Here is a 57,671-nt window from a genome sequence, read left to right as displayed (position 1 = left end):
GCCCGCCGACGTGACCCAGGAACGGTCGACGCAGGCGGCCGCCAGTGATCCATCCGGAGGTCGATCACCAGGCAGCCCGGCCCTCGGCTGCCGCCTCCGCAAAGGCGGCGAGGAACGCCAGGAGAGACAAGGTGAACTACTGTGGAGTCGAGGCAGATCCGCTTCACGACGGGCAACAGGTGGCAAGATGCAACTAAATGAAAACGGCATTACCCGCCGGTAGAACCCCAGGTCATCCAGAGTCGGCCCCGCGTCCGCGGGGATGGTCCGGTGACCGACGACCCGGCATGCCGGGGATGCGGGTCGGCCCCGCGTCCGCGGGGATGGTCCTCGTGGCGGCCGGCCCCCCTTGTGTCGGTGTCGGTCGGCCCCGCGTCCGCGGGGATGGTCCCTGGCTCCGGCCGTACAGCGGGACTACACCGAGGTCGGCCCCGCGTCCGCGGGGATGGTCCCCGCCGCGGCCTGCTCACCACCTGCTCCCAGCCGTCGGCCCCGCGTCCGCGGGGATGGTCCTCGGATGCGGGTGATCACGAGGTGACTCCTTCGGTCGGCCCCGCGTCCGCGGGGATGGTCCGGCCTCACCGAGGCGAGCCTGGGCCGCAGGGTGGTCGGCCCCGCGTCCGCGGGGATGGTCCTGGCGGCACGCCACCACCCGCGCCGAGTGGACCGTCGGCCCCGCGTCCGCGGGGATGGTCCTCGTTCGAGGGCTGCCGCGTAGTCGGGCGAGAGGTCGGCCCCGCGTCCGCGGGGATGGTCCCGGGTTCACGGTGCCGTAGTCCAGGCCCACGCAGTCGGCCCCGCGTCCGCGGGGATGGTCCCCGGTGATCGAGGCCCACGGCATCGACGCCGCCGTCGGCCCCGCGTCCGCGGGGATGGTCCCCGGGCCTTGATCCGGTGCACCCCGGACCGGTTGTCGGCCCCGCGTCCGCGGGGATGGTCCCTCGACGATGACGGGGGTGTATCCCTGCCGGACGTCGGCCCCGCGTCCGCGGGGATGGTCCTTCGGATGGCCCGGAGGGTGACCTCGGCGTGTGGTCGGCCCCGCGTCCGCGGGGATGGTCCTCCGGCCGCCATTGCGGTGTTCACGGCGCGCTCGTCGGCCCCGCGTCCGCGGGGATGGTCCCGGCCGTGTCACGGGCACCGATGCGAGGTGCAGGTCGGCCCCGCGTCCGCGGGGATGGTCCCCGCGAGGACGAGACGTACAAGAACGACGAGTTGTCGGCCCCGCGAACGCGGGGATGCTCCAACGCTCTGGTTGATGCGGTCCTGAAGCGCGAAGTCGGCCCCGCGAACGCGGGGATGGTCCCGTGCTGTTCGGCCTGGACCTGGGATTGATGGGGTTGGCCCCGCATGCGCGGGGATGTTCCCGCCCCCGAGGTGGTGGCGAATCCCGGTCACCAGTCGGCCCCGCGCAGGCGGGCGGGGATGTTCTCGAGCGGCGGCCACGCCCCCGACATCGGCCCCGCGAACGCGGGGACCGGCCCGTGGCATTCCGAAGCACGCCATGCCTTGCCCGGTCGGCTCCGCGAACGCGCGGACGCTCCAGCGGTGTTGATTCGGCTCGTCGTGATGCGCCCAAGCGCACCGGGGGCACTTCACAATCCCCGGGCGCCCGTCCCGGCTGCGGCTTGACGACCGCCCTCAGAGATCCAAGCGCTGTTCGGTGGCGGTGGGATCGGACGCGGACCCGTATCGCAGAACGACGTGCGCCGGGCGGAAGGGCAGAGCGTGCAGCGCCGGTGCCATCACGGCGAAGAGCGCGTCGGCGTCGGGGCCGTACGCGTAGAGCACGACCTCGCCGCCTCCGAACTCGTGCCCGTCGAACTCGCCGACGCCAGCTCGGCCGATCGCCTCGGTCAACAGCGCCTCGGCCCGGCGGACGGCATCCCGTTGGTGCTGTGTGCCGAAGCGGTCTTCAGCCAACCGATATCTCGCGATGACCGCGTGCTCAACGTCGGCCTCGGCTCCTGCGCCGTCCGGATCCGTCATCCGGGAACGATCTCATCCCCGGCCGTCAGCAGGCCGGCCGGTCGACCCCGCGCAAGCGGGGTGGTTGGTCCCGCAGGCGGGAATGCTCCGGCGCAAGGCCCGGTTTCGGATGGCCGAGGTCATGGCCTCGGACTCACTGCTCGGTGCCCTTCCGGGTGAACTACCGTGGGGCCGAGGAGAATCCGCCCGTCTCGCGACAGCCGACAACAGGTGGCAAGATGCAACTGAACGAAATCGGTGTTACCCACTGGTAGAAGCCCAGGTCATCCAGGGGTCGGCCCCGCGTCCGCGGGGATGGTTCCAGCATGTTGAGCGCGGTTGCGCTCTCGGCCGCGTCGGCCCCGCGTCCGCGGGGATGGTCCCTCCCGGTCACAGAACGGGTGTTGACGCGTGGCGTCGGCCCCGCGTCCGCGGGGATGGTCCCCGGCTTTCGCAGTACGGGGGCGGCAGTGGTCAGTCGGCCCCGCGTCTGCGGGGATGTTGCCCTCGCGGTCGGCCCCGCGTGAGCGAGACGAGACTGCGGCGGCCTGGTCATGGGGGACGGGCGCCGGCCGACCGGTGTTCGACACGTTCGGCCTCGGCGTAGCCGTCGTCGGCACCCAGTCCGTCTGGTGCGGCGAACCCAGCAGCTCGTCGTGGCCGGTCCCCGGGGAGTGGCTGATCCCGAACGTACGTTGCGTTCGCGACGGTTTCCCGGGGTGCGGCCCGCGATCGGTGGTCGACTGCATGATGATGAGGGTCATGGGTCGGGAAGACAGTGACGAGGCGTACGTGATGGACCTGTGTGACGAGGTATTGGGTGAGGTGGGCGAGCGCCAACACACGTTCGACTGGTTGCGAGGAGACCCGGGGAAGTCGGGGCGTCGGGCGAAGAAGTTGCCCGTCGACGGCTACTGGAGCGAACATCGTGTGGTGGTGGAGTACCGGGAACTTCAACACGATCAGCCGACCGCGTTCTTCGACAAGCCGGATCGGCTCACGGTCAGCGGGGTGCACCGCGGGGAGCAACGGGCGCTGTACGACGCCCGCAGGGACACGCTGATACCGGCCAACGGACTGAGTCTCGTGGTGATCCGCCCGGCAGACCTCGCCGCCGGTACCAGAGGTCGACTGCGCCGACAGCGCGCAGCGGACCTTCCGGCCATCCGCAAGATTCTGCGGCGATACACCCAGTCCGCCTCCGACTCGACCGACCCGGCTGAGACCGCCGCCACCGAAAGCGAAACCTCCCCGCGAGAGCCCCGGCAGCGGCCCACACCCCCGAACACCACCGGAGCGTCGGGGTGACCCGGTGGACTGTGCCTGGTGCACGTACCGATCGAAGGACACTTCGCCTCGGTCCCCGAGGTCGCCGGTGACACTCGCCGACGCGGCCGGCGGACGGTGGGGCAAGAGGGCCACCTCGAGGACTTTGATCACGACATCGGTGGCCCCGGGTCGAACGCCGCTTCGCCGCACGGAGGGCAGTGCTCCGGTGAACTACCGTGGTCTCGGCGGAAATCCACCTCGCCGAAGACGACACATGGATGACAAGATGCAACCGAGCAGAAACGCTGTTACCGATTGGTAGAACCCCAGGTCATCCAGTGCCGGCCCCGCGATCGCGGGGATGGTCCCCGTCGTGATGCGAGGCCCACGCGCGACGTCGAGTCGGCCCCGCGTTCGCGGGGATGGTTCGGCGGAGACCGGCATTGTCGCGGCCGGGCGCGAGTCGGCCCCGCGAGCGCGGGGATGGTTCCGGCCGAACTGGCGACCAGGCTCCGCGCGCCCGGTCGGCCCCGCGAACGCGGGGATGGTTCTATCCGTGACCGTGCGTTCGGTGCTGATTTCGAGTCGGCCCCGCGAACGCGGGGATGGTTCCCAGCTCGCCCGGCACAGGACCGCACAGGCGCAGGTCGGCCCCGCGAACGCGGGGATGGTTCCGACTCGACAGGCCGCAGCGCCACCTTGTTGAGGTCGGCCCCGCGAACGCGGGGGTGAACTACCTTGGGGTCACAGGGAGATCCACTTCGCGGGAGTTGGCAACAGGTGGCAAAATGCAACTGACCGAAAACGGTATTATCCGCTGGTAGAACCCCAGGTCATCCACTGTCGGCCCCGCGAACGCGGGGATGCTCCCACGGGGTCGTACTGGTGTTCGGTGTCGGGTGTGTCGGCCCCGCGAACGCGGGGATGCTCCTCCGACAGGCGCGATGAAAACCGCATCCTTGTCGTCGGTCCCGCGAACGCGGGGATGGCCCCACGGCCGGTCGGCGATCTGATCCCGCCCGCGCGTCGGCCCCGCGTCCGCGGGGATGGCCCTCGGCGGGCTGACCGGCGGGAAGAAAGCGAACTGTCGGCCCCGCGATGGCCCCACCCAGTCGGGCTCGTCGTCGGCGACCGCCAGGTCGGCCCCGCGTCCGCGGGGATGGCCCGATGGTCCAGGCCCTCGTCCCGGTCGTCATCACGTCGGCCCCGCGTCCGCGGGGATGGCCCCTCGAACAGCCGACACGGCCAACTCGCCGAAAAGTCGGCCCCGCGTCCGCGGGGATGGCCCCAAGGTCATTTGGCTCGTGACGCTCGTCAGTGAGTCGGCCCCGCGTCTGCGGGGATGGTCCTGAAATCGGGCGCGGCTCGCGTTCTATTTCATGGGTCGGCCCCGCGTCCGCGGGGAGGGTTCCTCCCGCCTGGACACAGCGCTGATCGAGGCCGCGTCGGCCCCGCGAACGCGGGAAGTCCCCTACGGTTCAGTGCGGGACCCGTCGGCCTCGCATGCCTCTGAGATCCAGACTCACACGGCTCTCGATCTGGAATCGGCCCCGCACAAGCGAGTTCACGAGTCCGGTCTGTCCAAAGGTTCGGCCGTTGCCGGTTATTCCGCTCGCGGACGTGCATTGCCTGTCTCAAGCGGGCCGGTGTGGTCGGAGGTCGGCGTGAGGGGATTCCGCAGGCGTTGCCACGGCCGTACCGTGGACGCGTAAAGCTCTCGTCACCGACCGTAGCGAGCCGTCCGATCGTCGTGGCCCGATCCGGTGGCGGGAACGGACCAACATCGCCGAAGGGATCGTCGACGTGGGTGATCATTCGAGTCCCATACCGAGCGACGGCAACCAGCCCGGGAGGCCCGTGCCCCCGCCCATCCTCCCCGACAAGCCGCCGAACCCCGGCACCCCGAAGAAGGACAAATAGGTGACGAGTGAGACCACGGAGCGGGCCCCGGCGGGCCTGCTCCGTCTCGTGGAACGCGTGACCGGTCCCCTCCCGGGCCCGTGGCGCGACGCCTTCGAGCACGTACCCCGCGGCGCGTTCCTGCCCGACGTCGTCTGGGTGCGGCTGGTCGACGGCATGCCCGACCACGCGCCCGTCGACCGGACCGTCGACCCCGACCGCTGGGAACAGGTCGCCTGGTCCGACGTGCCCGCGGTGATCCAGGTCCGCGACGGCCACGAGGGCGAACCGGGCGAGCCCGCCTGGCCGTCCTCGTCCGTCTCCCAACCCTCGATCGTCGCGAGCACCCTCCTGACCCTGGACGTGTCAGAGGGACAGCGGGTCCTGGAGATCGGCACCGGCGGCGGCTGGAACGCGGGCCTGCTCGCGCACCGACTGGGCGACGCGAACGTCGTCACGATCGAAGTGGACCCGGGACTGGCCGCAGCCGCCCGAGGCCGACTCGAGGCCCTCGGACTGCATCCGACAGTCATCGCGGGCGATGGAGCGAAGGGGTGGGCGGAGCAGGCCCCGTACGACCGGATCCTCGGCACCTGCTCGGTGGCCCGCGTCCCGCCCGCATGGCTCGAACAACTGGCGCCCGGCGGCTCGATCGTCACACCCTGGACCACGGCATGGGCCACCTACGGAAACCTCGTCCTGACACCCCGCCGCGACGGCACCGCCCGCGGCCGGTTCGTCCACGGCGGCGCGTTCATGACGATGCGCGACCACCGCTCCGACATACGCGACGCCGCAGCCCTGACCCGACCCTCGGACAACCCCGACACCGGCACCACCCGGCTGTCGCCGTGGGACGTCGCGGGCGGAGACCGACACACCGAGGCCGTCATGGGCCTGATCCTGCCCGGCCTGCGCACCCACTGGAACGACGACCCACAGATGGGCGACGCCTTCCGGTCCCGACTGTGGATCCGGGACGACGCACTCACTTCCTGGGCCACGATCGACTACGACGGGCGCCAACTCGACACCTTCCACGTCCGCCAACACGGCTCCCGCCACCTGTGGGACGAGACCGAGGCGGCCTGGTCCTGGTGGACATCGGCCGGCCGCCCGGCCTTCGACGAATTCATGCTCACCATCGACCCGAACGGCAGGCAGACCGTTCGCTGCGGCAAAGCGGGCGGCTCTTTCTGGCCCGTCCCGCTCGCCACATGACCCCTCCGCCGCTCGATCCGCGGCACCGCACGCGCGGGGATGGTTCCGGGCGGATCAACGGCACTCACCCCGGGGGCAAGTCGGCCCCGTAAACCCGGAGATGCTCCGGCGGAGGGCCCGGGACCTTCACGTGTCCGAGGCCGATTCACACCCGCCGACGTGACCCCGGAACGGTCGACGCAGGCGGTCGAGTGATCCATCCGGCGGCCTGTCACGAGGCAGTCGGGCCCTCGGCCACCGCCTCCGCAAAGGCGGCGAGGAACGCCAGGAGAGAGGCCGCAAGGTGAACTACCGTGGAGTCGAGGCAGATCCGCTTCACGACGGGCGGCAACAGGTGGCAAGATGCAACTAAATGAAAACGGCGTTACCCACCGGTAGAACCCCAGGTCATCCAGTGTCGGCCCCGCGAACGCGGGGATGGTCCCACCGCCATCCGGCGCCCGGGCGCCCACGGGTTGTCGGCCCCGCGAACGCGGGGATGGTCCGGGAACGCACATGACGACTCTTGCCGACGTCACGTCGGCCCCGCGAACGCGGGGATGGTCCCCTGGAAGGCACACCGTGGACCTGAAACAAGGAGTCGGCCCCGCGAACGCGGGGATGGTCCCGTCGTCGCCCACATCGAGGAGTACCACCGCGTGTCGGCCCCGCGAACGCGGGGATGGTCCACTGGACCTGGTCTTCGCATCGCCCACCGGTCAGTCGGCCCCGCGAACGCGGGGATGGTCCCGACTTGGGGCCGCTGACCCAGTCCGGCGCGATGTCGGCCCCGCGAACGCGGGGATGGTCCGCTCACCCGTGGCGCTCCTCGGTCCCTGGGTCGGTCGGCCCCGCGAACGCGGGGATGGTCCTGCCCACGTGCGTGACCTGCTGGTCGCTGCGGGGTCGGCCCCGCGAACGCGGGGATGGTCCTACGTGGACCTGCACGTCATCGCGGCCCGGATCGTCGGCCCCGCGAACGCGGGGATGGTCCCTCGCCGATGGACCTGCTCGCCGCCGAGCTGGTCGTCGGCCCCGCGTCCGCGGGGATGGTCTCGGTCGTGGCGCAGCGCACCGCGGAGTCGGTGGGTCGGCCCCGCGTCCGCGGGGATGGTCCACTCCAGCCCATGAGGGCCTCCTTCGTGGTCGTGGTCGGCCCCGCGTCCGCGGGGGTGGTCCCCGGATACTCGCCCGCCGCGCGACCCGGGTCGCGTCGGCCCCGCGAACGCGGGGATGTGCCCGGTCTGTGGGTGCTGCCTCCGGGCCTCGTCGCGTCGGCCCCGCGAACGCGGGGATGGTCCCAGAGAGTTTGTTATGAACAAACCTCGGCGTGTGTCGGCCCCGCGAACGCTGGGATGAGCCTCCACGCTCGCGGACATGGAGCGCGGTTGTCTGGTTGGCCCAGCGAACGCCGGGATGAGCCCTCGACCTGGGGTAGTTCGAGGATCTGAATGCGGTTGGCCCCGCGAACGCGGGGATGCTCCGATGGCTGTCCCTGATTTCGATCTGCCGGGCCTGTTCCGAGGGACGCCTGGCGCGTACGTTGAGCAATGGTTCGTGTCGTTCCGTACATCCGTGCTCACCCAGGAGGCGCCGCGATGTTCGAGAATCCCGGTTCCCGGCGTCCCGGTCCGCGGCCGTGGGGGCTGAATCACCTCACCGCCCACGGTCCTGGTGCCACGGTGGATCTCCCGTACAGCAGCGTCGAGCTCGATCCGGTCACCCAGACCACGCGGTACCGCGACGTCGACGGGCGGATCGTGACGATGGGGGAGCATGCCAAGACCGCTCCGGCCACGCAGACCTCGGAGGCGACCGGTGGTTCGGACGGTCGGGATCCAGGGCAGGGCGGGGCGCCGGACCAGCGTCCCGTGACGAGGACCGACGAAGATTGAGCAAGGACGCGGGCGACCGGGTATCGCGGCCGGTCCTGGTGTGTGCCCCGCTCGGGGACCGCAGCGCGGACGCCGTGGTCGAGGAGTTGGGATGTCGCGGGGTGCCCGTGGCGCGGCTGGATCCCGGTGTGGATTTCCCCGGAGGGTTGACGGTGTCGGCGCGGTTCGACGCCGGCCACGGGCCGGTGGTGGCGGGTGTGCTGGAGACGGCGAGTCGCCGGGTGGTGCTGGACGACGTGCGGGCGGTCTATCACCGTCACGCGACGGACTACGGATCGGCGTTCGCGCATCTTCCGGTCCAGGACGCCCTGTTCGCGACCGCGCAGGCCCGCCACGGTGTGGGTGGTGTGCTGGCCGCGTTGTCGTGCCTGCAGGTCAACCATCCGCACGCGTCGAGCGCAGCCTCGTTCAAGCCGGTCGGCCTGGCCGCCGCCCTGCGCGTGGGTCTGACGATTCCCCCGACGCTGATCACCTCGGATCCCGACGCGGCCCGCGCGTTCGCGAAGCAACACGGGCCGATCATCTACAAAGTGCTGCGGACCGTACGCCATCACGACATGAGCGACCGGCCGTTGACGGTGTGGACCACGGCCGTCGACGCCAACGACATCGACGAGACGGTCGCCGGGACCGCCCACCTGTTCCAGGCACGCGTCGACTCCGTCGCCGACCTGCGGGTGACGTTCGTGGGCGGACGCATGTTCACCGCGCGCATCGACTCGGGTCTGCTCGACTGGCGCAGCGACTACCGCACACACCGCTACGGCGTCGTCGAACTCCCCGATTCGGTGGCGGCGGCCGTCACCCGCTACATGCGCGACCGGCACCTGTCCTACGGCGCCCTGGATCTGGCCCTGACCGCGTCCGGGGAGCACGTGTTCTACGAGTGCAATCCCATGGGGCAGTACGGGTGGATCGAGGCGTCGACGGGGATGCCGATCTCGGCGGCGATCGCCGACCTCCTCCAGAACGGATCCCCGACGTGAACCCTCCCTTCTCCCCAGAAACGACCCCGGACCGCGGCGCGTTGCGGCGGCGCCTCGCCGACCGGCTCGCCGCCGCCGGCGACCTCCGCAGTCCCCGGTGGCGCGCGGCGGTGGAGTCGGTGCCCCGGGAGGTGTTCGCGCCCGAGTGGTTCGAACGCGTGGACACCGAACACGGCACGATGTGGTCTCCCGTCCTCGGGGACGCCGCGACACCGGAACGGGTGTACGAGGACACCACACTGGTCACCCAACTCGACGACAAGGTCCGCCCCCGGGACGTGGCCGGGCCCGTGTTCGGGACGCCGTCCTCGTCCTCGACGCTGCCCGGCCTGGTCGTGGGGATGCTGGAGGACCTCCGTGTCGAGGACGGCGACCGCGTCCTGGAGATCGGCAGCGGCACCGGATACTCCACCGCCCTGCTCGCCCGGCGCCTGGGCGACGACCGCGTCACGTCGATCGAGGTCGATCCGGAAACCGCGCGACGGGCGGCCTCAGCCCTGAAAGCCACCGGCCTTGAGCCCCACCTGGTGGTGGGCGACGGCCTCGACGGCGTCCCGGACCGAGCCCCCTACGATCGACTGATCGCGACCTGCTCGGTACGCGAGATCCCACGCCCGTGGCTGGAACAGTCCCGGCCCGGCACGATCGTCCTCGCCAACCTCACCGGCTGGCTCTACGCGTTCGGCCAAACCCGCCTGACCGTCACCGAGCCCGGCCACGCCATCGGCGAATTCCTGCCCGGCACCGTCTCCTTCATGGTCGCCCGCCGCCACGCACCCCCCGGCCTCGACACCCGCGCGGCCCTGGCAGCCGACACCCCGGGCCGCCCCACCGACCTGGGACCCGCGATCCTGCGCGACTGGGCAGGCCGATTCGTCGTGCAAGGGGCGTTGCCGACCGCACAGCACGTCACCATGCAGGTGGGCAACGGCCCGTTTCTCGACCACCTCCTCGACGCCGACGGCTCCCACGCCACCCTGCTGCCCCAACAGGACGGCTCCTGGAACGTCCGCGAAGGAGGACCACGCCGCCTCTGGAACCTCGCCGAACAAGCCGTCACCTGCTGGCGCGCCCAAGGCGCGCCACCCGTCGACGCCTTCCGCATGTCGATCACCCCCGACCGACAGACGATCCACCTGCCCGACGACTCCCTCACCTGGGAGCTGCCTCACAGCTAGTTTCGATCGGCCCCGCCGCCGACTCCACAATCCGCATCCGCGAACGGAACACCGAAAGGAAGGTCGCAGGGTGAACTACCGTGGGGGCCAGGGCAATCCGTCGCGTGGGCGGCAACAGATAGGTGGCAAGATGCAACCGAATGAAAATAGTCTTACCGGCCGGTAGAAGCCCAGGTCACGCAGAGTCGGCCCCGCGAACGTGGGGATGTTCCCAGCGGCGCCACCTCGACCGGGACGCTCAACACGTCGGCCCCGCGAACGTGGGGATGTTCCCCCGGTAGGTGCCGGTCACGGGGCATCCACCCAGTCGGCCCCGCGAACGTGGGGATGTTCCGGCGGAAGGCCCAGGGCTTTCACGTGTTCGAGGCCCAATTCATACCCGACGACGTGCCCTGGAACGGTCGACACAGGTAGTCGCCTTTGATCCATCCGGCGGCCGATCACCAGGCAGCCTGGCCCTCGGTCACTGCCTCCGCAGAGGCGGCGAGGCACGTCAGGAGAGAGGCCTCGAGCAACTACCGTGGAGTCGAGGCAGATCCGCTTCACGACAGGCGGCAACAAGTGGCAAGATGCAACTAAATGAAAACGGCGTTACCCACCGGTAGAACCCCAGGTCATCCAGGGTCGGCCCCGCGAACGCGGGGATGAGCCTGGTCGCAAGGTCCCGTGTCGGGTGCGTGTCGGGTCGGCCCCGCGAACGCGGGGATGAGCCCAGCCCAGGCCGGACTGCCTCAAGCTCCGGGCCGTCGGCCCCGCGAACGCGGGGATGAGCCCGGCGCGTCCTCGTCAAGGACAAGCACAAGCATGTCGGCCCCGCGAACGCGGGGATGAGCCGATTCAGGGGATTTTGGTGATGCCGCCCGGCGAGTCGGCCCCGCGAACGCGGGGATGAGCCCGCCGGGGCGGACGGCTGCGAGCACCACGGCGCGTCGGCCCCGCGAACGCGGGGATGAGCCCTTCATCAACGACCTGTGGGGCGGCAAGGACATGTCGGCCCCGCGAACGCGGGGATGAGCCCGCGGTCCGCACGGACCGGCGGCGGTGGTGACGGTCGGCCCCGCGAACGCGGGGATGAGCCCGCCGAGGCGGCGCGGCGGTTGGCCGAGACGCAGTCGGCCCCGCGAACGCGGGGATGAGCCCGTGGTCACTGACTCCGTCGCCTTCCCAATCGAGTCGGCCCCGCGAACGCGGGGATGAGCCAACGGACGCCTCGCGTTTGACGAACTGCTCCGGGTCGGCCCCGCGAACGCGGGGATGTTCCCTCGACGTCCACGTCATCCAGGTCGACCGACACGTCGGCCCCGCGAGCGCGGGGATGTTCCCGGTCCCTTCAGGGCTTTCGGGGCCCACTCGGAGTCGGCCCCGCGAGCGCGGGGATGGTCCTGCCTTCGGTTCGTGGTGACCTGCGCGATCGCGGATCCGGGATGTGGCGACGAAAGCGGTTGAGCAGGCTTGGCCGGAGATCGCCGGGTCGGCCACCATCGGAATCGCCGGGGTGCACACTGGGTACGCGGGCATCAACGGCCGCCACGCGCACGACTCTTCGTCGACGACATTGCCCCACCCTGTCCGAGCCGCCCTGGGCCGCACCGGCGCGCCGCAGGGCCCCGCGGTCAGACCTGGACCCCGCGTTTCGGAAGGGAGCCGCATATGGACGACGGCCGCGCCCGAAAGGGCGATCTGACCACCGCCCTGCACCTGGACAGGACGGAGGCATGGGCGGAACTCGCGTCGCTCGCAGGCGACTTCGTCACCCCTGCGGCCGGCGACGTGGTCTGGACCCGGCCAGGACAAGCCGAGGACGGCGTCCTCACCCTCGCCTATCCGGACTACTCGGATCGGGTGAACCGCGCGGTGGAGCTGCTGTACGAGGTCGGCGCGGTCACCCCACGCGCAGACTGGACCGCCTCGCGCCGGCCCGACCACCGCAAGCCGGGCGGGCTCGCCCCCGACGAAGCCGTCCTCGCCGCCACGCAAGTGGTCCGCGGCGAACGCTTCTGCGACGGCAAGATCGGCACGGCCATCGCCGACGGGCTGTTCCACGCCGTGCTCGCCACCCTCGTCGAGACCCACCTCGCCCACCGGGGCGGTCCAGCGCCGGCGCCCCGGCGCGGGAAGGCCCCGGCGCGACACGTGTACGTCGGTGATCACCGACACCGGCAGGTCACCCACATCGCCCGCGACGGCCGCACCCGACTGATGTGGAACCAGGACACCCACGCCTTCGACGTCCAGGAACTCACCTGGACCACCACCGGATCCTGGAACAAGAAGCAGACCTACGAACAGGTCAAACACGGCTGGGACACAGCCGAGGACCCCGACCACCCCACAGAACACGACGATTCCTGACCCCGCCACGACACAACCCGTCTGCTCGAACGTGATGATTCGCCTTCGACGCGCGTCCGTCAAGCGGCTGATCCGGCAAGCCGGGAATGACAAATGCCGGGAAGAGGCCGCACGGTGAAATACCGTGGAGTCGAGGGAAATCCGCTTCACGACAGGCGACAACAGGCGGCAAGATGCAACTGAACGAAATCGGTGTTACCCACCGGTAGAACCCCAGGTCATCCAGGGTCGGCCCCGCGAAGGCGGGGATGGTCCCAGGTCTGGACAGTGCAGCACTCGCAGCCGTCGGTCGGCCCCGCGAAGGCGGGGATGGTCCGATGCTCAACCGCGTGTCGACGATCGAGGCATGGTCGGCCCCGCGAAGGCGGGGATGGTCCCTCCACCGCGACGGCGTCACACCGGCCGGCGCCGTCGGCCCCGCGAAGGCGGGGATGGTCCCCGCACGCGCTCCACCGCGAAGTGCAGGCGCCGGTCGGCCCCGCGAACGCGGGGATGGCCCAGGATCTTCGTGCCCGGAATGGCAGCGTCGGTGTCGGCTCCGTAGATCACGCAGGCTACGGACGCCTGGCTGACATTGGCCCGCGAACGGGGTGCTCTGGTCCCGATCCCGTGGTGGCCGTTCCTTGTCGCCGCCTCGGGGCGGCAGACTGTCGTCATGGACGAGAGGCGGCGAGAACACGAGGTCGGGCCCGCAGGGGGCGGCGGTGACGGCCGGATGTTGCGGGCGGTGGTGGACGGCGTGGTGGTGGTCCGGCCGGGCACGATCGACGGCGTCCGGGCGACGCTGAACCCCGACGAGCGGGCCGTGTTCGAGAAGGCCGTTGGTGAAGCCCCGGCCCACAGGCTCCAGTTCGTCGTGAAGGACTGGGCGTTCCGCGACACCCGCCTGGCCGCGGAGACCGACGAGGCCGTTGCTCGGGCGGTGGCGAGCGCAGCCGCGAACGAGGCCCGGGTGATCAACGGCGAGATCACCCTGGAGGAGCTCCACGCCGAGTACGCCGCCGCGGACGAGGCGCGGCGCCGAGCCGTCGAGCCGGAAGCGCGTCCCGACTGACACGGGAGACCGGCAATGGCCTACCGCGTGCGGTACAGCCCGCGGGCGGACCGGGAACGCGGCGCCCTGTCGCCGGGCGACAGGAACGAACTCGACACGGGCGTGCGGGCTTTGGCGAACGATCCCTACGGATACGGATCCAGCCCCACCTACGACAAGGACCGACGCGAGGTCACCATCGGCCGCTTCTTTGTCGGCTACCAGGTCTCACCCGGCGTCCTGGTCGTCGCCGTCGTCCAGATCGTGGGCCCATGGAGAAAGGGATGTGGCGTTCCCGTCGACGAGGTCCGCCCCGAACGCGGAGAGCGCCTGCGGGAAGACCGAACGGTTGTATCGCGCCAAGCAGCGATAGGTAGCGAGATGCAACTAAATGAAAACGGTGCTACTCACCGGGTGGATCCCAGATCAGCCAGTGTCGACCCCGCGAACGCGTTGAGGGTTCCGCACCGGCGTCGCCCACAGGTTCTTCGGACCTTGGCCTTCCTGGGTGAGCCGGACGGCGTCCACCATACGTCTGGTCAACGATCACGAGCCGCTGTCCGCGGTTTGAGGCTGAACCTACGGTGGACGCCTCTGTTTTCCGACCACAGCGGCACGCCGGAACGCAGCAGCGTCCACCCGTAGTATCGGCTCGGCATAAGCTCCCCTACGTTGAGCTGGCCCAGAAGACGCATAAGTTCCAGCGCTGTGGATCGACGTTCTTCCTGCCTCCTATGCACATCATCCTCGAAACCGAGACCGCGGGCTGTGGCGTCCTCGGTATCGAGTCTGGCCTGCTGATCCCTCCTCCTCTTGTTGGCTCGCGCTCGAATCATTTCGGGCATATCCCCCGGGCTTGGCAGTCGGGCCGAAATGCTCAGCTCACTCTGCTCTGCAACTGCCGGCAGGCTCGCACGCCGTTGCCGCATTTCAGTCATGTGCCGCTCGCTGGCCAGATAGCCGACCATGGGGGAAGGACAGAGGAATACCTGAAGGCGCCCATGACGCCCGAACTCGCAGTGCGCATAGTCGACAGCCTGCCCAGCCCACGCATGGTAAGACCCCAGATTCATGTCCTCCACGGGGCGCTTGAACTCCACCCCGAACGCTGGCTCTTCGTCGAACCAGGGCTCGGGATCACGTGGAACTAGAATCGCATCGATTCTCACGGGCTCGCACCCCCGGTACAATCCAGGCACTTGCTCCTGGATGTGGAACCACTTTTCGAGCACGCCCAGGACGTGTGTGCTGAGCTCCCGCTCGGTCTTGAAAGCTTCGGCCTTCGGGAATATCCAGTCCCCTGCGTAGTTCAGCATCGCGCCTCCCGGCAGCCGACCTACCCTCGATGCTGCCCTGTCTGGCTTCTCCGCAAGAGACCGATACGAGCCAAGATCAGGCCGGGTGCTGCCCGGCACCGGAGCTCAGCGAGGTCGGCACCTCCTCCACCGAGCCCCTCCCCCTCGCCGCCGTGAGCGCCAGTCCTCCCTACCACTCATCGGCGTCTCCGTACCTTCCGGGACACGTTCCGCAGGGATGTTCAGCGCTAGACCGACCATCCGTAGCGGGAGAAGGAGGGACCTCCACCGTGGTAGGCGACCAGTGCCTGCACGGAGGTCGGGAACGCGGGCTCGGGCAGCTGACCTGCAGCGACCCACCGGGCAGCCAGGTGCTTGTCCGGCTCGGTGTTGGTCAGTTCGCCGGACCACGTCTCGGTGGCGAAGACGAAGAGGACGAACTGCCCGGCCTGGTCCCAGCCCTGTTCGACGTGGATCACGTGGACGAGTACGAGATCTGCCGGATCGACGAGCAGACCGGTTTCCTCTTCGAGTTCACGAGCGGCGGCCTCGTCGAGGGCTTCGCCCGGCTCGGCCTTGCCGCCCGGGACCGTCCAGGCCGGCTGCGGCAACCAGTTTCGGGCGGCGTAGTGCACGGCGGCAATCGTGTCGGTGTCCTTGTCGTGGACGATCACGCAGACCGAATTGCGACTGTTCATAGCACTGTTGTTCGTCAAAGTACCCAGTCCTTGTCAAGCGCCACGGGTGTCAACGGCGAGGCAGGCGACTCAGGCCGACCCCGCGGCCGGGATGTGTGGGTCCTGCTCGGCAATCGAGCGGGAGGAGGTCGGCGTCGATGCGAGAGAAGACCAAGTCGGTCATTTGCTCCGGGGTCCCGATGCACCTGACGGGCGCCTGCGGGCGGTGTATGGCCCGGGGGTAGGTGGCCGGGTCGTAGTCGTTGGTGAGCGTGTAGGCGTGGAAGCCGTGCTCGCGCAGGTTGTCGATGATGCCGGTGGTGCTCTCGCCCTGCTTGGCCAGGAGTCTGGGGGTGACTTCCACGACCAGTTCCGCGTCCTCGCGCAGGCGCGGAAGCGCGGGCAGCAGTCCCCTGACCGCCGCCGCCTCGGCGCCCTCGACGTCGATCTTGATGACCCGGGCGGTGGAGAGCTCGGCCTGACTGAGCAGCTCCGCAAGTGGCGCGGTCGGCACGTGGAATGTGGTGTGGACGTGGCGGGGTCGAACCGCAGTGGTGTGGCCGAGGTTGGCCGGGTCCTCCAGGTAGAGGATCAGCGTGCCGGTGGTGTCGGAGGCGGCCGAGCGGACGCTGCGGATGTTCGTGCGGTGGTTGGTAGTGGCTGCGCCGACGAGGTCGTCGTGGAACTGCGGGGTGGGCTCGATGGCGACGACGTGGCCGGTCGGTCCGACTGCGTGGGAGGCAAGGAGGCTGAACGCACCGCGGTGGGCCCCGACGTCGACGAAGGTATCCCGCGGCCGCAGGCGGTCGCGCAGGAAGGCGCTCAGGTTCGGCTCCCACTCGCCGAAGAGGTAGTGGTAGCGCTGAATGACGTCGCTGGTGGTGACGGTGACCAGGTCACCCGAGCGCAACCGGGCGGTGGTGTGAAGGGGATGGGTTCGAAGGTGATCGTCGAGGAAACGGTCGACGAGCGGGCGCTTGCCGACTGTTCCGGGCGCGTGGCGGACGTAGGCCCGCACCAGGCGGGCGAGGGCGGCGGCGAGCACGCGTGTCTCCTTCGGGTGGTGGCGGGTTCGGAACGCGGTTCCCGGAGCCGGCCGTGGTGGCAGACTTGCCGGTGAACGCCGGTAGCGGTGAGGGGAGTCGTCGGTGGCCGAGAGTTCTCCAGTGGTGTTCTTGCTGGTGGGGCTCACCGGTTCGGGAAAGACGACCTACGCTCGGCGGAAGCTGGAGCGGCAGGGCGCGGTGCGGCTTTCGGTGGACGAGGTCGTCCACGAGCGGCACGGTCGGTACGGCGTCGACTACCCGGAGCACACCTACTTCGAGAAGGAGGCCCCGGTCGTCGCCGAGTTGCACTCACGGCTGGTCGAGCTGGTCTCCGAGGGCCGGGATGTGGTCTGGGACCACGGGCTGTGGCCGCGCAAGGACCGCGATGCGATGAAGAAGCTGGTGGAGTCGGCCGGCGGGCGCTGGCGGCTGCTCTACTTCCCCGTCGATCGGGACGAGCTGCTGCGCAGGCTGGCCGAGCGCAACCGGAGAGGTGACGCGAACTCGCTGATCGTGACCCCTGAGGCTTTGGACGACTTCTTCGCGCGGTTCGAGGCGCCTCAGAATGAGGGCGAGGAGATCGTGGAGCCGGGCCGGCTCTGACGGGGCGGGCGCCAAGCGGTGTGGATCCGGGCGGCTTCGGTGGCCCAGTCATCGGGCATGTGGTCGAGGGTGACGTGGCGGAAGCCGAGGCGGGGGTCGGAGACGTCGATGCGGTTGTTGTGGCGGTCGATGTGCTGAAGCAGGCGTGTGGCCTCGCTGCGGACTGCCGGGGTGTGCTCGGTCCAGGCGCCGCTTGTGAAGTGGTCGACGCGGCGACGCAGGTCGTCTACGACGCCGGAGCGCCATTTGAAGTGGTGGACGCACGCGAGTGTGTGGGGGTCGGGCTTGCGGCCGGGGGCGCGGTGGTTGCCGGAAGCGACGGCGGCGTCCGAGAGTGCGAGGACGATCTTGCGGGGGTCTCCGTGCAGGAGGCGGTGGGTGAGGTGGCCGCCGAGAGGGAAGGTGCGGTCGAGTCCCTCCTCGGGGCGCCAGAGGGCGAGGCGGCCGTCGGCGCTGACGCGGTCGAGCATCAGCCCGCCCACCACGGCTCGGCCGTTCTCCTCGGCTGCCTCGGTGACCTCGGCGAGCGGGGCCGGGTGGGTGTGGAACTCGTCGGAATCGGCGAGCAGGTGCCAACCGGGGCCGGCCTGTTCGCGCAGCGCGTCGCGCAGTTCGGAGTTGGTGTGCTCGTGCCATGGACCCGTGCTGACCTGGCCGGTGGGCAGGCCGAGTTCCCGGGCGGTGGCCAGCAGTTTGTGGCGCCCGGCATCGGGGACGTGCTGGGGGAAGTGGAAGGCGAGGTGGAAGCGCTCGACGCCGAGCCGGCGATAGTGGGTGGTCCACGCGGTCAGCAGGGCCGGTTCGACCGGGCCGACCACAGCAATCAAGGTGGGGGAGGCGGGCGTCATCGGTACTCCTTGACCAGGTCGGTGTAGGTGTCAGTGAGGTAGGCGGCCTGTTCGCGGGCCGGGAGCATGCCCACCGCTGCGGGGGCCCGCGACCCCGGTCGGGCAGGCGGCGCGGCCTGCAGCCGGTCGAGGGTCATGGCGAGGGCGTCCGGGTCGCCAGCCGTGAAGGGCCGGGCCCAGGACTGTCCGGCCAGCCGCTCGGTCAGGTCCGGGTCGTGGTCGGAGACGATCAGCGGCACCCCGAGCCGGGCGGCGTCCATGACCAGTCCGGACTCCTTGCCCGTCCCGGGACGCCGGGCCACCAACGCGGCATCGGCGGCGGCGTAGACGAGTCGTAGGACGTCTTCGCCGACCGGGCCGGGCACGATGTGGACTCGGACGAGGGGTAGGCGCTGCCAGCGTTCGAGCACCGTGGCGTCCAGCGGAGTTCCGCAGACCAGGACGTGCAGCGGCTCGGTGACGCGGGCCAGGGCGGCATCGACGGTGGTGATGTCCTTGTACGGCCACCAGCCGCCGATCAGGCACACGGCCGTCGCACCGGCAGGGATGGTGAAGGCGGATCGGGCGCCCTCGCTTTCGGCCTCGGTCAGGCGCCGGCCGTCGTCGACCGCGAATGCCCGTACCCGTCCGGGCAGGTGGGGGAAGCTCCGCCGGAGCCGATCGCGGACTGCGGTGGTCGGGTACAGCGCGACCACGCGTTTCTCGCCCCGGCCTGCCAGCCGACTCAACAGGCGGAGCGGTCGGTCCTCGGTGGTGACGAGTTCGTGGATGAACCGCAGATGTCGGCCGCCGCCGAGCAGGGCGGCAGCATCGTGCAGGGCCTCGCTCGCACTGAGGATCACCACCGCTCCGGGCTGCGGGGCGAGACGACGGGCAGTGCGAAGGCACGCCGCCTCGGTCAGACAGCGAGCGATCAGGGTGACCTGGTGCGGTAGCCGACGCAAGCTCACCGGCCGGCTGCGCGAGGCGAAGAGCCGCTGACCGACAGCCGAGACGCGTGCCGCCGCTCGCGCACCGGCCAGCAGCGTTTTCGCCGTCGGACCCACGGGGCCTGTGGTGATGCGGGCGCCGGCACGCCGCAGCGGACCGAGGCCGTCTGCGATCCCCTCCGGGGTGATGACCAGGGCGCCCGGGCACGCGGCGGCGAGTGCGATCAGCGTGCGCTGGTGGTGCCCGCCGCCTCGGTGGGCATACGGCTCGATCAGGACCAGCGGCCCGGAGTGGGTACTCATCCGGCGATCGCCTGCTCGCCGTGCAGCGTGGTGAAGTGCCGGTGCAGCCAGCTCGGGTCGTTGAGCGCCTCGAACCGCTCGGGGTCGCGGGCCGCCGAGTGGGCGAAGTCGCACCCGTCGCGGGCACCGGCCGCCGCGTAGTGCGCGAAGTCGCCGTCCTTGCTCGTTGTCCAGGCCATGATGCGTTCCTGGGCCGAGGTGTCGGTCATGCCGTACTCGCTGCCGCGCGCGAGCATCGCGCACTCGCGGAAGCCTGCCTTCCAGGCGTGGAACGGGGTCTGGTTGAACAGCGTGGTGCCGGCGGTGTGCTCGCTGAACTCGACGCGTCCGGGTAGCGCGGCCAGCACGTCGACGGCCTGACCCATCTCGCGCAGCGCACCGGTGCGAATCAGTTTGAGACCGCCGTAGCCGTAGGTGAGGCCGTTGACCGGGTTGACGGCCCGCCAGACCCGCATGGACACCCCGTCCGCCAGCGGCTCCACCTCGGCGGCGGGGAACGCGTGGTCGATGGCGAAGTCACCGTCTGCGAGGAAGAACTGGTCGGTGTCGACCAGTTCGGCCGTCAGCCGGTAGGCGCGACGCATCCCGCGTACCCCGTGCAGACGCTTGACGGTGTCGCCCAACACCCGGGACAGGCGGGTGTACAGGGAGTCGGCCAGCGGCTCGTCGTAGGAGAGCAGGACCGCGTCGTAGCCGCTCACTTGATCGCCTCCAGGTAGCGGGTGGCCACCGCGGCGGGCGCAAGATCGGCGGTGGAGGCGTGCGCCCGCTTGGCGTGCAGCAGGTAGAACTCCGGGTCCGTGGCGAGGCGGTCGGCGATCCGGACGGCTTGGTCGTCGGTGTCGAACAGCAGCTCGGGGTCGATGTGCTCGGCCGGCCAGCCGGTGCGTGGGCCGATCACGGGCAGGCCCATCGCCTGGCAGTCGATCACCGACATGGACCAGGGGCAGCCGGGCCGAAACGGCGCGATGCCGAAGTGGGCTTCGGCCAACAGGTTGCGGTAGCGGATGCGGTCGCCGCGGTCGGAGGCGATCGCCACACCATCGACGGCGGCCAGCTCTCCCAAGTGCTGCTCGGGGCTTGGGTCCAGGCGGACGCGCTCGGGGCTGCGGGCGCCGAACAGGTCCATCACCGTGAGCCGCACCGGGGCCTCGGCGACGAGCCGGCGAGCGAGCCGGGTGAAGCAGGAGGTGCCGTAGTGGGCGTACAGACGGTGGTTGTAGATGCCGGTGGCCTGCCCTGCCGGCGGGGTGATGTCGGCTGGGTCGCGCACCAGGCGCACGTCCCTGGGAGCGGGCACCACGTGCAACTTCTCGCCGAGGAGTTCCACGCCGGTGCGGGCGGCAGCCGCGCTGGTCCAGGAGGCCGCGGTGGAGGAGTGGACCAGGACGCGGTCGCAGGCCGCCAGGCCCGCGGCGAAGGCCAGCAGCACACTGCGGCCCAACCCGCCGTCGTCCATCGCCGGGTCCAGCTCCAGCTTGCCGGTCTCGGTGAAGGAGAACGGCAGGTAGTGGCAGTAGCCGGCGATCCGCGCGTCCACTCCGGCCTCCAGCAAGGCGGCCCGGATCGCCGGCGCGGCCTCGATCTGGTTGGCCACGACGACCTCGGGCCGGTGGTGCCGGAACAGCCGCACCATCGCGCCCATGCCCGGGTTGAAGCGGGCCCGGTACTTGGTGGTCGGCGAGGCGGTCCGGGTGAAGTGCACACGCTCGTCGCCTGCCGGGATCGGGGAGGCCACGGTCACCTCCACGCCGGCGTCCACCAGGGCGGGGGCGAGCAGATCGGCGAAGGTGAAGCCGGAGTCGGCGGTCAGGCGGCCGGCGTTGGAGACGTTGAGCAGGTAGAGCAGGCGCATCGCGTGCGACCCTCCTTCTCGGAGCCCGGGGCTCGACCCGGGTCGGTGAAAGAAGGAAACTGGCGATCAGGACCGTGACAACATGATGAATTGAGATCACTCACGGTTCACTCATCTCATCCGGCGGCCAGGGCGGGGTTTCGATGGACGCGCGGGACGACACCCTGACGGTCGAGCAGGCCGCCGAGGCGTTCGCAGCGGAGATCGCCCATTGGCGCGAGGTGCGGGGCCTGTCCAAGCGGAAGTTGGCCATCAGGATGGGCTTCGACCCGTCGTACGTGAGCCACGTGGAGTCCGGGCGGCACAAGCCCACCGAAGACTTCGCCCGCCGAGCCGAGGACATCCTGAACGCGGGCAAGGCTCTGTGGAAGCGCTGGTTGGACTTTGAGGCGGCCAGAAGCCGAGCCGCGCCGGGCACCGCCCCGCCGGCGCACCGCCGGACAGAGCAGCCGTACGCGACCGGATCGGCGATCATCGTCGAGCACGACGCCGCCCGCCTGGAGTTCGACGGTGCCGGCTACCGGCTGACGATGCGCCGGCTGCTGCGCAACACCGGCGGCGAGCCGATCACCCGCTACCTGATCCGCATCAGCGTGGACCGCTACCCCGGCGAGCCGGAGCGCTCCAACACGCACTATCGCGAACACCCGCTGACCTGGGACGAACTCGCGCTGACCGCGACCTGCCGCGGGGAGACAATGAATTGGCAGGCCAAGCACGACCGCGACGCGTTCAAGGAGGTTTGGCTGCTCTTCGAGAACGAGCAGGGCCGGTTCCCGCTGTACCCGGGCGAGTCGGTGTGGATCGAATACGCCTACACGGTCGGCGAGGAGAAGTGGGGCCGCTGGTTCCAGCGCGCGGTCCGCCTGCCCACCGAGCATTTGGAGGTCGAACTCGCCTTCCCCGCCGAGCTCGACCCGGCGGTCTGGGGCACCGAGACGTCGATGACCTGCGAAGCGGTGCCGCTGCGAACCGCCCCGATTCGGCGGGACGAAGCCGGCTTGCGGGTCTTCTCCTGGAGCACGTCCACGCCCACCCTCCACGCCCGCTACCGTCTCGAATGGCGATTCCGAGCCCGACCCGAACGAACACGACACGATCCAAGGGGAGTTCAGGTGACCCAGGTGCGGCCCAGCGACCAGATGCATGGCCTCGGCGTCGTCCAGGAGGGCGCCCTCATCCTCGCCGAGCCCGCCCACCCCTTCGACCTGCCGACCGAGCGCCGAAGCGCCGAGGAGGTCGTCGAGAAGCTGTTCACCGCGATGGAGCGCATCGGCCAAGTCCATCCCTTCGCCAAGGGCATGGGCATCGCGGCACCGCAGATCGGGATCGGCCGCGCCGCCGCCATCGTCCGGCCCGCCGATCCCGACGCCCCGCCGATCGTCCTGCTGAACCCGCGCATCATCGAACACGCCGACGAGACGGACGAGCAATTCGAAGGCTGTCTGTCCTTCTTCGACGTCCGCGGCCTGGTTCGCCGTCCCCTGCGGATCACCGTGGAAGCCACCAACCTGGACGGCCAGGCGACGGTCACCACCTACGAACGCGGCCTCGCCCGCCTGATCCACCACGAAATCGACCACCTCGACGGCCTGCTGTACACCGCGCGTATGCGCGCCGACGTCGAGCCCATCCCCGTGGAGCAGTACCGGCAGACCGGCCGCGCATGGTCCTACGACCGGTAGCCACGAGGGCCCCACTGAGCCGGAGCCACGTGGTTGCAGTTCCGGTTGCCTTCACCCTGCCCAGCGCCGTTCAAACCCGGCTAGCGGGTTGCTGTGCCGCAGGTCAAGACACCTACGACCATCGCTGGGCGAGCAAATGATCCCTTGGAAAGCTCCGTGCCTGCTCCGAGTACCACGACGGGGTGGACTGGGCTGCCGCTGCCCGGGTTGCCGAGCGGGTCCTGGCCCAGGCCAGTGACAGAGTCGACATGGCCGTCCGTGTGGGCGACGACCCGGAGATCGCTGTCGTGCTCGCGGACGTCGTCGAGGGCGTACATCCACTCCCACGCCTGCCCCAGCGGGTCCCCCCCAAAGACGCTCGGCGCACGGAACGCTGTGCCACGTGGCGACCACGACCCCACTGAGATACGCCACCTTGTCCCCGGTGAAGAACGCGAGGTCGCCCTTCGCGATACGACTGGCCCGGAAACGTTCACACGCCTCTGACCCGGGGTGGCCCCCCACACGCAGGCCGACCCGTCGGGAAACGACGCCGACAGCTCCCGAAAGGCCCTCCCCGGTACGACCTTCTCGTGGTCGAGGAACGGAACACGTCGGGCGATCGTGGCGTCGTAGTGCCGTTTCACCGGCTTCTGCGACAGCGCCGCCGGCTGGAAGAAGACGCACAACGGACCCCCGATCCCGAGCGTGGAGATCCCACACAGGCTTCCCTTCGTCGTGAAGGACTGGGCGTTCCGCGACACCCGCCTGGCCGCGGAGACCGACGAGGCCGTCGCCCGGGCGGTAAGGCCAGACCGATGCCCGCCGTGGCACCGGTGATCAGCGCGGTGCGCCATGGTGCGTGACGCGGGCGGGTGGCGCCGGCGGCGGGTGCCGGGGCGCTCACCCGCGTGGCCCGTCGGCGGGAGTGAACTCCTCGGCGATGCGCAGGAGTTCGCGAACGCAGCGGCGGACGAGGCACGTGTGATCAACTGCGAGATCACCCTGGAGGAGCTCCACGTACGACAAGGACCGGCGCGAGGTCATCATCGGCCGCTTCTTCGTCGGCTACCAGGTCTCACCCGGCGTCCCGGTCGTCACCGTCGTCCAGATCGTTGGGCCCATGCAGAAGGAGAGAATGCGGCATTCGTCGGCGAAGTCGGCCCCACGAATACGAAGAGCACCCGGCTGACAGGTGAACCAACGTGTACTCCAAAGAGATTCGCTTCGCGGCAGACAGCAATAGGTGGCAAGATGCAACTAAATGAAAACGGTGTTACCCACCAGTAGAACCCCAGGTCATCCAGCGTCGGCCCCGCGACGCGGGGATGGTCCCGTCTTCCGCCATGGCGGGCACCGGGGCGGGCAGTCGGCCCCGCGACGCGGGGATGGTCCCGCCTCCTGCGCCGCGCCGTCGCCGACGGCCCCGTCGGCCCCGCGACGCGGGGATGAGCCGCTGAGCGGGGCTCAGTTCGCCTGCCCCCACCTGTCGGCCCCGCGACCGCGGGGATGAGCCTCCGCCTGCTCGACCACGACGGAGGCCCGCCGCGTCGGCCCCGCGACCGCGGGGATGAGCCCGCGGTACAGGCGTACGAGTCGGCCCCATGCCTGTCGGCCCCGCGACCGCGGGGATGAGCCCCCCGAGGCCGTCCCGACGGTCTAACCCCAGGAGTCGGCCCCGCGACCGCGGGGATGGTCCCGGACCTGTACACGTCGTCGTTCGCCGGAGTGCGTCGGTTCCGCGAACGCGGGGATGGTCCGGGTTGGCACCGAGGTTCGGTGCCAACCTTTCGTCGGCCCCGCGAACGCCGGCTCGTCGCCGACGCACTGCCCGGGCATCCGCGGTCGAGAAGCGTCGTTCCGAGGGAATCCAACTCCTCGGGTGGCGACTCGACGGCAGACGATGCATGCTCGTCGTGATCGCTCGATCACCTCACGTATTGGAGTCGTGTCGTGCGTATTCGTCATGCCGCTTTCGCCGTCGCCATGGTCGCCGTCGCCACCATTCCCCTGGCCTCCGCCGCCGATGCGGTGCCGGCGGGGGACCGGGACTGCAAGGACTTCGCCACCCGCGAGCAGGCCCAGGCCGCGTTCGATCTCGATCCCTCCGACCCGGAGCGCCTGGACGCGGACAACGACGGCCTCGCCTGCGAGGAACGCCCCTCCGTCCCCGGCAGCGCGAACACCACCACCCCCGGAGCCGTGCCGGCACCCCCCAGCGCCGCCACCGTCCCGGCGGGGGCGGCCGAAGGTTCCGCCGCGGTCGTCGGCCGCACTCCCACCGGGGCGGTGGCCACCGGCTTCGGCCCCACCGACCCCGGGCACGGATGGCTCGCCGGCGGTACCGCACTGATCGCCGCCGGCCTCACGACCGGGGTCGCAACCGTCATGGTCCGCCGCCGACACACGCCGCCCCGCACGGCCTGACTCCACGGCCCCGCGCGGACGGCCGAACTCCAACGAGGCCCTCCCCGGCCGGGGAGGGCCTCGTTGGTGAGGGCGTTCCAGAGGCCACAGGGTCGCCGGAACCAGGACCGGGGCGGCTCGCGCCGCCGTGGCGGACAGCAGTTCGCGCAAGCCCGTGGCGACCCGCTGCCGGCCCCACCCGTCAAAGACCGGCCATGGCCGCCTCGGCCGGACTCGAATGCCTGGAGCTTCCACAACCGCCACCCGCCCGGTACACCCGAGGGGATTGCCCGCGATCGTGCCGACCTCGGTCGGTCCGGATCGATCACCGCATCGACGCACAGAGTCGGCACTTGGATGAACTACCGTGGTGTCGGCGGAGGTTCACCGCGCCGAACACGACGCCCGGGTGGCATGATGCAACCGAGCGAAAACGCTGTTACCGACTGGTAGAACCCCAGGCCATCCGTGTCGGCCCCGCAAGCGCGGGGATGGTCCCGTCGAACACATGGCGGTACAGGGGACGAACGGGTCGGCCCCGCGAGCGCGGGGATGGTCCCGCGACCGGCTCGCCGCTGCCGTGCAGCGCGTGGTCGGCCCCGCGAGCGCGGGGATGGTCCTCGGACACCGGAGCCCGCGATTTCGCCGGGGAAGTCGGCCCAGCGAGCGCGAGAATGGTTCCCGAGATCACCCTCGATGACGCGCTGCGGGTGCGTCGGCCCCGCATCCGCGGGGATGGTCCCTGGCGCGTGGCGTGGGTGCCGTCCATCGCCACGTCGGCCCCGCGTCTGCGGGGATGCTCCCGGGTCCACACCAACGTGCGCCACCCGGTCCCGGTCGGCCCCGCGAACGCGGGGATGGTCCCGGGATGTCGTCCGAGCAGTGGGTGAGGACGTGGTCGGCCCCGCGTCCGCGGGGATGGTCCCGTTCCGATCCCCGCGCTGCCCACGTTGGTGCCGTCGGCCCCGCGTCCGCGGGGATGGTCCTCCACATAAGCGCAGTAAATGTCGGCCCCGCGTCCGCAGGGATGGTCCTCTCCGGTTCGGGCTCAATTTCGCCGTAGAGCCGTCGGCCCCCAAGCGGCCGGGGTGTGCGTCCCTGGCGTCGGCTACCGATCACGGCGGTTGCGGTGCCACCCTGGGAGACTCGACATTCAGGAGGAGTCGTGCCCAGAACCACCGTCGTCCGCGGGGAGCGCATCGAGCTGCCGAACACGCTGGGGGAGATTCGCGCCGCCCTTCCCGAGGACCGCCGCGACGAGTTCGACAAGGTCATGTCCCAGACCCCCCTCGATCAGATCGAGCGCCGAGCGATCATCGACTGGGCCCTGCCCCCCGAGGCCCACGAGGACGACGACGAGGCATCCCGCCGGATCAAGGCCGGCGACTTCGACTGGACCGGGTGGGTCGACGGCGACGGCAACGCCGTGGTCCGGTGACGTCGTGAGCCGCTACCGCGTGCAGTACAGCAACGAGGCCGAGGAGGGACTGAAAGGCCTGACACCGAGCCGCATAGCCACGTTCAAACAAGCCGTGGACTCCACGATCGGCAACGACCCATACGCCCACGGCTCCACACAGGTGGGATCCGACCGCGACCGCCGGGACGCCACCGTCACGGGCATCGTCATCCGCTACGACGTCAGCGGCTCGGTACTCGTCGTCTCCGTCAGCCGCGTCATCGCCTGGTAGACCAGGCCACCCGACAGGCCGCCTGTCATCCACAAGCCACCGATTACCGCGCGGACGGGCCTCGACTGCCGTCCCCGGAAGGGCACGCAGGGGAGTGCCGCCGAGGAGACTGTCGGGTGAACCACCGTGGAATCAAGGGAGATCCGCTTCGCGCGCCAGCAATAGGTGGCAAGATGCAACTGAACGAAAACAGTGTTACCCACTGGTAGAACCCCAGGTCATCCAGTGTCGGCCCCGCGAACGCGGGGATGGTTCCACGACTCCAGCAGCACCCTGCTCGGCGGCGGCGTCGGCCCCGCGAACGCGGGGATGGTTCCCGATTCACCGCCGCCGCCGACGCCCACGAGGCGTCGGCCCCGCGAACGCGGGGATGGTTCCGGTGACCGTGTAGGCGGCCGTGACGTACCGGCGTCGGCCCCGCGAACGCGGGGATGGTTCTGGCTCGGCGGGCCGGCGGAGCAGGCCGCCCTCGTCGGCCCCGCGAACGCGGGGATGGTTCCCGGCCCACGCGAGGCTGCTGCTCGCGCAACGCGTCGGCCCCGCGAACGCGGGGATGGTTCGCGGGAGCGCGAGGACGCGGAGCGCCGGGGGGGTCGGCCCCGCGAACGCGGGGATGGTTCCCGGCCCCCCGCGACCGGGGTTCCCGCACGGGGTCGGCCCCGCGAACGCGGGGATGGTCCCTGTGCGCCCTCGCCGACCACGTCGCGTCCGCCGTCGGCCCCGCGTCCGCGGGGATGGTCCCGGCATCCACGAGCGCTACCTGCTCGTCATCGTGTCGGCCCCGCGTCCGCGGGGATGGTCCCGTGGATCTCGGCATCCGGCCGGTGCGGGCCGAGTCGGCCCCGCGTCCGCGGGGATGGTCCCCAGTGGCCCGACTCGGCGCGGCTGCGGCGCGCGTCGGCCCCGCGTCCGCGGGGATGGTCCCACATGGCGGCGGACGGGGTGATCCCGCACGGGGTCGGCCCCGCGTCCGCGGGGATTGTCCCCGCACGGAGCCGTCGGCGGCCTGGGCGAGGGAGTCGGCCCTGCGAACGCGGGGATGGTTCCAGATCGTACGTGCGCCGCATGTTGGCCAGCGTGTCGGCCCCGCGAACGCGGGGATGGTCCCTTGTCCACGTCGGCATCCCCGCCGAGGATCACGTCGGCCCCGCGAACGCGGGGATGGTCCGAATCGAAGCAGCCCGGGACCACGGCCAGTCTGCGGGCCGTCCTACGAACGGTGCATTGGGGACGAACTGCGGAGACGACCACCGACAACATGAGTTCGACCTACCGTGGCCCTCATGACATCCACCGACCCCTTCTCCGAGATCGTCGGGCGGAGCGCAATCGAGGCCGCCCTACGAGGTATTGCGCCTCGTCCCGTCACGAACACGAAGTACTGCGTGCGGATCGCCGGACGCGCCTACCCCCCGAAACAGGTCGCTCGTACATACACCGGTGTGCAGACGTTCAATACCCGACTGGCGCAAAGGTTCCTGCGACTCAACGGGTTCGAGATCCACAAGCATTAGCTACATACCGAACGAAAAAGGTGTCACTCACGGTAGATTCCCAGGTCATCCAGGGTCGGCCCTGCGTACAGGCGGGGATGCTCCCGGCGGCTTCGTCACCGTCTCAACTCCGTCGCATGGGCGCCGCGAACTCGGGGATGACCCCGCGGCGTTCGTCGCGACCGATCGGGGCGACGTCGGCCCCGCGAACGCGGGGATGTGCCGATCGAGACAATCGCCGTCGCCATGCGCATCCCGTCGGCCCTGCGAACGCAGGGATGGTCCCTGGTCGGCGTCGCTGCCGAGTACGGCGAGCTGGTCGGCCCCGCGAACGCGGGGACGGGTCCTCTTTTGCGGCTTCGGGGCCTTGCCCCACTTCGTCGGCCCCGCGAACGTGGGGATGGTCCCGCGTCCGCGGGGATGGTTCCATCAAGGTCGAGGGCGTCCTGCCGTACCGCACGTCGGCCCCGCGAGCGCGGGGATGTTCCCGGCGACTACTTCGCGGGCATGGCCAGCGCCGTGTCCGGATTCCGAAGCAGAACGCGTCGTTCGCCACGACCGTGCTTGGAGACCGACGCAACTCAGCGTATCGCCCCGCCCCGAACACACTTCGCGAATCGACTTTCAACCAGCCCGAAGGCCGGTCACCATGTTGTCGTGTGCGCGCACGAGCGCCACGTCCACCGGGTTGCGACGCCCCTCGACCCCGCGCGACCACCACCCGCGTACCGCCTCCGACACGTAGTGCTGGCTGCGATCGTCGGTCGCCCCGACGGGCGACCGCCACAGCTGTCGGTAACGGCGGATGTCGTCCTTCGACTCGTTGCGATCCCCGGTCGACCCGAAGGTCGACCGCCACCCAGCCATCTCACGCCGGAGGCGGCGGCGCTCCTCGTTGCGACCCTCGGCCGACCCGAAGGTCGACCGCCACCCCGGCCTCAGGATCGCCGACGTAGACCACCACGACGTTGCGACCCTCGGCCGACCCGAAGGTCGACCGCCACCCTGATCGAGCAGGGAAATCCCGCCGGAAGCAATGAGTCTGGAAGTCCGTGGACATTGACTTTCAGCAACAAAACGGACCTTCGGCTTCGGCGCAGCTTGCGTGTCGCATGTGTGCTCAAGGTTCCGAAGCAGAACGCATTGTTCCCTGCGACCGTAGTTCGAGACCGACGCGACCGCAGCCTATCGCCCGGTCACGAACCACACTCCGGAACCGGTCCGAGGTGGACGAGTGGCGACCGCTCCTTGTCGGAGGCTCACCCGGCTGCGGTGTCACTTCGACCCGCTCTACATGTCTCGATGGGGTGGTGTCTTTTCCATGTGGTTCGCGTGGCGCTGTCGAGCGACGTGGAGCAGTTCCTCGGTGAGTTTGTCGCGGTTGACGCCTCGGGTTTTCAGGGCGTGGCAGTTGGGGCAGAGCGCGATCATCACTTCGGGGATGTCTCTGCCGCCGTGGGCGAGGTCGTGGATGTGGTCGACTTCGAGAATGGGCTGGCCGGCGTCGGTGAGTTCGGTGGGGTGGCCGAGGCAGCGTGGGCTCTCGCAGGAACCGGCGCTGCGTTCGAGTACGGCCTGGCGGGCGCTGCGGCTGCGGGCTCGTCTGACGACCGCTCGTTCAACGGTGTTGCCGATTCGGTCGTCGGCGCCCTGGGTGGCTCTTTGGTTGAGGAGTGCGTAGGGGTTCGTGGTGTTGCTCGGGGTGGTCCGCAGATGTTCGTTGATCGTGTCCTCGAGGGACGAAGTCGCCAGGAGTTCGTGTACGGAGGGCGGCCACGTTTCCGGGTCGTCCGAGGGAACGGGCTGGAGCAGCCAGGTGTCCCCGCTCGAGGGGGATGGTCCCGCACAGCGTCCGACGGCCACTGCCCGAGTCTCGAAGTACCGGCCCCCTGGTCCGTCGGGGCGGCTGACGCGGACGGTGCGGGTCGCGGCGCGGGCGTGTTCGAGCGCCAGGTCGGTTCGGGTGTCGGGGGCGGTGTATTCGATGAGGTCGGTCTCGGGGATCGGTCCGTCCCCGTTCGGGTCGCCGGGCTCGTAGCGCAGTTCCAGGACCTGGTGCTGGACGTCCGCGGTGACGCCAGGCCCGTGCGGAACCGCAGCCGAGGCCAGGGCGTGAGGACGTACCCATTCGGACAGTCCGGGCGGGGCTGGATCGAAGAACTTCGTCAGTACGAGGTCGATTGCGGCTTCGAGGACCCGGGGGTCGTCCGCCAGCAACTTGTGGTCCGCAGCAGGGAATCCGGTGAGTGGGTTGTCCCGGTTCAGATTCCCCAGCGTCGGGCGTTGCGACGGTGCCAGGTGTTCGGTGCCGTCCACCTCCCACAATCCGTCGTTGCGCAGGGCCCAGAGCGGGTACAGCGCCTGGGCGTTCAGGTCGCGGGCGTTGCCGAACCTCTTGCCCAGGTCGGTGAGAGCCTCGCGGAGGACAAGCCACCGTTGCCGGCTGGGTGCGTTCTCGCGGACCTGTTTCAGGGCCCAGAGCAGCATCAACGGGCGGTGCAGCGCCGTTCGATCCCTGAATTGTTGTGGGGCCACCGCCTCCACGCGGGACAGGAACTCCGTTCCGGTCGTCGAGACTGCGGCATGTCGGTCGACCACGGAGAAGCCAAGGCGCTCCACGGCGGCGTTCGCCGCCGCGTGTCCGCCGCTGAACTGTTTCCTTGTCAACGGCCCTCGTTCCGGGTACTGATACCCGTACGCGGCTCCGACGAGTGCCTTGATGTCGTAGAGAGCGCCCCGATACTCGAGGAAGTAGCGGGTCGACCGACCGTATTCGTAACGCTTCAGGAACGCGGCCCGCTTGACCTCGTCGAACTCGTCGATCGCACGGAGAACCGCACTCCGCTCCGTCAGTTCTTTGAGTACCACAGCCCCTCCTCGACCACCGGGTTCCGCCCGACGATCGACAGGCTAACGCCGGGAAGAGACACACCGCGTGGCCGTGAGTGCCCCGAGGATCGGCCCGCATCCGCAGGGGTTCCTCCAGGGCACGCCTGCAGGGTCGATCGGGCCAGCGCCGCGGCGTCGGCCTTTCGATCCTCGGTCGACCCGAAGGTCGACCGCCACCCAGCACCAACTCGCCCTGGTCAGCGTGCACGAGGTTGCGCCCCTCGGTCGGTCGGCCCGAAGGTCGGTCGCCACTCGCCGCCCAAGGTGCCGGAGTCGACGTCGTCCGCCGGTTGCGACCCTCAGTCGAACCGAAGGTCGGCCGCCACTTGATGACGGGCGGAGTCTGGGCGGGCGACACGCGGTTGCGACCCTCGGTCAACCCGAAGGTCGGCCGCCACCCGGCGGCACGGTCAATCGCGGGCGGCTTCGGCGACGGCCCCGTCGTCCACTTCGACCACTTCGACGCCACCGTCACCCGATCGGCATCGGCGCCCGCGATCGAGGATGCGTGACTGCTGTACAACGCGTACGAGCGACGGAAAGGGCGATCGGCCCGACCGGCACGACAGCGAAGCGAGTGTCGAGACGCGGCCACGGGCCCGGGCGGCCTCGGAGTCGACATCGTCCGCCACCGGGGGCCTGGCTGCGGCGTAGGGCACCCACCCACCCGGCCTGCCGGGGCGGAGGCGGACGAATGGCTCGGCTCATTCCCTGCGCGGCGTATCCGCGGTCTCAGGTGACGATCGCGTGGAGTTTCCCGTCGGTGCTGCCCACGTAGACGACGCCGTGGTCGACCGTCGGGGCGGCGTAGATGGCTCCGCCCGTGCGATAGGTCCATTTCCTGACGCCCGCTCCGGCTTCGATGGCATACAGGTTCTTGTCCGCGCTGCCGACGTAGACGAGGCCGTCGGAGAGGGTGGGGGAGGCGACCTGGTCGCGGGCGGCGAAGGACCAGCGCCGGGTTCCGGTGGCGGCGTTGACGGCGTACAGGCTCTTGTCGTTGCTGCCGAAGACGACGAGTTCGCCGTCGGTGGCGGGCGAGGAGTAGATCGCACCGCCGGTCGCGAACGTCCAGCGGGTCCCGCCGGTTGCGGCGTCGAGTGCGTAGAGGTTGCGATCCCAGCTGCCGACGTAGACCACGCCGCCGAAGACCGCGGCGCCCGCGTGTATCGCGCTGCCGCTGGTGAAGGCCCATTTCCGGGTGCCGGTGCGAGCGTCGAGCGCGTAGAGATTGTGGTCCACGCTGCCGACGTAGACCACGCCGTCGACCACTGTGGGCTTCGCGTAGACGGCGTCGCCGGTGGTGTGGACCCACCGTGTCGCGCCTGTGGCGGCATCGAACGCGTACACGCGACCGGTGTAGCCGGCGCCCACCTGTAGCCCACCGCCTCCCATGTACACGACGCCGTCGACGACGGCGGGGGAGGAGGAGTCGGCGGTGCCCTCGATGGGGCTGGCCCATCGCCGCGTGCCGTCGGTCGCGTTGATCGCGTGCACGGTTCCCTGACGCGAGTTGCCTTCGCCGTCTCGTGTGCTGCCGACGAAGACGACGCCTTCGGCCAGGACGGGCGAGGAGTGGCATCGACCGCCGGTGGGGTAGGCCCACTTCCGGGTGCCGGTGGCGGTGTCGATCGCATGGAGATTGCCGTCGTCGCTGCCGATATAGGCGACACCGTTGCCGATCCCGGGCGTGGAGACGATCTCGCCGCCGGTGGTGGCGGTCCACTTCGGTGTGACCGGCGGGGTTGGTGTGCCGTCGGCGACGATCTTGTACGCGGCGGCAGCGGTGCCAGAGGCGATCGCGGCGGCACCCGCTCCCAGCCACAGCGCGCGACGCCGCGGGATGCGGCGACCCGAGGGCGAACTCGACACGCGAGGTGCGAAGGCGGCGAACGCCGCGTGGTCCTCCCGAGGGATCCAGATGTCCGTCGAGGAGTCGCGCTCGGGGATCTCCCGGGGCGGGGGTGTCCGGCGCGCCGGCGCCGGATCGGGGGACGTGCGGCGGGCTTCGGCGCGGAGGGCGGCGGACTCGGGTCTCGGTGCGCCGTCGTCGTCGCTGTCGGCATCCGAGGTCGCTGCGGCCGCCGGAACGGTGCGCTCGCGCGGGGTCGGTTCGCGCAGACGCCGTTGGACCTCGCTCGCGGACCCGGGGCGAGCCTGCGGATCCTTGGCGAGGAGTGACGAGGCGGTCGAGCCACGCGGGAATGCCGCGGCGATGGGCTCCGGGGGCGAGGGGCTCGCGATGGAGATGGGCGTACATCAGTGGGAGGGCGTCGGCGGCCGTGAACGGGGTTTGTCCGGTGAGGAGTTCATGGAGCACGCAGCCCAGCGAGTAGAGGTCGCTGCGGGCGTCGCCCGCTTTCCCCGTGTAGCGTTCGGGCGCCAGGTAGGCGGGCGTGCCGACGATTCGACCCGTCACCGTGGTCGCGGCGGTGTAGCGGGCTATGCCGAAGTCCAGGATCTTGATCCTGCCGGTCGGCGACAGCATGACGTTGGCCGGCTTCAGGTCGCGGTGGATGATCCCGGCCTCGTGTGCCGCCGCCAGGGCATCCGCGATCTGATGGGTCCAAGCGATCGCCGCGGCCACCTCCGGAAGGCGCTCTCGTCGCAGCACATGTGCCAGATCCTGGCCAGGCAGACGCTCCATGACCAGATACAGGGTGCCGTCCCCGTCCTGACCGACGTCGTGGAGAGTGACCACGCCGGGATGGTTGAGCGCCCCCACGGTGCGCGCTTCGCGAAGCAGGATTCCGGCGTCGGCGCCTTTGTCGAACGGCAACAACTTGACGGCGACCTCGCGCCCGATCCGCACGTCGCGAGCGGCCCACACCTCGCCCATGCCGCCGCGGCCCAAGGACTGCGACAACTGGTACCGGCCCGCCAACAGTCGCCCGACAGTCAACGTTTCCCCCCGTGGTAAGCGATCGCCGTGAGCAACGAGTATCGACCGCCGGGTAAGTGTCCCGGACACAGGGGTACTTCCGCGTCGGCGAGTGCGAACACGGTGTCATTCTGCGAGTGCTTCGAGCCCAGCGGCCCCGGGGTGGGCCGCGGCGGGTTCGTCGGGCCGACGGCCTCGCCTCGGGGGGCGTCACGGCGTTGCCGGAGCGTCGGCCCGACGAGCGCGACACCTCCGAGGACCGAATGGCGCGAACCTCACCTGTTGGGCACGCAGTCGGTGGAACCGTGCGGATGAGATACTCCGCGGCTACGTCGGACGTACGTCGAGGAGGCCGTCCTTCCCCACGAACCGCTGGCGTGGAGAAGGGGTTCGTGAGGCACGATGATGCCGAACACCTTGCTCCGGGCCCGTCAGTAGAGCAGGAGCTGATCCTGGGCATCCGCAGATGCCCCGGCACACATCGTCTCCAGCGGGCAGGCACTGCACAGAGGATCCGTCGGTCGGCACAAACTCGCCGCGAGCTCGACCAGCCCCAAGTGCGCGTTGCGGGCCTCGTCCCCGTAACCGATCAGTCGCGCCACCGCCAGGCGACCGTCGGTGAGCCGGTTGCGGCGGTCGACATCCTCCCCGGTGACGCGGGCCGCGACACGCAGGACCCCGCGACCCGCCAACACGGGTTCCTCGGACACGGCGTCGTCCGCCTCCCTGTCCGCCGCGTCGTCACCGATCGGTTCGTCGGGATCGTCCTCGGGAGCCACGACTCCGAGCGTCGCCGGTACGACCAGGATGGCCAGATCGGCTACGCTCTGGCTGATCCCGGCCACGTTCGACAATCGCTCGTCGTCCTGGAGCATGTCCGGGGCCCCGACCAGCTCGGTCGCCACGGCGACGAGCTGCTCACCGCGTGTTTGGCGCCCTATCCACGTGGCGATCTCGCGGATCTCGTCCTCGGCGGTGAGAGTGTCGACGGGGAACTCCCAACGCCGGAGCAGCGGCCACAGGTGACGTGCCTGCTGCGGTGCCATCCGGTCCAGCATGATCTCGGCGGAAACCACCTGCCAGCGCGTGGTGGCGGTCAACCAGGGCACGTTCCGGTGGGCGAGACCGGAGAACCAGTCGGCGAGCGAGGCCGCCATGCGCTGGGTGTTCGGTCCGGCCGGTCGCGGCTCGTGGAGCGCCGCGATCACTGCGGCGCCCAAGTGCTCTCCCAGCAGCGGCGGTACCGCGTTGCCGATCTGGCGGAACGCGGCGGACGGCGGACCGGCGAAGCGGAACCGATCGGGGAACGTCTGTAGGCGCGCCGCCTCACGCACCGTCAGGGTGCGATTCTGGCGAGGGTGGATGTACCAGTAGCCGTCCTTGGCGATGTGTGCGGTGATCGTCCGGGACAGTCCGTCCTCGTCCAAGCGCTTGTACTTGTCCTGGAAGATGTCGTCGCGGTACCGCTTCATGTCCTGGGGCAGATCCGAGTATCGGGTGCCGGAGGTCATCGACTCGAACGCGACCTCGTCGTCGGGGCGGACAGGGCGTGTGATGTGATCGAACACCTTGTGCGCGTCGGCGTCGGGTATCTGGTCGCGCATCCGCTTCTGGAAGCCGGTGACCGGCGAATCGTAGTCGGACCAACCGTCCGCTCCACCGACGGGTCGCCAACCGCCCTCCACCTCGGGAAGGTCGCCGATGGCGTTCCACACCGTGACCTTGTCCGGGCTTTCCGCAGGCCAGGCGAAGGCGTGGCCGTCGCGCAGGGCGACGAGGATCAGGCGCTGCCGGAATTGGGGGACGCCGTAGCGCCAGGTGTCCACGGCACGTTCCTCGACGGCGTAGCCGAGTGACTCCAACTCGTGGACCATGGTGCGCAGGATGAACATCTCACGGTCCAGCGCCATGTCGGGGACGTTTTCCATCACGACGGCGGCGGGTCGCGCGAGGCGGATCACCTCGAGGTAGGAGCGCCACAGGTCCCGGCGTTCGTCGTACGGGTCGCGCAGTCCGGTGCGGACACGGTGTCGGATCTTGTAGCGACCGGCTTTGGAGAAGGGTTGGCAAGGCGGCCCGCCGGCGAGAAGGGTGACGCCCGCGTCACGGATCAGTCCGGCGACGTGCGCGACGAGATCGGGGTCACCGAGGTCGCCGTCCAGGGTGAGTCCGCCGAAGTGGTGTCGGTGGGTCTCGACCGCCTCGCGGTCGTGGTCGGCCCCGAGAACGACCTTGAAGCCGGCCGCCTCCAGACCGAAGCTCATGCCACCTGCGCCGGAGAAGAGATCTGCGGCCAACAACGCCCCGTCAGCCCGCAGTCGGGCGGCATAGGCGAGGAACGACAGGGCGTCCTCGCAGTGTTCGGGGTGCGGCTCTAGGCGGATGAACGGCCCGCGCACGAGCTTCACTCCGTAGGGGCGGCGCGGTGATTCCGCGGCCTCCGTCATGACACCTCCCGATCCGGCACCCAGGCAGGCTACCGTCCCGTGCGACCGTCGACGACCGCTCCCGGACGGTGGCGGCGTCGCCGGGGGCGACCGTGGGGAATCCACAGGACGATCGGGGCCGATGATCGTAATATGTCCCCGATTGTGGACTCCGCCTCGTCCTTGCCCTTCTGGCCTGTGCATTTCCCCTGGCCTCGAAGAGGACGCGGCCCAGCACACGTCGGCGATGCAACCCTGTCGACATCGCTCGGGAGGGAACACGAGACGTACCGGTCCCGGTGAACGACGAACGCGCGTGGACGGCTCCGGTCTGCCGGACGTAACCCTCGTGTGGTCCTCGGCGAACGCGTGACCAACGATCCGGGCCGGTTCTCGAGGATCTCCGCGTCCGAGCGTCGGCGATTGCCAGTACGGTGTCAGCACCGTCGGCTCGGAGGACCATCGGGTGGAACCGGAGGCACCGGCCGCACCACTCAGGGGGACCGATGGCTGACCTGGACCGCTCCGCGTACAACCGGGGTCTCGTGGCCGACATCCTGGCAACGACCGAGGCGGGGGACGGGGATGCTCTGGAGGCGTTCACCGAGCGGATCCTCGACGAACTCGAGCAGGCCGGGGAGGTCGAGAACTTTTTCGTCGGTTGCTACCGCGCGTGGGGCCTCGAGGTCAGCGGCTACGCGCGCAACGACGTAACGAACACGCTCGACCTGTTCGTCAGCGACTTCCGCCGGTCCCCGGCCGAGGAGAAGCTCACGAAGACGCAGGCCGACCATATGTTCCGCCGCGTGGGCGCCTTCGTCCACAAGGTGAAGTCGGGCCTTCGGCGCACCGTGGACGGGGCATCGGGCGTCCATGACATGTGTGTCGCGGTGGAGAAGGCACTCCCCGAAGTGGCCGGGCTCCGGTTCTTCCTTCTCACCAACGCGGTGGCCTCCACCCCGGCGTCGGCTGCTCCCGACCTCGACGGTCTGCCGGTCAGACAGGAGATCTGGGACGTCACCCGACTCCACCGGATGGCCACCTCGGGCAGTCTGAGCGCACCCGTAGTCGCCGAGTTCCGGCCCCCCATCGATTGTCTGCCCGCTCCGCGCACCGATGGCGACTACGACGTCATCCTGGCCGTCGTTCCCGGACATGTGTTGGCGGACCTGTACAGGGACCACGGCCCTCGGCTGCTGGAGCTCAACGTCCGCTCGTTCCTGCAGGGTCGGGGGGCTGTGAACAAGGGGTTGCGGGAGACGATCCTCAACGCGCCGGAGCGATTCCTCGCCTACAACAACGGCATCACGGCCACCGCGTCCCAGGTCGACTTCGTCCCCGGGGACGATCGCGCCATCCAACGGATCCACGACATGCAGATCGTCAACGGTGGACAGACGACCGCGTCGATCCACTACGTGCGCGAACGCGACAGGGTCGACCTCGACGGCATCTTCGTCCAGATGAAACTCACCGTGGTCTCCCCGGATCGACTCCACGAGATCGTCCCGGAGATCTCCAAGTACTCCAACACGCAGAACAAGGTCAGCGTGGTCGATTTCAGCTCCAACGACGCGTACCACGTCCAAGTGGAGCGGGTCACCAGGAGTCTGTGGGCACGCCCCTTGGACGGCAGCGGGCAGGACACCAAGTGGTTCTACGAGCGGGCACGTGGACAGTACGTCGACGCCGAGACCCGGGCGGGCAGTGTCGCCGAGCGCCGACGGTTCAAGGCGCTGCATCCCTCCACTCAGAAGTTCACCAAGCAGGACTTGGCCAAGTACGTCCAGTCGTGGAATCAGCAGCCGTACTGGGTCAGTCGCGGCAACCAGAAGAACTTCCAGCAGTTCATGAGCGTGATCACCGCGAGCAAGCCCGACGTAGATGTCCGCTACTGCGAGAGGCTCGTCGCCTTGGCCGTCCTCTTCAAGGCCGCCGACCGCAGTGCCCGCCTCGCCCACGCGGGTAGTTTCAAGGCTGCGGTCACCACCTACACGGTCGCTCGCCTCAGTCATGCCGTGAATCGATGCCTGGACTTGGACCAAATATGGCGTGAGCAACGGGTCAGTGCCGCCGTCCAGACGGCGTTGACGGAGTTGAGTCCGCTCGTCCTGGGCGTCATCACCCGCCCTCGCACCGGGAATCACTCGGGGGAATGGGCCAAGAAGATCGAATGCTGGGAGGACGTCCTCGGATTGGACTGGACCGTCTCCGTCGGCGTGCGCGCGGAACTTCTGGAGATGTCTGCCTGGGACGCGAACGCCCGGACGTGAAGGCATCGCGAACCCGGTCGCGCCGCTGGCGACGGCGGTGCCGTCGTCGGAGTGTGAGGCCGTGGGATGTCGGGCGACGGGGGCGCACTGATGAGCCTCGGCAGCGACGAACCGTGCCCGGCTGTTGCTCGCGCGATCGATGACGGACGACCCGTCCCCGTGCGACGAGCCACCACGTGACCCTCGTAGGAAGGCGACCGCGAAGGGTGGGACTCGTCGCCTCAGAGCCGCCGTCGAAGGCCTTCTGGCGCCTCCGCGAAGCCCGCCGACGACGACCCGGTGTGGGCGCGGCCTGCCTGGACGACGAATGGTTGAAACGCCGTCGAGCGTGGCCTTTCCTCGACCGCCCGAACGTCACTGTCTCACGGTGCGCCCACCACGATATAACTGTTCAGTTGTTAAAACCCAGTGCCCGGGCAGCCTCCGGAGACCTCTCGCGCAGGGTCTCCGCGATTCGTCGAAACGCCGCGTACTCGCCCGCATGCATGGCTGCGGCCCGCAGCGCCAGTCCCGCGTCCGCCGCGACCGGCGGGTCTACCGGCCCGGACCACGGAGCCTCGGAGGCGGCGTCCGCGCTCCGATCGTGTGTCGGTGACCGCGAGGCCCTGCGATACGTCTCGTCCGCCCGGCTGCACAGCTCGTTGATGGGCCGCTCCAGCATCTGACGGATTTGGGTGGGAACGGTCACGCGTACCTTGGCGACGTCGATGTTGAACACGCCGTCGAGGTCCGTGTCGAAGTCCATGGACGCACGGGCCAGTTTCGTGTGCTCGTCGATGCTGCGGATCCCACTCCAACCGCCCCATTGTACGAGCCGGTTGGCTCGGTAGATGTACAAACCCTGCTGGCGGTTCCACTTCAACGGCCCGGACAGGCGATCGAACTGCTCCAGCGAGCTGAACGCGCTCTTGGGCGGCAGGACGTAGCGCCTCATGCGCACCGCTCCGTGGGCATCCCCGACGGTGACCTCGAACCTTTGCTCGGGGAGTTCGACCCGCCCCGCCTCGTCGGGGGCGAAGGGGTCCCACGGCTCGATCCTGTTTCCGTTGACCGATATGACCAAGCGACGTCCCGTGCTTCCGGTGAGGAACCGGTGGAACACCATGCCGAGATGCTCCATCGTTCGCGTTGCCATGCCCTCCAGCCTGCGGCGCGCCCACCCGCCTTCGGGGCGCCTCTCCGGTAGCACGCGGTCGAGTTTCTGCCATATCACGGCTGTGCCCGTGCCCTCCGTGAGCAGCCGGAGGGCACGCGGAGGAAGACCTTCCCGTCGCGGATTGAGGACCAGCCATTCGTCGGTCTCGGCAATCAGATCGAGGTCGAGGGTCCGTACGTGCAGGCGGGGTGTCCTGGATGATGTCCGCGTCGCCACCGTGATCGCACGACACTGCGAAAGGGAGGCGGTCTTCAATCCGAGACCGTAGCGCCCGAGGTCTCCGGGCTCGTAGTCCCGACGGCTGCCAAACCGCATGGCCTCGGTGAGTTGAGGTTCGCTCATCCCGCTTCCGTCGTCGGCGATCATGACGTAGGAGTCCGCACCGTCGAACGCGATGACGACCTCGACCCGCTCTGCCCCGGCGCACACGCTGTTGTCCACGAGGTCGGCGACGGCGGCCGGAAAGTCGTAGCCGATGTCCCGCAACGACTTCGTGAGCCGGGCGGCGGACGGAGCGATATTCGCAAGTCTGGGCAGGGTCATGGGCGTTGGCCTCCGAGGCGTCGACAACGAGCTCCAGGGTCTCACAGGCACCTCACGGGGCTGCGGGCCGAGGTCGGCCCGGATCCGTCGGCCGCAACGACGGATCTCTTCGGTGTGGACCGCCTGACCCGGCCCAGGGTATGTGCGCGGACGGCGACACTCCCCGAGGCGCCACGACTTCGCAACGCGACGCAGTCGCTCCGGTTCGGGTCCACCTCGCGCGACCCGTGCCCGTGCCGTCGCCCACCGCGACGCGCATGACGATCTTGCGATGACCGCGAATCGGCCGATCTTCCTCGCATATGCCACACGCCGGATTCGGCGCAAGAAGCGGCAGGTCGATTTGCAGTGCTCGCAGGAACGCGACGCCGCGTCGGACATCGTGCTCGATCGGGACCGCAATCGGGTGGGCCCGGACGGGAACTGCGGCCGCGGACCCTTCGGGTGACGACCTGACGCGTCGACGCATTTGGCCAATCCGAAACGACGGTCGGCGACGGCCCCGCCGTTGCGGGCGTGCCGTCCCGATCCGAACCGTGCCGTCATGATCGAGGTTTGAAGCGTCCGCATGATCGCGCTTGCTTCATCGGTACCGTGAACTCGGCCTATTGAGGCCATACTTCGTGCCTCACGTGCACGGAGCGGCCATACAACGGTTAGGCTGATCATCCGCTTGTGCGCACACGATGCCCAGAGCGTCCGGTGGCGTGCCGTGACGCTCCGAGCGGTCGCCCAGAATCCGCCGATCCGGTGGCGGCGGCACGTCGGCCACATCTCAACACCACGGCGCGGGAGGCGATTGCACTTGGGAGCCATGCGAACCATCGATGTGCCCCCAGGGGCGGCAAGGACCACGGCGTCCATGCGCAACCTCGGGTACACCGTGCAGCAGTCGGTGGCGGATCTGGTGGACAACTCCGTGTCCGCCGCGGCCACCGAGGTGGCGGTGACATTCAAGTTCGACGGGTCGGCATCGTGGATCAGCGTCGCTGACAACGGTCACGGCATGGACGCGCGTCGACTGACCGAAGCCCTGCGCTATGGCAGCAACAGTACTTACGGCAACGACGATTTGGGGCGTTTCGGGTTCGGACTCAAGACGGCGTCGACGTCACACTGCCGAGAGGTGACCGTCGCCACCAAAGCGAAGCGCCACGTTCGCGTCATCGGCCGCCGCCTCGATCTGGATCACATCGAGACCACCGACAAATGGCAGATTTTCGAACTCGCCGAAGGCGATCTTCCCGAGGTGGTACTGGCACAGTTGCGCTCACAGACCGGGACCGTCGTGCTCTGGCGCAGGCTCGATCGCGTGCTGCGCTACGACGACCCGTTCGGTGGTTGGGCCAGGAACAACCTGACGAAAGTGGCGGAGGAGGTCGACGCCCACCTCGGCATGGTCTTCCACAAGTTCATCGCGGGCGAGGTGCCGAAGCGCGCACCGCTGCGAATCACCATCAACGGCTCCGTCGTCAACGCGTGGGATCCCTTCTGCCGCGATGAGGCCGAGACCTATCCCTTCCCCGAAGAGCACTTGGAAGTGAGCTCGACGGAGGGAGCGGCGATCGTTCGCGTCCGGCCGTTCGTCCTGCCGAGGCAGAGCCACTTCTCCTCGAAGGAGGCGTGGCGGCGCGCCAACGGGGTCAAGAAGTGGAACCGCCAGCAGGGCTTCTACATCTACAGGGCCCACCGGCTCATTCAGTCCGGTGGATGGAACAAGATGCGCGCGGTCGACGAGCACACCAAGCTCGCCCGTGTGGCGATCGAGTTCTTCCCGCAGCTCGACCACGCCTTCGGTTTGAACGTCGCCAAGGCGACCGTGCGTCTTCCCTCGGAGCTGCGCGAACAGCTGACGCCCCTTGTGTCGCAGTGGACCCGAGCCGCAGAACGGATCTATCGCGACGACCCGACGAAAAACAGGTCCACCCGCAGCGCCGGAACCGCGGCGGTGGCCACAAGGCCCCCCGGGCGACCGCAGGCAGATGCGCTCCGCCCGCCCCCGTCCTCGTCGACCTCGGGGCGGGTACAGGCACCACGCCCCGTCCCAGCCACGACCGGGGCCTCCGTACTCGCCTCCGCAGCGCCGGAATCGTGCGGACCGGGCCGGGCCAGGTCCGCGCTCGAGGCGGCCGCAACCAGCGTTGGCGAAGATATGGCGCTCGATCGGATCGTGGCAGCGCTGCGCGACTTGTCACCGGAGGTGGCGCGTGACCTCGGGTGGTGAAGACGTAGCGCGCCATATGCAAGTGCTGCGAGCGCTCATGGAACGAGACGGACTGACCGTCGACCAGGCATTGGTGAGTGTTCCGGGCCTGATCCCGGACGAGGATCACGATGCGGTCCGGGAGGCGTGGAAGGCGCAGAGCTCCGTGGTGATCCAGGTGCTGGAACCCACCGAGCTCAGCGCCGCAGGTCCACGGTCGTGGTTCGAAACGTACGACACGTCACAGGGTTACTACTGGACACGTCAACGCTCCTTCCTCAAGTTCGAGCTGAAGCGCAAGGACGCCGAGGTCGACAACATCGACCGATCCAGCGATCGGGTCCTCGCCCACTTGGAGAACCCCCGGCATCGGGAACCGTTCGACGTCCGCGGTTTGGTCGTGGGGCACGTGCAGAGCGGCAAGACGAGCAACTTCTCCGCCCTCATCGCCAAAGCCGCAGACGCCGGCTACAAGATCGTGATCGTGCTCTCGGGACTGCACAACTCCCTGCGTCAGCAGACGCAGCGCCGGCTGCAGCGGGACCTCGGACACGAGGATTCACCGACCGGTGTGGGCCAAGGCGTGGCCGAGAAGTGGTGGACGTGGATGACGGGAGAGGGCTTGGACGGGGACTTCGAGCCCCATTCGAACACGGCCTGTCTGCAGGGCCAGAGCCAGGTCATCCTCGTGGTGAAAAAGAACAAGAGTCGGCTGGATCGGCTGATCGATTGGATCGACCGGGTTCCCGAGCACGTGCCGGTACTCGTCATCGACGACGAAGCGGACCAGGCGTCGGTCAACACGGGCGGCAATCGCGGTGATCGGGGGCCAGCCTTGGAGGAACTGGACCTGACCTCCGCGGACTTCGACGCCGAGGGCCCCGCCACCGATGAACTCGACCCGAGTGCGATCAATCTGCGGGTCAGACGCCTGATCGGTCTTTTCGCACGCTGCTCGTACGTCGCCTACACCGCCACGCCGTTCGCCAACGTCCTCATCGACCCGGACGCCAACGACCACGAGGCCGGAGAGGATCTCTTCCCGCGCGACTTCATCCTTACGCTGCCGCACCCGCCGGGGACCGACTACGTAGGGACCGAGCGACTGTTCGGTCGCGACGAACTCATGGGGGACGCGGAAGGAACCGACGGGCTCGATGTGATTCGCATCGTGCCCGACACGGACGTGAGCCAAGTCGTGCCCACCGGAGGGAAGGCTGCGGTCCGTGTGCCGGCGTCCCTCAGGGCGGCTCTGTGCGACTACCTGCTCGCCTCTGCGGGGCGTCTCGCCCGCGCGGAGGCGGACCGTCCCTGCACGATGCTCGTTCACGTCGATGTGAAGAAGGATGCGCAGGACCGACTGGCCGAGGTGATCGCGGCCGAATTGAGTAGCATGCGCCAGTTATGGCGCTATGATCGCACGGAGTTCGAGCCGCAGCTCCGCGAGCGGTGGGACCGGGACTTTCGGCCGTTGACGGCGTCCATGAACATCGATGCCGATGTGTCGTTCGAGACGGTCGAGCCGTACCTGGACCCGTTGTTGGGACGCGGCGTCGAGGTCCGGGTCCTCAACTCCAATCACGGGGACGAGATCGACTTCGACGTCGAACCCACCCTCAAGGCCGTTCTGGTCGGTGGCAACAAACTCTCGCGCGGCGTCACGATCGAAGGCCTGCTCGTCTCCTACTACGTGCGACGCACGCCGTACTACGACACCCTCCTGCAGATGGGTCGATGGTTCGGATATCGCGGCGACCACGTGGATCTGACCCGCCTGTATAGCACCCAGCAGCTCGTGAGTTGGTTTCACGACCTGGCCACCATCGAGGAGGAACTGCGTCGTCAGATCGAGGACTACGTCCGGCGCGGTCTCACCCCCTTGAAGGCTGCACCTCGCATCCGCAGTCACGCGAGGATGCTGCCCACCGCGAGGAACAAGATGCGGGACGCGGCGTTGGTCGAGCAGGCCTTCGACGGGAGAAAACTCCAAACGCTCCGATTCCCCTTCGGGGTCGGCAGTCCCATCACCGGGTTCGAAGACAACCTGGCGCTGACACGCCGACTGCTCTCGAGTCTCGGAGCCCCGGTTCACGTGGACGCGGGCCACTACGGCTGGAACGGAGTCGACGCCCAGCCCGTCCTCGAGTTCGTGGAGGCGTTCAGCTCGATCAGCCAGGGCTCCTTCGAGCGGGAGTCGATCGTCAACTACATACGTGATCGGGTACGTGTCAACGAACTCACCTTCTGGCACGTACTCGTATCCAGCCTTCACGACCCCGGTGCCACCGTCGACCTGGGTATCGTTGATCACCCGAAAATCGGAATGATCACACGTAGTCGTAAATCGACGGATCCTCAGTCACTGGGTGTGGTCACCGAGCCGGGTGACGAAGGCTTCGGGCTCACCCACGCCCAGAAGTCCGAGGCCGAACAGTTCTACGAATCGGATCCCCGGGTCAGACTTGCCGACGCCTACCGTCGCAGCCGCACGCCGCAAGAGGGCCTTATCGTGCTCTATCCGATCGACCCGAACAGTCAACCTGGCAGCAACGCGAAACTGAGATGGGCACTTTTCGAACCGAACGCCCCGCGTCCCGACTGCGTCATGGCCTACTCGATCAGCTTCCCACACACACGAACCATCGGCGACGCGCAGTACCTGTCCGGCCCAAGGAGCGAACGGGCATGAACGCCGCCGAACTCGAACACGTCTGGGAAAATCTGTCCGCCGCGTCCGCCGTCGGAATCTTGAACGCTGTCCCGCTCGGGCGAGAGGATCTGTGGGCGGCGCTCGACTCGTCCGGGCAGTGTCACCTGCTCGTGGAAACACCGTCAGGGTCCGACGCTCCCAGATTGCAGGTGAAGGGGCTGCGAGCGATCGTCGCCATGCATCAGGTCGCCGACCGGGAGCCCGCGCCCTTTCTGGACTTCAGCTGTGTGGACCCGAGTGTGTTGCCCACATTCGCAGCGGTCGCCGCCGACATCGTTCGCGCCGTCACGAAGACGACCCCTGCCGAAGCGGTTTCCGTTGTCGCGAATGTCCTGGAGCGGTGGAAGTGGTTCTGGGAGGTCGACTCCTCGCGGCTGACGGACTCCGAGGCACTCGGCCTCTTCGGAGAGCTTTGGTTCCTGGCGCGCTGGGCCCGGCCCACGCCAACCAGCCTCGCGGCGTGGACGGGATCCGACGGCTCTCGGCACGACTTTCAATGGCCCTCGGTCTCGGTCGAGGTGAAAACCACGGCAAGACGCTCCGAGATCCGCGCCTCCCACACGATCAAGGGCCTCGATCAGTTGGCAGCACCGGAAACGGGCGACCTCTACCTGTTCAGTCTCCAATTGGTGCGCGACCAGCTGGCCAAAAACACCCTGCCGCTTTTGGTGGACCACGTAATCTCGGCACTCGGCCAAGATCCAGTGACACAGGAACACTTCGCTCGGAAGCTGGGCAACCGCGGATACACACCAGCGCATCGCCGGACCCTTGGCACTCGCTACAGGGTGGTTGAGGAGTGTCTCTACCGCGTCGTAGGGGAGTTTCCACGTCTAACCCCTGGAACCTTTCCCCAAGGACTCCCACCCGGCATCGGCGGCATTTCATACCGGTTGGACACGGCAGCATGTGAACCATGGCTCGCCGCATCAGCTCCGCTACCGTGGCCACCGACACAGGCATGAGTCGCCCCGCCAGCAACGGTCGATCGGCAAAATGGTTCTGTTGTCCGCGCAGGCCATGAGCGTGGCGAGGATCGCCGAGGTGACGTTCACCAGCAGCGATCGGGTCCGCGACGTGATCCACAACTTCAACGCGGACGGCTTCGAAGAAGTCGGCCCCGCGGGCGCGGGATGCTCCCGTGACGTCCTTCCCTCCCGGGTATGCGCCGCGGTTGGCCCCGCGAACGTGGGGATGGTCCGAACGTTTGGTCCTCGTTGATGCGCGGGTAGTCGGCCTCGCTAACGCGGCGATGGTCCCCAGATCTTCGCGCGCGGCATCGTGCCCAGGACGTCGGCTAAGCGAACGCGGGACATGGCCCGAGCAGGCGGACGTCCGACCGTGACTTCCCCGGGGTCTCGTGGTGCCGTGGTCATGGCCGGCAGTCGGTCACGACGTGGGGAACGCCCTTGTCGGCGTGCGGGATTGGTCCATGCGGCCGCGATAGGGTGGGATCTCCACGCTCGGGATCGGGGGTCCGTTGCGCGTCTTCTTCCAGCCGGCGGCGCTGTCGCAGAAGCCTGTGAAACGGCACTACGACGCCACGATCGCCCGACGTGTTCCGTTCCTCGACCACGAGAAGGTCGTACCGGGGAAGGCCTTTCGGGAGCTGTCGGCGTCGTTTCCCGACGGGTCGGCCTGCGTGTGGGGGGTCACCCCGGGTCAGAGGGGCGTGAACGTCTCCCGGGCCAGTCGTATCGCGAAGGACGACCTCGCGTTCTTCACCGGGGACAAGGTGGCGTATCTCAGTGGGGTCGTGGTCGCCACGTGGCGCAGTGTTCCGTTCGCCGAGCGTCTTTGGGGGCGGGACCCGCTGGGGCAGACGTGGGAGTGGATGTACGCCCTCGACGACGTCCGCGAGCACGACATCCTCATGGACGACGTGCGTGCGGCCCTCGGTTGGAAGGACACGCGGAACGTCCAGAACCTGACGATCCTCAAGGAGGGCGAAGAGGAGACGATGCGGGCTCTGCGAAAGGCGAGGCCGGGGACGCCCTTGCCGGCGTCTCCCGCGAGTGTGTCGGATCCGGCTGTGGCGCCGCTTCCCGTCCGGGTCGTGTCCGCCGTTGCGCCGGGTGCTCGGGCCAGGCTCCCTGCGCCTTCGACGGGTCGGGCCACGGCCGGGACGTGTGTGTTGTGCGGAGGCGTGGTTCCCGACGGGTTCCTGGTCGCTTCGGCGATCAAGACGCGCGGGTGTTCGCCGCAGGAGCGCGGGGACCCGGCCAACGTGATCGGGTTGTGCACCCTGGGGTGCGAGAGCCTGTTCAGGCTCGGCTACGTCGCGGTCGACGGCGGGGGGACGGTCGTGACGAGCCCACAGGTGCTGGAGGCGTCCACGCTTCGGGTCCACGTCGAGCGTGTCGCCCTCGCGGGTCGTGAAGTCGCGTGCTGGTCCCCGGCGACCGCCCGGTATTTCGCGTGGCATCGTGCGGGCGTGTTCCGCGAGACGGCCCCGTTGAGGTTGTTCGAAACGTAGGCGTCGGACGTCGGCCGCCGTGCGGTCGATCCGTGTCGGCGGAGCCGGGCAGGTCGTGTCGGAATTCGAGCATGGACGGGGAACGGTACGGGTGTCGGCTCCTGAATGGGCGTTGCTGGTGGGGGTCGGCCGTTTCCACGGCCCAGCCGACAACGACGAAGAAGCGGGGATGGACGATCCGTTCCCGGACCTCGAGTTCGTCGACGACGTCGTCCCGCGGGTGCGCTCGGCTCTGGCGTCCATGGCGTTCGACGCACGCGCGGTCATGGACCCGGACGCCGCGGAGCTGCGCGGTCGGGTCCAGGGTGCCCTCGGTGACGCGAGGATCGTGTACGTGGTGTCGCACGGGGTGGATTCCCCGGAGACGAATCCCTACCGGGTGGCGGTGGTGCCCTCGTGCGGGAAGCACGGGGCGGACACAAACGCCGGGCACTGGGTCGAGGGTGCCCTGGATTACGACGAGCCGACGCTGTTCCTGTTCGACCTGTGTCGGGCGGGGCGCGCGGCCACGTTGCCGGCGGCCACGCATCGGCCGGGTGCCGGGAGCAAGGCGTGGGTGATCGCCGCGTCGGCGCCCCACCAGGACGCCTTCGCCGGCGATTTCAGCTATGCGCTCGCCGAGGTTCTGCAGGAGGTCGCGGAGACCGGTCTGGACACCGATCCCGCCCGGCGGTTCGTGGCGTTCTCGGCGGTGGCGCGCAGGATCAGCGACCGGGTGCGGCAGCGTTCGAAGTTCGGTCAGTTGGTGTTCGCCACCGCGATGGACATGACGTTGGACGAACCCGAGCTGCCGTTCTTCCCGAACGTGCGTTTCGATCAGGAGGCCGCGAACCTGCGGGCTGTGGACGCGAGTGCCCGTGGCTTCCTCGACCGCCGTGACGCCCGGCATTTCAAGGACAAGGCGGGGGCTCACTTCACCGGCCGCAAGGCGCAGTTGCGTGTGCTGGCGCCGTGGCTGGACGACCGGTCCGGCGGATCGGGCAACCTGCGAGTGGTTACCGGCAGCCCGGGGGTGGGAAAGTCCGCGCTCCTGGGAGCGTTGGCGTGCGCGGCGCACGTGGAATTGTCGAACGCCGTGCCCGAGGTCGGCCGGCGGCTGGATGACGGCTGCCGACCCGAGGCCAATTCGCGACTGGCCGCGGTGCACGCGCGTGGACGTTCGTCCGGGGAGGTGATGACGGCCATCGCCCGTCAGCTCGACCTGGACACGTTCGGAAAGAGGAGTGTCGACCATCAGACGCTGATCCAGGCGCTGTCGGCGAGCGAGGACACCTGTGTGCTGATTGTCGACGCCTTGGATGAAGCTCTGCAGGTGAATGCGCTGCGCGACGAGTTGGCGACCTTGGCGAGGGCCGTCCGTAGCGACGGCCGGCCGGTGTGCCGGCTGCTGATCGGCATGCGGCCGTGGGGGGAGTTCTCGGTTCTGATGGAACTGGCCGCCGCCCAGGGTGGCCTGATCGATCTGGACGACGCCGATCCCGTGGAGGTCCGGGGCGACCTGACCGACCACATCGGCAGCCGGTTGCGTGAGGAGGAGGCCTATGCGACGCCGGGCATGGCGTCGATCCGTCGAACCCTGGCGCGGGCCGTGGCGGAGTCGCTCGTGCCGCGTGACCGTGCCACGCTCTCCGCCCGGGGGAAGCGTGTCGAGTGGGGGGCGTTTCTGGTGGCGGACGTCTTCACCCGCTATCTGGCTTCCGCCCCCGCCCCCGCCACCGCGGAGGAGGCCGAACGCCGTGGCCGGACGGCTCCCGCGGACCTGCCCGCCGTGCTGGAGATGGAACTCGCCGCCCACGATCGCGGCCCCAGGATGCGTTCGCTCCTGGTGGCGTTCGCGCACGCGCGAGGCGAGGGCATGCCTGCGGAGGTGGCGATGCCGCTCGCCGACCACCTCGCCGGCGTCCCGGACGTCGATCGGGATCCGAGGACGGACCGGGAGTTGCTGGACAACGTCCTGTTCTATCTGCGATCCGAGCCGGACCGCGAAGGCATCCTGCGGTCCCGGTTGTTCCACCAAGGACTCATCGACTACCTCGCACCCCGCAACGGGGCATCCTCCGCAACGGCGCCGCTCGTCGACACTCCCCGCAACCCGGACTTCGAGACCGTCCTGGACCACCTGCTCGCGACGCACACCCTCCACGACGGGACGCGTCGACTGTGGGACACCAGCCCGCGCTACGTTCTGCGCCACGCCCTGGACCACGCGGTTGCGGCGGATCGGGCGGACGAGCTTCTCGCCGATCCCGAGTTCCTCGTCCACGCCGACCCGGTGGTCCTCAAGGACGCTTTCACCGACGCCCGCGGTGAAGCGGCCCGTCTTGCCGGTCGGCTGTACCTGGGTCGGTACGATTCCCTGGCCCGGGTCGGACCGATCGGGCGTCGCCAACTCCTGGCGATCCTGGCCGCGGCGGCCGGGGCCGGGCATCTCGTCGAAGCGTTCGCCCACGGACAAGCGTGGCGCCCCCGGTGGGCGGTCCTGGGTCCGATGGAACCAACGGCCGCCCAACCCGACTGGACACTGGCCCTCGACGGCGGCCGGATCCGTGAACGCGGGATCGTGGTGACGGGCGGCGCGGCCGGCCACGTTCGCGTTCGAGACCTGAACACCGGAGAACCGTGCGGTGAGCCCCTGAGCGGGCACGCGGGATCGGTGCTCGCGGTGGCGCGCGTGCGCGTGGACGGGCGGGACGCGGTGGTCACCGGCGGCGCCGACGGCACCGTCCGCCTGTGGGACCCCGACTCCGGTACGGCCGTGGGGGCGCCCATGACCGGTCACATCGGTGCGGTCACCGCGGTGGCGCGCGTACGTGTGGAGGGGCGGGACGTGGTGGTCACCGGCGGGACCGACGGCACCGTCCGCCTGTGGGACCCCCTCAAGGGGGAGCAACTGCCGTACCCGGCCATGAGTCACGACAAGGGCAGTCGAGTGCGTTCCCTGTCGCTCGCGGACGTCGAGACGGGGACACTCGTGCTCAGCGCAGGCTCCGACGGCACCGTGCGCGCCTGGGACCCGTGCACCGGAGCACCTGCGGGCACTCCGGTCGAGTCGGATCCCGACACCGACACCACACGTGCGGTGGCCGTCGCGATGCTCGACGGGCGGACGACGCTCGTGACCGGCGGCGATCGCGGCCTGCGAGCAAGCGACCTGACGAGCGGCCGGGAACTCGCCGCGATCGACGACGCGGCCCTGGACCTGGCCGTCCTGCGGATCGGAGACCGGGCCGTGATCGCCGCCGGCGGCCTGGACCACCGTGTCCTGTTGTGGGACCCGCCCGGGAACGGCATCGACGAGTACGCCGTGTTCCACCCCGCCTATGCGGTTCGGGCCGCGTCCGACGGATCCCTCGTCGTCGGGGGCGGCCACGACGTCGTCGTCCTGGAACCCAACGAAAGGCCGTGATGAACGCGATCGTCGGTGTGCACGGGATCTGGAACTTCAAACGCCGCCTGACCCCCGAGGCGGCGGCGACGAGCCTCGCGAACGGAGTGTGGGCCACCTCCCTCGCTCGATCCCTCGCGAACGCCGGGTACGCGGGCCCGGCTCCGACGGTGGCGATGGCCTACTACGCGGACCTCCTGCGCAGGCCCGACCGACAGGGAGCATCCGAGGACCTCAAGGACCTCGACGCGTTCGAGCGGGAGATCGCCCTCGCCTGGTTGACCGGACTCGGCCTGCCCGAAGCCGTACCGATGGGACGCTCCTTCATCCGCGTCCGTCAGGCCGTCACCTGGCTCGCCGAGAGCCGCGGACTGGCCGAGCCCTCGCTGGCCTGGTTCACGAACCGGATCGCCCGTGAGGTCGGCGCCTATCTCCGCGACCAGGATGGCCCGGCCCGCAAAGCCGCCCGAGCGCGGGTGACCGACGCGGTCGCATTGTCGGGCGCGCGCGTGGTGATCGCACACTCCCTGGGATCGGTCGTCGCCTACGAGGCTTTGTGGGAAAGACCCGACCTGCCGATCGACCTGCTGATCACCCTCGGATCGCCCCTGGCCCTGCCCGGCGTCGTCTTTCCCCGGCTGAGCCCCGCCCCGGTGAACGGAATGGGCGCGCGGCCTCCCGGAGTTGCCCGATGGGTCAACCTGGCAGATCCCGGCGACATCGTCGCGATCCCACCGCGCGGGATCGGGCGCGCGTTCGCGAACGTGGACGTGGACGACCACACCGAGATCGGCATATTCGATTTCCACTTCGCGAAGAACTATCTCGCCCACCCCAGGGTCGGACAAGCCTTGGTCTCGAACTGGGGCCGAACCACTCGGTAGGGCAATGGCGTTGAACTGCGCGAATCCGACGATCGAATGCCCGTCTGTAGAAGAAACCTCGTATCGGCTGGAGGCGCTCCCTCGACGTTGGACGGATTGAACCTGCTCTTGTCGTCATGGTCGTGAATCTTGAATCGCTCCACACGAGAGCGGTCGCCCGTGATCCACTCGGTCTGCATCACGGCGCGGCCAGCCTCGGTCGACCACCCGGACGTCGGCCCTGCGTCCGCAGGGATGGCCCGGCGGATGGCCCGAATGGTTCGCCATGATCCCTCCGCGCGCCGGTCATGGCGCAGCCAGGCCTCGGCCACCGTTTCCGCGGGGGCTGCGGTAGTCCCGATGAGAGACTGCCGGGTGAACCACCGTAGGGACAAGGAAGATTCGCTTCGTGACAGGCAGCAGCAGGTGGCAAGATGCAACTAAATGAAAACGACGTTACCCGCTGGTAGAACCCCAGGTCATGCAGGGTCGGCCCCGCGTCCGCGGGGATGGTTCCGGCGCGAGGGTGGGCCCGAGGGACGGACCGCGGTCGGCCCCGCGTCCGCGGGGATGGTTCCCGGTGGCACATGCCCATGCGGACCATGTACGAGTCGGCCCCGCGTCCGCGGGGATGGTTCCGTTGGCTACGTTGCCAATCGAGTGACGGGGGTGTCGGCCCCGCGTCCGCGGGGATGGTTCCGTTCGCAGGCCAAAACGCGGGTGGACCCGGTGGTCGGCCCCGCGTCCGCGGGGATGGTTCATCACCGTCGCCGACCGCGAGACCCTGCTCGATGTCGGCCCCGCGTCCGCGGGGATGGTTCTCCAGTTCCGGGGGTTGGGCATGCGCGATGATCGTCGGCCCCGCGTCCGCGGGGATGGTTCCTCCTGACCGGGCCGGGGCAGATGCAGTGGGGCGTCGGCCCCGCGTCCGCGGGGATGGTTCCTTGAGCCCGGACAGACGTCGCGCGTCGCACATGTCGGCCCCGCGTCCGCGGGGATGGTTCGGCCGAGGGACTGGTTCGCACCGTGATGAAGACGTCGGCCCCGCGTCCGCGGGGATGGTTCCGGTCAACGCCGCCGACCTGGTGGCGGCGATGAGTCGGCCCCGCGTCCGCGGGGATGGTTCTTGACACCGATTGCGTCGCACTCCTCCCGCGAGGTCGGCCCCGCGTCCGCGGGGATGGTTCCGGATCCGGCGGTAACCGACCGCCGCGCCCCGGGTCGGCCCCGCGTCCGCGGGGATGGTTCTCCATGCGATACGCCCGTCTCACCGCCCGGGATGTCGGCCCCGCGTCCGCGGGGATGTTCCCCGGCCGCAGCCATGCGTGCCGCGTTCCACAGGTCGGCCCCGCAGGATGTTCCTGCCGACCCCAACTTGCCGCCGTCGCCCGCGTCGTCGGCCGAACCTGGGGATGCTCGCAACGCCGCAGACCCGGTCCTGTCGGACGGCGAATCGGCAGCGAAGGCGAGGGAGTTCCCGTCCCAGTCGGCCGCTTTGGGCCTCGTCGGCAGCGTTTGCTGGCCGCGCGTCCGCACGGGCCGCTAACGTCGAGGTCTCTCGACAGGTCTAAGGGAGCGTCCGATGAGCATGACCAGCGGCCCGGCACGAGCCTGGCATCCCGGAATGACGACCGCCTCCAAGGACGACATCCACCATGTGAAACCCCGCCAGCGGAACAAGTACCGCCGCCAGGGATTCTCCTGGGCGGAGATCAAGAAGATCGACCGCGCCATCGGACGAGGCGAACACACGATCACCCTCAAAACCGCCACCTCCGAAACCACCATCACCCTCCCACCCAAAACCACCTGACGAAGCCCTCCCACCGAACCACGAGCCGCGTCCACCTCGCTGTTGGCCCCACGAAAGCGGGGATGGTTCGCCTGTGATCCATCCGGACGCCCGTCAAAACGCAGCCGGGCCCCGGCCGCCGTCTCAACGCACGTCTGGGGGAGCATCGGTGGGAAGCTCGTCTCTCGAACTACCGTGGGGCTGACGGAGCTTCGCTTCGCGACAAGCAGCAGTAGGTGGCAAGATGCAACCGAACGACAATGGTGTTACCCGCCGGTAGAGCCCCAGGTCATCCAGCGTCGGCCCCGCGAACGCGGGGATGCTCCTGTCCCCCTGGGTCGTGGTGGCCGTCTCGGCGAGTCGGCCCCGCGAACGCGGGGATGCTCCCGGCCCACCGGCAGCGGGCCGTCCGGCGCCCCGGTCGGCCCCGCGAACGCGGGGATGCTCCTGAGCGGCAACACGGGCGGGTTCGACCTGGCGGGTCGGCCCCGCGAACGCGGGGATGCTCCCACCTCGACAGGATCCGCGTCGGCCCGTCCGGTGTCGGCCCCGCGAACGCGGGGATGCCCCCGCGGCGCCGCCCTGCGGGGGTTGGCCCAGGCGGTCGGCCCCGCGAACGCGGGGATGCTCCCCGATACGTCGGGGTTCGAGGTCCACCAGAGGGGTCGGCCCCGCGAACGCGGGGATGCTCCCGGGTACAGGTCTTCGTCCGCGCCTTCCAGCATGTCGGCCCCGCGAACGCGGGGATGTTCCGGCGGAAGGCCCAGGGCTTTCACGTGTTCGAGGCCCAATTCATACCCGACGACGTGACCCTGGCAGGTAGTCGCCTTTGATCCATCCGGCGGCCGATCGCCAGGCCGCCTGGCCCTCGGTCACTGCCTTTGCAGAGGCGGCGAGAAACGCCAGGGGAGAGGCCGCGAGGTGAACTACCGTGGAGCCGAGGGAGATCCGCTTCACGACGGGCGGCAACAGGTGGCAAGATGCAACTGAACGAAAACGGCGTTACCCACCGGTAGAACCCCAGGTCATCCAGTGTCGGCCCCGCGAGTGCGGGGATGGTCCGGGTGATCGTGGGACGTATCGGGGTCGCGGCCGGTCGGCCCCGCGAGTGCGGGGATGGTCCTCCGGGTGACAACCGGCGGCGAGGGCGGGAAATGTCGGCCCCGCGAGTGCGGGGATGGTCCGGTCTGGGCGGCATGGCACGCGAAGTACCACGCGTCGGCCCCGCGAGTGCGGGGATGGTCCTGTCGGGGTTCTGGTCCCGGTCGGCGCGACGCCGTCGGCCCCGCGAGTGCGGGGATGGTCCCGCCCTGCGCGACATCGCCATGGTGATCGGCGCGTCGGCCCCGCGAGTGCGGGGATGGTCCGTCCGTGTCCTCGATCCCGGGCCCGATCAGCGCGTCGGCCCCGCGAGTGCGGGGATGGTCCCGGCTTCAGTGCCTCGTCTGCGGCCCGCAGTTCGTCGGCCCCGCGAGTGCGGGGATGGTCCCGCGTTGGCGATCTCCCCCCACCCCATGCCGTGGTCGGCCCCGCGAGTGCGGGGATGGTCCGGCGCGTGCCGTGACGATCAAGGCCGCGTCGGCGTCGGCCCCGCGAGTGCGGGGATGGTCCCGGCATCCCCCACGTGAGTGCGCCGTACATGAAGTCGGCCCCGCGAGTGCGGGGATGGTCCCCCAACCCGCGTCTTCCGGCCAGGACTCCGCGAGTCGGCCCCGCGAGTGCGGGGATGGTCCCACCGCGTGCCGGATGGCCGCCCCGTACCCGTCGTCGGCCCCGCGAGTGCGGGGATGGTCCCACGCAGCAGCCCGCTTCGGCCACCCTCGTCCAGTCGGCCCCGCGAGTGCGGGGATGGTCCCTCGATGGGCTCGCCGTCCTGATCGAGGATCCGGTCGGCCCCGCGAGCGCGGGGATGGTCCCTGCACTAGAAACCGGCCCGGATCCGCTCTGACGTCGGCCCCGCGAGCGCGGGGATGAGCCCTACCTGGCGCTTGAGGTGACCTACTGCGAGGAGTCGGCCCCGCGAACGCGGGGATGAGCCCGCCATCTGGGACGACCGGCTGCTCGGTCGATCGTCGGCCCCGCGAACGCGGGGATGAGCCCGGCCTTGTCGGTGAACACGTCCGTCAATCTCAGTCGGCCCCGCGAACGCGGGGATGAGCCCACCATCCTCGGCAACGGCATGGCCGGCCAGGGGTCGGCCCCGCGAACGCGGGGATGAGCCCGTCGCCCAGTGGATCGGGCAGCGGGTCGCGGCGTCGGCCCCGCGAACGCGGGGATGAGCCCGGCGGACCGGTGCCGACCGCCACCGCCACCCCGTCGGCCCCGCGAACGCGGGGATGAGCCCGCCGCCTCGTACGCGGCCAACCGACGCAGGCGGTCGGCCCCGCGAACGCGGGGATGAGCCCGCCCGGTACACGCCGAGCTCGACCACGCGCCGGTCGGCCCCGCGAACGCGGGGATGGTTCCGGGTCGCCCGAAGCGCCAAACTGTGCGCGGGAGTCGGCCCCGCGTCCGCGGGGATGGTTCGGCATGACGACCTGTTCCGACGCATCCGCGTGCGTCGGCCCCGCGTCCGCGGGGATGTTCCCGCCCCTTCGGGATAGATGGCCTTGGACGTCTTATCGGCCCCGCGCAGGCGGGGATGCTTCTAACCTCCTGGCGGCGCAGGCCGGGGCAACTCCAGTCGGCCCCGCGTCCGCAGGTGTTTCCGCTGCCCAGGCGATCGCATGGCGCGTGAGCCGGTCGGCCCTGCGTCCGCGGGGATGGTCCCGTCTGCGCGTCGTGGGTACCGCCGTTGATGATGTCGGCCCAGCATCTGCGGGGATTGCGCTGCCTCAACCGTGAGAATCCGCCCGAATCGCCTGCGAATACGGTGGGGAGACCCTCCCGATACGACAACGTCCAGGAGTATGGCCAACCCGGCGCAGCGGCGGGCCTGCAGTTCGCTCCGACCGCGGCCGGTAGGTCCACGCCGTTGGCCCCGCGAACGCGGGGATGGTCCCCGCACCAGCAGCGACATCGACCACCACGCCCGGTCGGCCCCGGCGAACGCGGGGATGGTCCCGCGCAGGCGGTACTTGGTCAGCTCCTTGTCGGGTCGGCCCCGCGAACGCGGGGATCGTTCCGGCAGCCGTGCCGTCACCGACAGCCGGCGCCGATCGGCCGCGCGAGCGGATGGGGAGATCGAGAAGAATCACCCAGGATCGTAGGCGTATTGCCGGTCGTGACTCGGGTAGTCGTGCGGTGGTGTCGGCTTCCCCGTGGCCAGCACACGCGCGGTCCGGCGCCCGCTCACCCCCGTCCGGCCGTCGGACCGCGCCCTTCCCGACCGATTCCGCGAGTTCGAGCATGTTTCCGGCAGCGCCGGTCGAGCCCTGGATGCTCACCGTTGAGGTGCCCCGTGTTTTCCGGACACGTTGACTTCTGTTGTTTACGCCGCCAGCCCGAGTTGCTTGTGCTCGTTCAGGACTTCCAGCGGCGTGCG

The 57,671-nt window shown here is 69.4% G+C and carries 35 protein-coding genes, 2 pseudogenes and 10 CRISPR repeat arrays; of the genes and pseudogenes, 23 read left to right on the top strand and 14 right to left on the bottom strand.

The window, feature by feature from the left end; translation table 11 throughout:
• Positions 1-240: 240 nt before the first annotated feature.
• Positions 241-1,367: a CRISPR direct-repeat array (repeat unit 28 nt; unit sequence GTCGGCCCCGCGTCCGCGGGGATGGTCC).
• Positions 1,368-1,641: 274 nt separating this feature from the next.
• Positions 1,642-1,989 (bottom strand): hypothetical protein, encoded by a 348-nt coding sequence (locus ACZ4FV_RS34530; protein WP_465324211.1) that lies wholly within the window; start codon positions 1,987-1,989, stop codon positions 1,642-1,644.
• Between the two features lie 741 nt (positions 1,990-2,730).
• Here ACZ4FV_RS34530 and ACZ4FV_RS34525 point away from each other — a divergent pair.
• From ACZ4FV_RS34525 to ACZ4FV_RS34495, 7 genes are all read left to right on the top strand, one after another.
• Complete coding sequence (locus ACZ4FV_RS34525) at positions 2,731-3,276, top strand: hypothetical protein (RefSeq protein WP_465324210.1); 546 nt, start codon at positions 2,731-2,733, stop codon at positions 3,274-3,276.
• Positions 3,277-3,576: 300 nt separating this feature from the next.
• A CRISPR array of direct repeats spans positions 3,577-3,911; the repeat unit is 28 nt.
• A 463-nt stretch (positions 3,912-4,374) separates the two neighbouring features.
• Positions 4,375-4,648: direct repeats of the CRISPR family, unit length 28 nt.
• A 509-nt stretch (positions 4,649-5,157) separates the two neighbouring features.
• Positions 5,158-6,357, top strand: a complete 1,200-nt coding sequence (locus tag ACZ4FV_RS34520; protein ID WP_465324208.1) for a methyltransferase domain-containing protein — start codon at positions 5,158-5,160, stop codon at positions 6,355-6,357.
• A 1,529-nt stretch (positions 6,358-7,886) separates the two neighbouring features.
• Positions 7,887-8,231: a putative ATP-grasp-modified RiPP gene (tgmA, locus tag ACZ4FV_RS34515; protein WP_465324206.1), complete on the top strand. Its 345-nt coding sequence runs from the start codon at positions 7,887-7,889 to the stop codon at positions 8,229-8,231.
• A complete protein-coding gene (gene tgmB / locus ACZ4FV_RS34510; protein ID WP_402239514.1) occupies positions 8,228-9,217 on the top strand; it encodes an ATP-grasp ribosomal peptide maturase in 990 nt (329 codons plus the stop codon). Before tgmA ends, tgmB begins: the two co-directional genes overlap by 4 nt.
• A complete protein-coding gene (gene tgmC / locus ACZ4FV_RS34505) occupies positions 9,214-10,395 on the top strand; it encodes an ATP-grasp peptide maturase system methyltransferase (protein WP_465324204.1) in 1,182 nt (393 codons plus the stop codon). The genes tgmB and tgmC overlap by 4 nt, the downstream gene beginning before the upstream one ends.
• 622 nt (positions 10,396-11,017) lie before the next feature.
• A CRISPR array of direct repeats spans positions 11,018-11,779; the repeat unit is 29 nt; unit sequence GTCGGCCCCGCGAACGCGGGGATGAGCCC.
• Between the two features lie 266 nt (positions 11,780-12,045).
• A complete protein-coding gene (locus ACZ4FV_RS34500; RefSeq protein ID WP_465324203.1) occupies positions 12,046-12,747 on the top strand; it encodes a DUF6508 domain-containing protein in 702 nt (233 codons plus the stop codon).
• 226 nt (positions 12,748-12,973) lie between these two features.
• Positions 12,974-13,247: a CRISPR direct-repeat array (repeat unit 29 nt).
• Between the two features lie 155 nt (positions 13,248-13,402).
• The gene (locus ACZ4FV_RS34495; RefSeq protein ID WP_465324200.1) at positions 13,403-13,801 is read left to right on the top strand and encodes a hypothetical protein; all 399 of its coding nucleotides are present in this window, start codon (positions 13,403-13,405) and stop codon (positions 13,799-13,801) included.
• 207 nt (positions 13,802-14,008) lie between these two features.
• Here the strand turns inward: ACZ4FV_RS34495 and ACZ4FV_RS34490 are convergent, their stop codons facing one another.
• The 4 genes from ACZ4FV_RS34490 to ACZ4FV_RS34475 form a co-directional block, all read right to left on the bottom strand.
• A complete protein-coding gene (locus ACZ4FV_RS34490; RefSeq protein ID WP_402239508.1) occupies positions 14,009-14,143 on the bottom strand; it encodes a hypothetical protein in 135 nt (44 codons plus the stop codon).
• 176 nt (positions 14,144-14,319) lie between these two features.
• Positions 14,320-15,096: a hypothetical protein gene (locus tag ACZ4FV_RS34485; protein WP_402239506.1), complete on the bottom strand. Its 777-nt coding sequence runs from the start codon at positions 15,094-15,096 to the stop codon at positions 14,320-14,322.
• A 227-nt stretch (positions 15,097-15,323) separates the two neighbouring features.
• Positions 15,324-15,773 (bottom strand): NUDIX domain-containing protein, encoded by a 450-nt coding sequence (locus ACZ4FV_RS34480; protein WP_465324197.1) that lies wholly within the window; start codon positions 15,771-15,773, stop codon positions 15,324-15,326.
• Positions 15,774-15,822: 49 nt separating this feature from the next.
• Positions 15,823-16,797, bottom strand: a complete 975-nt coding sequence (locus ACZ4FV_RS34475) for an FkbM family methyltransferase (RefSeq protein ID WP_465324195.1) — start codon at positions 16,795-16,797, stop codon at positions 15,823-15,825.
• 103 nt (positions 16,798-16,900) lie between these two features.
• Between ACZ4FV_RS34475 and ACZ4FV_RS34470 the strand changes: the two genes are divergently transcribed.
• Positions 16,901-17,401, top strand: a complete 501-nt coding sequence (locus ACZ4FV_RS34470; protein ID WP_465324193.1) for a P-loop nucleotide/nucleoside kinase family protein — start codon at positions 16,901-16,903, stop codon at positions 17,399-17,401.
• Here ACZ4FV_RS34470 and ACZ4FV_RS34465 read toward each other — a convergent pair.
• Genes ACZ4FV_RS34465 through ACZ4FV_RS34450 form a run of 4 tightly spaced genes read right to left on the bottom strand, consistent with a single transcriptional unit; the run spans position 17,359 to position 21,336 of the window.
• The gene (locus ACZ4FV_RS34465) at positions 17,359-18,249 is read right to left on the bottom strand and encodes a glycosyltransferase family 2 protein (protein ID WP_465324191.1); all 891 of its coding nucleotides are present in this window, start codon (positions 18,247-18,249) and stop codon (positions 17,359-17,361) included. The genes ACZ4FV_RS34470 and ACZ4FV_RS34465 overlap by 43 nt on opposite strands.
• The gene (locus ACZ4FV_RS34460; RefSeq protein ID WP_465324190.1) at positions 18,246-19,481 is read right to left on the bottom strand and encodes a glycosyltransferase family protein; all 1,236 of its coding nucleotides are present in this window, start codon (positions 19,479-19,481) and stop codon (positions 18,246-18,248) included. The genes ACZ4FV_RS34465 and ACZ4FV_RS34460 overlap by 4 nt, the downstream gene beginning before the upstream one ends.
• Complete coding sequence (locus ACZ4FV_RS34455) at positions 19,478-20,182, bottom strand: hypothetical protein (RefSeq protein ID WP_465324189.1); 705 nt, start codon at positions 20,180-20,182, stop codon at positions 19,478-19,480. Before ACZ4FV_RS34455 ends, ACZ4FV_RS34460 begins: the two co-directional genes overlap by 4 nt.
• Positions 20,179-21,336: a glycosyltransferase gene (locus ACZ4FV_RS34450; protein WP_465324187.1), complete on the bottom strand. Its 1,158-nt coding sequence runs from the start codon at positions 21,334-21,336 to the stop codon at positions 20,179-20,181. Before ACZ4FV_RS34450 ends, ACZ4FV_RS34455 begins: the two co-directional genes overlap by 4 nt.
• Before the next feature lie 143 nt (positions 21,337-21,479).
• Between ACZ4FV_RS34450 and ACZ4FV_RS34445 the strand changes: the two genes are divergently transcribed.
• The 5 genes from ACZ4FV_RS34445 (at position 21,480) to ACZ4FV_RS34425 (ending at position 28,611) form a co-directional block, all read left to right on the top strand.
• The gene (locus tag ACZ4FV_RS34445) at positions 21,480-23,021 is read left to right on the top strand and encodes a peptide deformylase (RefSeq protein ID WP_465324185.1); all 1,542 of its coding nucleotides are present in this window, start codon (positions 21,480-21,482) and stop codon (positions 23,019-23,021) included.
• A 1,467-nt stretch (positions 23,022-24,488) separates the two neighbouring features.
• Positions 24,489-24,760: a CRISPR direct-repeat array (repeat unit 28 nt).
• 193 nt (positions 24,761-24,953) lie between these two features.
• The gene (locus ACZ4FV_RS34440) at positions 24,954-25,427 is read left to right on the top strand and encodes an excalibur calcium-binding domain-containing protein (RefSeq protein ID WP_465324183.1); all 474 of its coding nucleotides are present in this window, start codon (positions 24,954-24,956) and stop codon (positions 25,425-25,427) included.
• Between the two features lie 692 nt (positions 25,428-26,119).
• Positions 26,120-26,440: direct repeats of the CRISPR family, unit length 28 nt; unit sequence GTCGGCCCCGCGTCCGCGGGGATGGTCC.
• Between the two features lie 131 nt (positions 26,441-26,571).
• Positions 26,572-26,844, top strand: coding sequence for a hypothetical protein (locus tag ACZ4FV_RS34435; RefSeq protein ID WP_465324181.1), 273 nt, complete (start codon positions 26,572-26,574; stop codon positions 26,842-26,844).
• 4 nt (positions 26,845-26,848) lie between these two features.
• Positions 26,849-27,097, top strand: coding sequence for a hypothetical protein (locus ACZ4FV_RS34430; protein WP_465324179.1), 249 nt, complete (start codon positions 26,849-26,851; stop codon positions 27,095-27,097).
• Between the two features lie 226 nt (positions 27,098-27,323).
• A CRISPR array of direct repeats spans positions 27,324-28,265; the repeat unit is 28 nt; unit sequence GTCGGCCCCGCGTCCGCGGGGATGGTCC.
• Between the two features lie 115 nt (positions 28,266-28,380).
• Entirely contained in the window at positions 28,381-28,611 is a 231-nt protein-coding gene (locus tag ACZ4FV_RS34425) for a hypothetical protein (protein WP_465324177.1), read from the top strand.
• Positions 28,612-29,880: 1,269 nt separating this feature from the next.
• On the opposite strand, the gene ACZ4FV_RS34420 is transcribed toward ACZ4FV_RS34425, so the two are convergent.
• From ACZ4FV_RS34420 to ACZ4FV_RS34405, 4 genes and pseudogenes are all read right to left on the bottom strand, one after another.
• Positions 29,881-31,458 (bottom strand): HNH endonuclease signature motif containing protein, encoded by a 1,578-nt coding sequence (locus ACZ4FV_RS34420; protein WP_465324175.1) that lies wholly within the window; start codon positions 31,456-31,458, stop codon positions 29,881-29,883.
• 753 nt (positions 31,459-32,211) lie between these two features.
• A complete protein-coding gene (locus ACZ4FV_RS34415; RefSeq protein WP_465324173.1) occupies positions 32,212-33,351 on the bottom strand; it encodes an outer membrane protein assembly factor BamB family protein in 1,140 nt (379 codons plus the stop codon).
• A 451-nt stretch (positions 33,352-33,802) separates the two neighbouring features.
• Positions 33,803-34,318, bottom strand: a pseudogene (locus ACZ4FV_RS34410) (serine/threonine-protein kinase); the annotation flags it as partial.
• Positions 34,319-34,791: 473 nt separating this feature from the next.
• A complete protein-coding gene (locus ACZ4FV_RS34405) occupies positions 34,792-36,807 on the bottom strand; it encodes a DNA cytosine methyltransferase (RefSeq protein WP_465324171.1) in 2,016 nt (671 codons plus the stop codon).
• A 485-nt stretch (positions 36,808-37,292) separates the two neighbouring features.
• Between ACZ4FV_RS34405 and ACZ4FV_RS34400 the strand changes: the two genes are divergently transcribed.
• Positions 37,293-39,059, top strand: a complete 1,767-nt coding sequence (locus ACZ4FV_RS34400) for an AIPR family protein (protein WP_465324169.1) — start codon at positions 37,293-37,295, stop codon at positions 39,057-39,059.
• A gap of 391 nt (positions 39,060-39,450) precedes the next feature.
• On the opposite strand, the gene ACZ4FV_RS34395 is transcribed toward ACZ4FV_RS34400, so the two are convergent.
• Positions 39,451-40,758, bottom strand: a complete 1,308-nt coding sequence (locus ACZ4FV_RS34395; protein WP_465324167.1) for an ATP-binding protein — start codon at positions 40,756-40,758, stop codon at positions 39,451-39,453.
• Positions 40,759-41,029: 271 nt separating this feature from the next.
• On the opposite strand from ACZ4FV_RS34395, the gene ACZ4FV_RS34390 reads away from it, so the two are divergent.
• The 9 genes and pseudogenes from ACZ4FV_RS34390 to ACZ4FV_RS34350 all read left to right on the top strand — a co-directional run bounded on the left by ACZ4FV_RS34390 (position 41,030) and on the right by ACZ4FV_RS34350 (position 54,208).
• The gene (locus ACZ4FV_RS34390) at positions 41,030-41,206 is read left to right on the top strand and encodes a hypothetical protein (RefSeq protein ID WP_465324165.1); all 177 of its coding nucleotides are present in this window, start codon (positions 41,030-41,032) and stop codon (positions 41,204-41,206) included.
• A gap of 414 nt (positions 41,207-41,620) precedes the next feature.
• Entirely contained in the window at positions 41,621-42,982 is a 1,362-nt protein-coding gene (locus ACZ4FV_RS34385) for an ATP-binding protein (RefSeq protein WP_465324163.1), read from the top strand.
• A complete protein-coding gene (locus tag ACZ4FV_RS34380; protein WP_465324161.1) occupies positions 42,966-45,650 on the top strand; it encodes a Z1 domain-containing protein in 2,685 nt (894 codons plus the stop codon). Before ACZ4FV_RS34385 ends, ACZ4FV_RS34380 begins: the two co-directional genes overlap by 17 nt.
• The gene (locus ACZ4FV_RS34375; protein WP_465324159.1) at positions 45,647-46,636 is read left to right on the top strand and encodes a PD-(D/E)XK motif protein; all 990 of its coding nucleotides are present in this window, start codon (positions 45,647-45,649) and stop codon (positions 46,634-46,636) included. Before ACZ4FV_RS34380 ends, ACZ4FV_RS34375 begins: the two co-directional genes overlap by 4 nt.
• A gap of 28 nt (positions 46,637-46,664) precedes the next feature.
• Positions 46,665-46,805, top strand: a pseudogene (locus ACZ4FV_RS34370) (helix-turn-helix domain-containing protein); the annotation flags it as partial.
• A 346-nt stretch (positions 46,806-47,151) separates the two neighbouring features.
• The gene (locus ACZ4FV_RS34365; RefSeq protein ID WP_465324157.1) at positions 47,152-48,147 is read left to right on the top strand and encodes a hypothetical protein; all 996 of its coding nucleotides are present in this window, start codon (positions 47,152-47,154) and stop codon (positions 48,145-48,147) included.
• A 169-nt stretch (positions 48,148-48,316) separates the two neighbouring features.
• Complete coding sequence (locus ACZ4FV_RS34360; RefSeq protein ID WP_465324155.1) at positions 48,317-51,553, top strand: AAA family ATPase; 3,237 nt, start codon at positions 48,317-48,319, stop codon at positions 51,551-51,553.
• The gene (locus ACZ4FV_RS34355; RefSeq protein WP_465324153.1) at positions 51,553-52,416 is read left to right on the top strand and encodes a hypothetical protein; all 864 of its coding nucleotides are present in this window, start codon (positions 51,553-51,555) and stop codon (positions 52,414-52,416) included. The genes ACZ4FV_RS34360 and ACZ4FV_RS34355 overlap by 1 nt, the downstream gene beginning before the upstream one ends.
• 467 nt (positions 52,417-52,883) lie before the next feature.
• Positions 52,884-53,704: direct repeats of the CRISPR family, unit length 28 nt; unit sequence GTCGGCCCCGCGTCCGCGGGGATGGTTC.
• A gap of 273 nt (positions 53,705-53,977) precedes the next feature.
• Complete coding sequence (locus ACZ4FV_RS34350) at positions 53,978-54,208, top strand: hypothetical protein (protein WP_465324151.1); 231 nt, start codon at positions 53,978-53,980, stop codon at positions 54,206-54,208.
• A 276-nt stretch (positions 54,209-54,484) separates the two neighbouring features.
• A CRISPR array of direct repeats spans positions 54,485-54,940; the repeat unit is 28 nt.
• Positions 54,941-57,671: the final 2,731 nt, after the last annotated feature.

The sequence above is a fragment of the Embleya sp. NPDC025285 genome (assembly GCF_055558835.1).
Note: the sequence above shows the minus strand (reverse complement) of the source record. Positions and strands in the feature narration are given on the sequence as shown.

Bases quoted from the DNA above. Each gene is read 5' to 3' on its own strand.
- ACZ4FV_RS34530 (WP_465324211.1), bottom strand. From the start codon at position 1,989: ATGACGGATCCGGACGGCGCAGGAGCCGAGGCCGACGTTGAGCACGCG.
- ACZ4FV_RS34525 (WP_465324210.1), top strand. From the start codon at position 2,731: ATGGGTCGGGAAGACAGTGACGAGGCGTACGTGATGGACCTGTGTGAC.
- tgmA (WP_465324206.1), top strand. From the start codon at position 7,887: ATGGTTCGTGTCGTTCCGTACATCCGTGCTCACCCAGGAGGCGCCGCG.
- ACZ4FV_RS34500 (WP_465324203.1), top strand. From the start codon at position 12,046: ATGGACGACGGCCGCGCCCGAAAGGGCGATCTGACCACCGCCCTGCAC.
- ACZ4FV_RS34495 (WP_465324200.1), top strand. From the start codon at position 13,403: ATGGACGAGAGGCGGCGAGAACACGAGGTCGGGCCCGCAGGGGGCGGC.
- ACZ4FV_RS34485 (WP_402239506.1), bottom strand. From the start codon at position 15,096: ATGCTGAACTACGCAGGGGACTGGATATTCCCGAAGGCCGAAGCTTTC.
- ACZ4FV_RS34480 (WP_465324197.1), bottom strand. From the start codon at position 15,773: ATGAACAGTCGCAATTCGGTCTGCGTGATCGTCCACGACAAGGACACC.
- ACZ4FV_RS34465 (WP_465324191.1), bottom strand. From the start codon at position 18,249: ATGACGCCCGCCTCCCCCACCTTGATTGCTGTGGTCGGCCCGGTCGAA.
- ACZ4FV_RS34460 (WP_465324190.1), bottom strand. From the start codon at position 19,481: ATGAGTACCCACTCCGGGCCGCTGGTCCTGATCGAGCCGTATGCCCAC.
- ACZ4FV_RS34450 (WP_465324187.1), bottom strand. From the start codon at position 21,336: ATGCGCCTGCTCTACCTGCTCAACGTCTCCAACGCCGGCCGCCTGACC.
- ACZ4FV_RS34445 (WP_465324185.1), top strand. From the start codon at position 21,480: ATGGACGCGCGGGACGACACCCTGACGGTCGAGCAGGCCGCCGAGGCG.
- ACZ4FV_RS34425 (WP_465324177.1), top strand. From the start codon at position 28,381: ATGACATCCACCGACCCCTTCTCCGAGATCGTCGGGCGGAGCGCAATC.
- ACZ4FV_RS34405 (WP_465324171.1), bottom strand. From the start codon at position 36,807: ATGACGGAGGCCGCGGAATCACCGCGCCGCCCCTACGGAGTGAAGCTC.
- ACZ4FV_RS34400 (WP_465324169.1), top strand. From the start codon at position 37,293: ATGGCTGACCTGGACCGCTCCGCGTACAACCGGGGTCTCGTGGCCGAC.
- ACZ4FV_RS34395 (WP_465324167.1), bottom strand. From the start codon at position 40,758: ATGACCCTGCCCAGACTTGCGAATATCGCTCCGTCCGCCGCCCGGCTC.
- ACZ4FV_RS34390 (WP_465324165.1), top strand. From the start codon at position 41,030: ATGACCGCGAATCGGCCGATCTTCCTCGCATATGCCACACGCCGGATT.
- ACZ4FV_RS34385 (WP_465324163.1), top strand. From the start codon at position 41,621: ATGCGCAACCTCGGGTACACCGTGCAGCAGTCGGTGGCGGATCTGGTG.
- ACZ4FV_RS34375 (WP_465324159.1), top strand. From the start codon at position 45,647: ATGAACGCCGCCGAACTCGAACACGTCTGGGAAAATCTGTCCGCCGCG.
- ACZ4FV_RS34360 (WP_465324155.1), top strand. From the start codon at position 48,317: ATGGACGATCCGTTCCCGGACCTCGAGTTCGTCGACGACGTCGTCCCG.
- ACZ4FV_RS34355 (WP_465324153.1), top strand. From the start codon at position 51,553: ATGAACGCGATCGTCGGTGTGCACGGGATCTGGAACTTCAAACGCCGC.
- ACZ4FV_RS34350 (WP_465324151.1), top strand. From the start codon at position 53,978: ATGAGCATGACCAGCGGCCCGGCACGAGCCTGGCATCCCGGAATGACG.